Here is a 57,671-nt window from a genome sequence, read left to right on the forward strand (position 1 = left end):
CGGCCGGACTGTCCACAAGGGACCCGCCATCGCCAGTTCGGGGCCGGGTTCCGATTCGGGCGGAAGGGGTTCGGGGTCGGGCAGCGGGCGGTCCGGTCCCGGCGTCACCGGGTCGGGCTCCACCGGACCGGGCGGGACGGGCTCGGGCGGGGCGGGCTGCGCGGTCGAACGGGGGCGAAGCATCGCGGACTCCTTTCGCTCCCTGATGGGCTACCGCAGAGCGGCGGCGGCGAAACATCCGCCCGTCCCCGGCGAGGTCGGCTAGGGTCGAAGGCGGAGCCGACGAACCGAGAAGAGGCGAGACGATGAGCGCGGACAAGCCCGGCGAGCAGCAGCCGCTCGACGCGGAGATCGTGGAGAGCCCCGGCACGCCTCCCGCCGACCTCCCCGAACCCGACTACAGCGACAACGGCGCGCCGTCCTTCGACTTCGTGCGGGACCGGATCGAGAAGCGGTACACCACGTCGGTCGGCGCGCAGGAGCTGGCCGGGATCGGCGGGCCGGAGGACGTGCAGTCGCTGGACAAGAAGATCGCCGACCGCAAGGAGGCGGCGAAGGACAAGCTGGCCGAGATCCGGCGGTCGATGGGCAAGGAGTAGCGCTGCCCAGGAACGGCGGCTTCGGCCGGAGTGCGGGTTCGGACGCCCGAATCCCGGCTGGCATTCGCATGCCGGAAGTGCTCCGATTACCAGTGCTTGCCCTGGCACCAGCGGCGACGAGCGCGCGCTCAGTAGGAATACGGCCGAGCGCATGCTCCCCGGACGGCAGTGCCTGGTGCCGCTGAGTACCTTCCGCCGCGAGCAGGATCGGCCCGTTCGGCAGCGGTGGATCCGACGTGCGCCCTTCCGCCGCCGAGAAGCCAGCGCGCCCGCGTCGGAACCACCGCGCCTCTCAAGTCCACAGTGGACTTGAGCGGGGCAATTTCCGTGGCCTCCCCCGCGCCCGCTCTGGTTGAATCGCCGGTATGGCAACCACCGTGCGCATTCCCGGTCTCGTGCTTACCGAGCACGAGTTCTCCGTTCCCCTCGACCATTCCCGTCCGGACGGCGCGAAGATCACCGTCTTCGCCCGGGAGGTCGCTGATCCGGACGGGCTCGACCGGCCGTTTGTCGTGTACCTCCAAGGCGGTCCCGGGCACGAAGCGCCGCGGCCGTCGCGCGGGACGCCGAGCTGGTTGCCGCGGGCGTTGCAGGAGTACCGGGTTCTGATGCTCGACCAGCGCGGCACCGGGCGGTCCACGCCGGTCGGCACGCTCACCGGAACACCGGCCGAGCAGGCCGAATACCTCACGCACTTCCGCGCCGACGCGATCATTCGCGACGCGGAGTTCGTGCGTCAGCAACTGGGTGTCGAGAAGTGGAGCGTGCTCGGGCAGTCGTTCGGCGGATTTTGCACGGTCGCCTACCTTTCCCAGTTTCCCGAGGGGCTGGCCGAGGCCTTCTTCACCGGCGGGCTGCCGCCGATCGCGCGGCATCCGGACGAGGTTTACACCGCGACGTTCGCCAACATGCTCGAGCGCAATCGCCAGTACTACCGCCGTTACCCCGGCGATCGCGCCCGCGTCGAGGCGCTGCTGCCGTTGCTCGACGACGGGGCCGTGCTCCTGCCCGACGGCAGTCCGCTCACCGCGCGGTTGTTCCAGCAGCTCGGTTACGTCCTCGGGGCGAGCGGCGGCGAGGAAACGCTGCACTACCTGATCGAACGCGACCCGACGTCCCCCGCTTTCGCGCACGACGTCGCCAGCTCGCTGCCGTTCAGCGGGCGCAATCCGCTGTACTCGGTCATCCACGAATCGTCCTACTCCGACGGGTTCGCCACCCGCTGGTCGGCCGAGCGCGTGCTGCCGGACGAGTTCCGCACCGACCGGACGTTGTTCACCGGCGAGCACGTGTTCCCCTCGCTCTTCGACGATCTCCACAGCCTCCGGCCGATGAAGGAGACCGCGGAACTGCTTGCCGCGCACGAATGGCCGCGGCTGTACGACGCCGACGCGCTGCGCGAGTGCACCGTCCCGGCGGCAGCTGCGATCTATGCCAACGACATGTACGTCGAGCGGGCGTTTTCCGAGGAAACCGCGCGGCTGATCCCGACGCTCCGGCCGTGGATCACCAGCGAGTACGAGCACAACGGCCTCCGCGCGTCGAGCGATCACGTGCTCGGGCGGTTGATCGACCTCGTTCGCGGACGCGTCTGACCTGCCGTGAGGGGAACCCTGAGGGACTCTGAGTCCCTCAGGGTTCCCCTCACGGACGGCGCAACTGGAGTCAGGCGACGGTTACGCCGCCTTCGACGGAGTCGGTGGACAGGGTGAGGTCCTGCCAGGCGTCGAAGTCGTCCTGGACGCGTTGGCGTCCGGCGGTGACCAGGCGCAGCGCGTCCGACCCGAGCAGGAGGTGCACGGGCGGGTTTTCCTCGTCCAGGAGCTGGAGGATGGCGTCGCCCGCGCGGTCGGGGTCGCCGATGCCTTGCCCGGCCAGCGCCTGGCGGCGGGTCCGGATCGGGTCGAACAGGGCGTCGTAGTCGGCGATGCTGCGCGGGGCGCGGACCAGCGACCGGCCCGCCCAGTCGGTTTTGAACGCGCCGGGAGCCACGGCGGTGACCCGAATGCCGAACTGCGTGACCTCCTGAGCGAGGGTGTCGGTGATGCCTTCCAGCGCGTGCTTGCTGCCCTCGTAGAACGCGAGCCCGGGGAACGTGGTGTGCCCGCCCATCGAGGTGATGACGAAGATCTGGCCGTCGCGCCGTTCGCGCATGGCGGGCAGGACCGCTTTGATGGACGCGACCGTGCCGAAGACGTTGACCTCGAACTGGCGGCGCAGCTCGTCCATCGAGGACTCTTCGAAGGTCCCTTCGAGCCCGTAACCAGCGTTGGCGACGAGTACGTCAATCGGGCCCAGTTCCGCTTCGACGGCCCGCACGGTGGGCTCGATCCGGTCGGCGTCGGTCAAGTCGAGGACGAAGGCCCGGGCGCGTTCCGGGTCCAGCGCCTGGAAATCGGCCGCATGCTGTTCGGTGCGCACGGTGCCCGCGACGTGATGCCCGGCCGCCAAGGCACGCCGGGCGATGGCGCGTCCGAGGCCGGTGCTGACGCCGGTGATCAGGATTGTCTTGCTCACTGCGAAGTGTCCTTTCACGGAGGATGGCATGACGGCATGGACCCCGCGGGTACAGCGGGGCCTAGTGGTGGACGGTGATCAGGACTCGGCGGAGTCCCGGGCAGGCGCGGGTTCGCGGCCCCAGCTGGCCAGCAGCCGCAACCGTTCCTGAGAGGGCGAACCGGCTGGTGCGCTGTAGACGACCATCGACTGGCCCGGGTCGGCGACCGAGGTGAAGATCTCGTACTGCAGTTCCAGGTCGCCGACTACTGGGTGGCGCAGGCGTTTGAGGCCGGTGCTGCGTTCCTGGACGCGGTGTTCCGACCACCACGCAGGGAACTCGGGCGAACGCATCATCAGCTCGCCGATCAGGTTGGCGATGTGCTGATTCCGCGGCTGTGCGGCCGCGGCGAGCCGCAACCCGTGCACGTAATCGCGGGCGACGCGCTCCCAATCACGCCACACCAGGCGGGCCCGCGGATCCAGCAGCGTCCAGCGGGCCATGCTGCGTTCGCGTCGCGGCAGCTCGGCCACGTCGGGAAACAGCAAGGCCCACAACGCGTTCCCGCCGACGACCGTCAGATTCCGGTCGCTGACGAACGCCGACGCCAGCTCCATCGAGTCCAGCACCTGCCGCAGCGCCGGCCGCAACCGGGACGAATGCTCGGCCCGGTCCGTCCGCTCGGCGGTGGCGCCGGCGAGAGCGAACAGATGCCGTCGCTCGATGTCGTCGAAGCGCAGCGCCTCGCACAGGGCGTGCAGCACCTGCTCGGACGGCTGCCGGGCACGGCCTTGTTCCAGCCGGGTGTAGTACTCGGTGCTCACCCCGGCCAACTGCGCGACCTCGCCGCGCCGCAGCCCGGAGACCCGCCGCCCGGCGCCGAATTCGGCCGGAAGACCGATCTCGTCCGGCGTCAGCCCGGCGCGGCGGGCCCGCAGGAAATCGCCCAGGTCGTTCTTGCCCATGCCTCGAGTCTGCCTTCCGGCCAGTCGATCACCAAGGGCGTAGCTGGTCCTGCCAGTACTACTCAGCGGGCCGGGCGAGGGCGGCGGCGCGAGCGTGCGGATCAAGTGGCCGGACGCTGGGAACAGCGGGGCGAGCAGGGGCCCTACTCACTAGGTCGGGCAAGAATCACCGCGCGGGCGGCCAGATGCAGAGCCAACCGCTCATCCGGACGTGACAGATCGACGTGCAGCAACTGCTCGATCCGGCCGATCCGCGCAGCCACCGTATTCCGGTGAATCCCCAGCACCGTCGCAGTTTCAGCCAGCGAAGACTCCGCGTCGAGATAAGCCGCGAGGGTCCGGATCAGGTCGCCGGGCACCGAGACCAGCGGAGCGAGCAACGCACGCGCAGCAGGCTCGAACGTGTCGGTCCGCGTCCATTCCAAGAGCAACTGGGCCATGCCGAGCTGGTCTACGTGCAGGAAATGCCCGGTCTCCGGACGCGCTGCGGCGAGGCCGGCGGCGTCGGTGGCTTCGGCGACTGTCGCGGTGAGACCGTCTGCATGGGGACGGCCGACGCCTAGGTGTGCGTCGAGCGTGCGGCGAAGGCTTCGGTGCACGGCGCGCAGCCGCGCGGACAGCGCCCGCACCCGTTCCGCCGTCGGTTCTTGTTCGAAGGTGACCCAGCCGGTCCAGCCCTCGCCGTGTTCGACGGTGACCGCGTCGATCGACTCTGCCCGAAGCGCGCGCACGACTTCCTGCGTGCGGGAAACAGTGTCGACGTCCGCGGGCACGCCGATGCGCAGGCCGACGTGCCAGCCGCCGAGTCGCCAGCCCGCGTCGGCGGCGCGGCGACGCAGGTCGGCACCGGGTTCGGTGTCTTGACGCAGCAAATCGCCCAGCAGCGCGGACCGGGAGCGGGCATCGCGTTCCAGCTCCAGGCGGTGGGCCAGCAGCCAGCGCTGCACGGCACCTGCCGCCACAGCCAGCGTCGCGGCGACGACGTCCGCGCGCGGGGACTTGGCTCCGGTCAGCTCCGCGGCCAGCCAGACCGACGGCTGCGGCAGCACCGCAGGATGCGCGAGCAGGACGCCGTCCGGAAGCGTGATGCGTTGCGGGACCGGCTCATGGACTCGTACGCGCGCAGCCTCGGCGAGTTCACCGGCGAGCACCTCGCCGCGGTCGTCGAGGACGGCGACGGGAGCGTCCAACAGTCGCCGCAGGACGGTCACGATTTCTTCCGGCGGGCGCAACCGCTCCCCCAACGCCCGGTGCGCGGCGAGTACGGCGTCGGCGCGGTCGATGTCCGGGGCAGCCAGCGCAAGGCGGGCGTCCACGAGCAGATCGAGCGGATCGGCGGACGTGACCAGCAGCGGCACTGACAGCCGTTCGGCCAGAAGTCGTGACGCGGCAAGCGGTTCGGCTCCGGGAAGCAGGACTCCGGCGGCTCGGGCGTCCGCGCAACGGCGCAGGAGGGCGTCGATCTGCCAGTCGGAACCGAGCGAGCGGACCAGCACCACCAGTTCGCCGGAAGCGGGAGTGCCGGAGGCGTCCAGCGCGGCTTTTACTGTCCGCAGTGGACGGTCCAAACCGGACTCGCCGGAGCACACCCGAACCGGACCAGCCCACGAGGGCAGCGCGAGCAGCTGACGGAGGATCACTGTGCTACCACCGGATCGCAGTCGATTCCGTACGCGCGCGGCTCCAGCAGCGGGCGGCGTCGCGGGTCGGTCCAGAACGGTGATGCGGCCAGGCACACGACGTCCACCTCGACCCCGGCGCGGATCGCGTCGCACTGCAGCGGGACGCCGGTGCGGCGGTCCAGCACCGACAGAACGTCCGGAGTGGACGCCACCGGAAGCCCGTCCCGCAGCGCCAGCAGGTACTCGTTTTCCATCTCCAGCCGCAGCAACGCGCCGTCGCGGTGATCGGTCAGCGTCGCCGAGCCACGCCCGAACCCGGGGTGCCCGTGCTGTCCGGGACCGAGGTGCCGAGACACCTCCAGCACCCGGCCGCGGGCGAGAACCCGGCCGTCGAGGGCGGTTTCCAGCGCGGCCAGGTCCGGGCTTTCCCCGGCGGCGAGGACGCGGGCACCGAGGGCGAGCGCCTCGCTCGTCGTGTCGAGGACGGCGTGGTCGGCCAGTTCACCGGCCGGGATCGGGGCGAGCGCGATCGCCGCCCAGCCGCCTGAGCTGGCCAGGAACGCGCGGATCCCGCTCTCGACCACCGGGGCGGCCGCGGCGGCGAGCACCACCACCCGGCCGCCGGGTTCGGCCAGCGCCGCCGGAGCCACGCCGCGTCCGGTCGCGGCGACCGAGAGCTGGTCGAGTCTCGGCAGCCCGCGTCCGGACAGGTCCGCGTCGGCATAGCCCAGCCCCAGTTCCTGGGCGACCACCAGCGGAAGCAGGCCGTTCAGGCCACCGATCTCGATGGACATCAACGCCTGCGCGCGCTGCCCGGTCCAGCGTTCGATCGCGGCGATCGCCGAGGCGAATTCGTCGCCGCTGGGCAGCTTTTCGGCGAACGCGGCGGTCGCGCCGACGATGCCGATCGGCACCACGAGGGTGTCCGGCGGCAGGTCCGCGACCGGGTGCACGACGGGTTCGCGGCCGGATTCGGTCAGCCGCCGCAGCAGCACCGCCGCGGTGACGGTGTCCCCGCCCCCGCCGGACCCGAGCAGCGCGACGCCGCGTTCGAGTGCCGGCACGTCCGCGGCGGTGATGCGCATGGCTGGTCAGCGTATCAGCGGAAGCTGTACCCGCCGTCCGGATACAGCGTCGAGCCGGTGGTGTAAGTGCTGGTGAACAGGTACAGCACGGCATCGGCCACTTCGGACTCGCGGCCGACGCGGTGCAGCAGAGTGTCCGCGCGGTACTGCGCGAAACTCGATTCCCGCGAGGCGGCCGGACGCCCGGCCCACAGGTTCCCGTCGATCGTGCCCGGCGACACGACGTTCACCCGTACCGGGGCCAGCTCCACCGCGAGCCCGCGACCAAGACCCTCGATCGCCGCGTTGCACGCCACGTACGCCGGGGCCGCGGCAGGCGGGCGCACGCTCGCGACGCCGGACATCAGCACCACCGACGCGTCCGGCGACAGCTTCGGCGCGGCGTGTTTCACCGCGTGGTACTGGCCCCAGAACTTGGTGACGAACGGGCTTTCCGCCTCCTCGTCGCTGAGGTCGCGCATCGGGCCGACGGTGTAGGACGCGGCGGGCGTGAACAGGTGGTCGACCCGGTCCAGCGCGCCGAAGAACTCGGCCAGCGACTCCTGGTCGGTGGTGTCCACCGCCTGCCAGGTCGCGGTCGGGCCCAGTTCCGCCGCGGCGGCCCGCAGTTTGTCGCCGGACCGGCCGCCGAGGTGGACGAGCGCGCCCGCCGCCGTCGCGCGCCGGGCGACCTCCAGCCCGATCCCGGAACCGCCGCCGAGCACCACGACCGCCCGGCCGTCGAGCGAACTCACGAAGCCACCTCCACGGGTACGAAATCGTGCGGCAGCCCGAACGCCGCCGGGCCGAACGTGGCCAGCGCTTCCGGGGTGCGCATGAGCGGCGGCGTCGAGATCCCGACCACGGTGACGCGCTGGCCGTAGCGCAGCGTTTCGGTGGTGATCGGCTCGGCGGATTCCGCCTCCAGCACGCAGATCAGGTCAGGGACCAGGCAGCGCACGTCACCGTCGACGAGCGCTACCAGGTTTTCGTTCTGGAAAAGGATTTCCAGCTTGCGGTCGCCCTCGAAGGACACGATGGCGGCGCGTCCGCGAGCGAATCCTTCTTCGGTGCGACGTTCCACATCGGACACTTTGCCGCGGAACAACACTCGCAGATGCGAGTACAGCGTGTCGCTGAGCGCACTCGCCAACGCGGCTATCGGGTCGGCATTCTGTTCGCGGGCAAGGCGAATCGCCCGGCCGACGCTCAACGCCAGCGACAACGTCCTCGGCACCGCCGTACGTTTTACGTCCGCGCCGCTCATCGAGTATTCGGCGATGTGCGCGACACCGCCGAGCCGGATGGTGATCCCGCGCGCGAGCCATTCCATCCGCCGGTTGTCGGCTCCGGTGTCGATCACCGTGGTCTCGCCGCGTTCCCCGGCGATCCCCATCGGCGAACCGGAGACGCCGTACACGCCGAACGTCTCCATCTGCAGCTCCGGGAACGCCCGGCCCATGCCGTCGGCGTCGACCACCGGCAGCCCGAGCCGCGCGCCGACGACCAGCGGGATCATCGAGTTGATCCCGCCGCATTCGATCGGCATCGTCGCGTCGGCCTTCGCGCCGAGGTGCTTTTCCAGCGCTCGCAAGGCAAGTTCGGGCTCGGCGCCGTTCGGGAGCTTCTCGTGCACGACGGTCGGCGCGCCCATTTGCGCGGTCGGGATGACAAGGGCGTCGTCGTCCAGGTCTTCCGGATCGAGCACGGTGACGGGGCCGTGCTCGCGGATCGCTTCGCGCACCAGCAGCCGTCCGACGTACGGGTCGCCGCCACCACCGGTACCAAGGACGGCCGCGCCGCGGGCTAGGTCTTCGAGGTGGTCTTCGGTCAACCTCCAACTCATGTCCGCACCGCCGAAAGACGAGCTGCGCCGATGACATCCGAGGCGGCGCGGACATCGGTGCCCATGATTCGCTCGCAAGCGTCGCTCATCCCGCAACTCCGATCGGGTCCAGGTCGTAGCCGAAGTACCGCGGACCGGCCAGCGCGATGCCTTCCGGAGTGTGCCAGCGGGGATCCGCCGGGGCCGCGATCACCGTCACCCGCTGGCCGTAGCGCAGGCCTTCGGTGGTGACCGCCTCGCCGGACTCGCGGTCGAGGGTGCAGATCAGGTCCGGCACCGAAGCGCGCACCTCGCCGTCCACTTCGGCCACCAGGTGCTCGTTCTGGAAGCGCAGCAACATTTCCGTCCCGATGTCACCGTCCATTCCGGACAGTCGAGCCTCACCGCGGGCGAACCCCGTGACGGTTCGGCGAGCCACGTCGACGACCTTGCCGCTGAACAGCGTCCTGCCGCGCAGCCGCGCCACGACGCGATCGACCGGGTTCTCGTGCGCCTCGCGCGCCTGCCGCACGAGCGCGCCGAGTTCCGCGCACAGGGTCAGTGTGCCGGGCACCATCGACTCCCGCGCCTGCGCGCCGGACATCGCGTAGTTGCTGATCATCGCCGAGCAACCCATGTCGATGGTCGCCGACCGGGCGAGCCGCTCCGCCCAGTGATTGTCCACAGTGTCCAGTACGCCGCGGTTGCCCTTCTCGTCCGCAATGGACATCGGGGTCGCGCGGATTCCGTACAGGGTCGGCAAAACCATCTGCAGTTCCGGGAACGCCCGGCCCATGCCGTCCGCGTCCACCAGCGGCAGGCCCAGCTGCGCCGCCGCGACGACCGGGATCAGCGAGTTCACGCCGCCCGCTTCGGCGCAGGCGATGTGCGTGAGTTCCTTGCCCAGGTAGGTGGCCAGCGTTCGCGCGGCGAGCCCGACTTGTTCGGCGGACGGCAGCTTTTCCACCATCACGGTCGGCGCGCCCATCATCGCGACCGGCAGCACCACAGCGTCGTCGTCCAATTCGGACAGTTTCACCAGCGGGACCGAACCGTGCTCGCGGACCGCGGAATGCGCCAGCAACCGTCCGATGTACGGGTCTCCCCCACCGCCGGTGCCGAGAATCGCCGCGCCACGCGCGATGTCGTCCAAGTCGTGCGCAGTAATCTCAGCCATCGTTCACGCCCCCAGCTGCAGGTCGCCGACCGCCTTGACCCGGATCCGGGTGGCGTTGCCGGGCAGGTACGGGATCGGCACCTCGTCGAAGTCGACGATGCCCACGGACGCCGGGCTCGCCCCGGCGGCCACCGCGCGGTCGACCGCTTCCTGCTTCGCCTCGTCCACCACGGCCTCTCGACGGCCTGGCTCGATCACGTAGACCCGATCGACCTCGCCGCCGATCTGCGCGATCGCCGCGCCGATCGCGTTGGCCACCGCGTAGTGGTCCGGCCGGCGCACCTCGCCGGAACCGGCCAATTCGTCCGGCAGCAGCACCGAACCGCCGGCGACGGCGACCACCGGGAGCGGCTCGGACGACGTGCGCATCCGGTCGACGACATCGGAAACGTCCGCCGCGATCCGGTCCAGCGCGGCCTTCACGAAGTCCCGGTCGAGGTGCGCGACCAGCGACGGGTCGCCGATCTCGGCCCGCCCGGCAGCGACCGCGATGTCCGTGGCGGTCAAGGTGTCTCCGCCGAAGACGAGCGCCTTCGAGGTCAGCTCGTAACCGACGGAATCCGGTCCGACGGTCACGCCGGACGCGTCGCCGCGGACCCGGCTGCCGCCGCCGATGCCGATCGAAAGGACGTCCGGCATCCGGAAGTTCGTGCGGATCCCGGCCACGCTCACGTCCGTGGTCGCCTCGCGCGGGAATCCCTGGCGCAGCACGCCGACGTCGCTCGTGGTGCCGCCGACGTCGACCACCGCGCAAGTGTCCAAACCGGACAGCACCGCCGCGCCGCGCATCGAGTTCGTCGGACCCGACGCGAAGGTCGCGACCGGGTAGCGGCGGGCGAAGTCGACGTCCATCAGCGTGCCGTCGTTCTGGCTCAGGTACAGCGGCGCGGTGATGCCCGCGCCGGTGACCGACGCGGCCAGACCGTCCACGATGTGCGCCGCCAGCTCGCGCAGCGCGGCGTTGATGACAGTCGCGTTTTCCCGCTCCAGCAAGCCGATCCGGCCGATTTCGTGGGACAGCGAGATCGCGACGTCCGGCAGCTGCGAAGCGATGATCTCCGCCGCACGCGCCTCGAACTCCGCGTTCACCGGCGAGAAGACCGACGTGATCGCGACGCTGCGGACTCCGGCGGAGCCCATGTCGTCGGCGGCCTTGCGCAGTTCGCTCTCGTCCAGTTCGGCGATGTGCCGTCCGTCGAACTCGTGGCCGCCGTGCACCAGGTAGCTGCGCCCGGACACCGCGTCGACCAGCCGCTGCGGCCAGTCCACCATCGGCGGCAGCGACGCGCCGGCGGGCAGGCTGAGCCGCACCGCCGCGGTCGGGGCGAGCCGGTGCGCCTCGACGAGCGCGTTGATGAAGTGCGTGGTGCCGATCATGACCGCCCGCACCGCGGCCGGGTCGAACGCGCGCTGCCGCTGCAGCCCGTCGATCGCGGCGACGATGCCCGAGGTGACGTCCTCGGTGGTGCTGGTCTTGATCGAGGCGAGCACCTCGCGGCCGTCCAGCAGGACCGCGTCGGTGTTGGTGCCGCCGACGTCGATGCCGATGCGCACGAAAACTCCTTCCAGGTCGTCGTGCGTGGCAATGCCGGTTCTAACCGGCATCGCCACTCACGAGGTCTTAGGCGGCCGGGGCGGGTTCGGCGTCCGCGGTGCGGCTTTTGCCGACCCCGCGGACCAGGCCGAGCTTCCCGGCGGCCACGTACAGAACGAAAGCGACGACGAGCGAGTTGATGCTGGGCAGGCCCCAGTCCACGAACTCGCCGAAGAGCGCGGCGGCGATCCAGACGACGATCGTCGCGGGCACCCACAGCGGGGCGTCGGTGGGCACCGCGCCGCGGGCCCGAGCCTCCTCCAGGACGCCGCGCCACTGCTTCACCACGAAGTACTCGGCCACCATGATCCCGGCGATGGGCGGGAACGCGACCCCGAGCACGGTCAGGAAATCGGTGAACTTCGAGAGGATCCCTGCCGCCGCGAGCACGCTGCCCACCAGGCCGAGGACCGCGGTGACCAGGCCGCGGTGCGCCCGCTTCCCGGACACGGTGCCGATGAAGTTCACGACGCCGAGCCCGGACGAGTACAGGTTCCAGTCGTTGATCTTCATCGTGCCCGCGATGACGATCAGCAGCCCGACCCAGCCGACCGACGAGGTGACGATCGTGGTGATCTGCGCCGTGCCGACCGCGTGCGCGAGCAGCACTCCGGCCAGGCCGATCACGTACTCGCCGAGCGTGACGCCGACGAGCGTCTGCTTGACGACGTCGCCGGTGGTGCGGTTGAACCGGGTCATGTCCGGCGTGATCACCGCGCCGACGATGAACCCGCCCGCGACCAGCGTCGTGCCCTGCAGCAGGCTCAGGTGCGGGCCGGGCGGCGCGGACGCGACGAGCGCGCCGAGGTCGTGCCGGGTCAGTTCGGAGACCACCGACCAGCCGACCAGGATCAGGAACGCGGGCACCATCAGGTAAGCAGTCCACGCCATCGAGTGGAAACCGCGCACCACGATCGCGGTCACCACCAGGCCGAACACGAGCGCCCAGCCCCATTCCGGCAGGCCGCCCACCAGCGCGGCGAGGCCTTGCGCGGACACCGCGGACTGGATGCCGAACCAGCCGATCAGGCTGATCCCGATGGCCAGCCCGATGAGCGCGGAACCGCCGCGGCCGAAGCCGGTCCAGCGCGCGATCATCGAGGTGGTCAGGCCCTCGCGGACGCCGATCACGCCGACGAGAATGGTGATCAGCTCGAGGATGACCGAGCCGAGCGTGAACGCCAGCACGGCGTTCCCGAAGCTCATCCCGAAACCGATCGTGGCGCCGAGCAGGAACTGCGACAGCGCGGAAACCTGGCCGAACCGCTGCACAGCGACCGACCACCAGGAGTAACGGGCGGAATCGGGCACCCTGGTCAGCGCGTAATCGTCGACACCGACAGCCGAGGCCATGGCGGCTCCTCATCCGGGAGGGGAACGGTTCCCAGCACCGTAAGCAGCGGCTCCGGCGAGGTCACCGTGCGATCCGCACAGCCTAGATAGCTCGGCTGTGCAAGTCGCACGCTCAGCCGACCAAGGCGTGGACAGCCTCGTACGAGAACGCCGCCGCGCCGACCCCTGCCGCGATGCTGACGACCACGTTCGCGGCCGCGGCGAAGTACGACTGGCGCTCGACGAGGCGGACGGTTTCGTAGCTGAACGTGCTGTACGTCGTGAGCGCGCCGCAGAATCCGGTGCCGAGCAGTGAATAGACCGCCGCGGGCAGCGCGGTCCCGGCACCGGCGAGCCCGCCGAGCAGGACACAGCCGATCAGGTTGACGGTGAACGTGCCCCACGGGAACAGGCTCTGGTGCCGGGACTGGACGGCCCGGTCGGTCAGGTACCGCATCGGCGCTCCGACCGCGGCGCCGAGGAAAACGAGAAGGACGGTCATCAGACAGCCACCTCCGCCGGGACGAGCTTGCGGGTGATCGCGTGTCCCAGCAGGACGGCGAGCAGCGCGGCGGCGAGCGTTCCGCCGAGATAGCCGAAGGCGAGCGGCACGGTGTCCGGCTGGACAAGATTGCGCGCTTCGACCGCGTACGTGGAGAACGTCGTGAAGCCGCCGAGCACGCCGACGCCGAGGAACGGCCGCACCAGCCGGTGTGCCGACCACGCCTCGGTGACCAGCACCATCAGCACGCCGATGAGGAAGCAGCCGGCGACATTCGTCCAGAAGGTCGCCCACGGGAAGCCGCTCGTCTCGGTCGGGAGAGCCTGCGCGAGGCCGTAGCGGGCCAGTGCGCCGAGCCCGCCGCCGAGCGCGATCACGCCGAGCACCGACACGTGGTGCCGGACGAGTTCGCGTTGCTGCACGGGATCCCGGAGATCAACGTCGGGGTCGAGTGGTTCTTCAGGCACAGTCTTCTCCTACTCCACGGGCATGGGTCACCGTTCGAGTAGGGACTGTTGGCGGCCTCGGCCGCGGTTGTCCGGGAGATTCCCGGAGCGGCGAGCCCCACCGCCGCGCGTACGCGAGCCTACCTGATCAGTTCCCCGCCTCCCGCAACGCGGTCAGCGCCGGACCGAACATAGTGGACTTGATCGCTTCGAGCGTGCCGCGGTCCTTGCCCGCCAGCGGCGCGACCCGTTCGATCGCCGCGGCTTGCAGGTCTTCCAGCGCGGCGGTCCCGTCGACCAGGCCGAGCGCTTTGGCTTGCGGACCGCCGAAACGGCCCCCGGTGGTCATTGACGCGACGGCGGCGGCCGGGGTGAGCTTCGCCTGGACGAGCGCGGCCATGCCCGGGGTGAACGGGAGGTTGATGTCGGCTTCGGGGAAACAGAAGTAGCCGCGGTCCTCGCGCATGAGACGGAAATCGTGGGCCATCGCGAGCATCGCGCCGCCGCCGAAGGCGTGCCCGTTGACCGCGGCGATCGTCGGGACCGGCAGCGCGAGCACGCGGGCGAGGAGTTCGTGGATGCTGGTGACGTACTTGCCCGCCTCTTCGGGATGGCTGGTGAACCAGTCGAGGTCGAGGCCGTTGGAGTAGTACTTGCCGCTGCCGATGGTGACGAGCGCGGCGGGTTCCTTGCCCGCGGTGACCGTGTCGAGGTGAGTGTGGACTTCTTCGAGCCACGTTGGGGCGAAACGGTTTTCGTCGGTACCGAAGTCGATTACGTGGACGGCGCCGGTGGTGGTGAGCGTGGGCATTTCAGTCCTTTCTGGACTTCTTCGGTGGTTCCAGGGCGAGGATGGCGCGGACCGCCGCGGCCAGCCGGGCGCGACTGTCCGCGCTGGCAGGTCCGGTCGCGAGTTCGCGGCGGAGCAGGGCGGTCGGGAGGTCGACTACGCAGGCGGTGATGACCTCGACGGCTTGGCCGTCGCCGCGGTCCCAGAGCTGACGGGCGAGGCGGACCATGAGGCGGACGAGGCGTTTGTCCAAGGCGTGCAAGGCTTCCGCGAGTTCGTCGGGAAGCTGCGGGCCCAGCACGCGCTTTGACGGGACGGCGATCACCATCCGCGCGGCGTCCGGGCGGGCGTCGGCGACTACAGCGGGAGTGTCGGCTGCCGCGACTACCGCTTCGATCGGGTCGGCGGCTTCGTTGACCAGCCGCTCTTGTTCGTCGAGGAAGAAGGTGGCGGCTCGCAGCCAGGTCCGGCCGATCAGGGCGGGAAGGTTGGTGAAGGTGTGGTAGATCGTGCTGTTCGGGACGCCCGCTTCCTGGGCCAGCCGCCGGACGGTGAGCGCTTCGGGGCCGGTGTCGGCGATGAGGCGCTCGGCGACGTCGAGGATCAGCTCGGGGTCGTGGATCCGGGGGCGGGGCATGGGTTCGAGGGTAATGGAGCAGGTGCTCCAAAACTAGGGCGGGGTGATGTGCGACTCAGGGCTCGTGAGTGCTGGTGCCGGTTCTAACCGGCATAGACGCGCACGAGACCCGGGCGAGGACCCGCCGCCGGAACGCCGCCCGGCTTCCGCTGCCGCCGACGCCGCGGGTCTCGCCGGGGGCCTGCTCAGGTGTCGTGAGTGTTGATCCCGGTTCTAACCGGGATCAACACTCACGAAACGTCAGGGAGGGGTCCGGCAGCGCGAACCCCGGCGAATTGCCGCCCGGCTTCCGCTGCCGCGGGAACTGGAGGGCAAGCGTTGCCGGGCAAGGCGCCTCGCCCGCGAATGGCGGTGCAGGTGCCTGCTACGCCCGGCTGACGGCACCGGGTCCTCGCCGGGCAGAACGTTGCTCCGGGGCGGGCGCTCGCCGTCGGAACCTGCCCGGTGCCCGCGAACGGCCGCGCAATGGCCTGGCCCACGCCGCCTTTGTCGCCGCACAAGCCGCTCGCAGAGCAGGTCATTGCCTCGCAGCGAGCGCCAGCCGCCGGAAACCCCGCCCTGCCGCGCGATCGCCCGGGCCACGCGGCCCAGGCACGCACCGGCCGTTCGCCGAGCAAGACTGAAACCCCGCCCGTTTGCGTGAATCCCGGCCGCCGTAGCCCTTGCCTGGCCGAGCGCTGATGCCGAGACGGTCCGGGTCAGTCCGCGACGTACAGGCAGTCGCACCGTCACGGGCAGTGGCATCCGGGCCGTCCAGCCAACGGACCCCGTCAGCCAGATAACGGAAGCAGAGCCGAGCGCTGATGCCAAGCAGGTCCCGGTCAGTCCGCGACGTACAGACAGTCGTACCCGTCACGAGCGGTGGCATCCGGGCCGTCCAGCCAACGGACCCCGTCAGCCAGGCAGCGGAAGCGGAGCCGGGCGTTGACGCCAAGCAGGTCCCGGTCAGTCCGCGACGTACAGGCAGTCGCACCCATCACGGGCGATGGCGTCCGGGTCGTCCAGCCACCGGCCGCCGTCAGCCAGATAACGGAAGCGGAGCCGGGCGCCCGGCGGGACCTCCACCGCGGCCGAGCGCGTGCCGTTCGAGCGTTTGCGGAGTTCGTGGCGGCCGGGCTGCCAGTCGTTGAAGTCGCCGACCACGCTCACCGGGCCGGGCGGGGTGTCGAGCGGCAGGACGAACGTCACCCGCCGGGACCCGGAGCCGTTGCTCCGGCTGGTCTTGATCACGGCGTTTCCCTTTCCCGTTCCGGCGAATCGGTCTTTCTGAATCGTTCCACGACCGGTGCCGGAAGCCCGGACGCGGCGAGTGCCGCGTCCGGGTGAAAACCGGGGTCAGGTGGTGGAAACGTCGTCCAGCTGCTCGGCCGCCGGGCGCACCGGGAACAGGTCGCCGCCGGGCGGGGCCGGGATGCGGCCGACCGCGGCCCGGGCCTTCCAGTCGCCCGCGTCGGCCGCGGCGTGCACGCTGTCGAGGGCGGCGTACTGGATGAAATGGATGTCCGGCAACGGCCACGGTGCCGCACCGGTCGCCGCGGGCAGCAGGTGGTCGACCGCGGCGAAAATGCTGCCGCCCTGGGGGTTTCGGTACGACCAGAGGTCGACGCCCAGGTGCTTGCCCAGCTGCGCGAGCCGAGTCAGCGCGACCAGGTTGAACGTGTGGTAGTGGTAGGTCCGGGTGCGGGTCGACTCCTCGGGCTGGCCGCCGTCCGCGGCGATCTGGTGGTCGATCCGGGCTTTGCCGGAGTCGCGGACGATCTGACGGGCGAGGTCGCGCTGTCCGACGTAGCTCGCGGTCGCCGCGGTGAGCAGGTCGTAGAAGGTGCCGTGGTTGTTGGTCGCCTTCGCCTCGTCGGTGCCGTTCTTGCTGGTGCGCAACCAGGTCAGGAAATCCGTGGACCAGCCGCGGAACGCTTTCCCGTCGGCCTTCGTCCAGCCGGGCGCGCCCGCTTCCAGGATCCGGGCGGCGTCGAGGACCTGGGTGAACGTGTAGGAGAACTCGATGATGCCGATCCCCCGCCCGTCGGTCTTGCACGGGATGCCCTGCGCGAAGTTCAGGTTCGGGTTCATTTTCGTTGCCGCGTCGAGGAACCAGGTGCGCAGGTCGAGCGCGGCGCGCCGGGCGTACTCGGCCTTGCCGGTGTAGTACCAGGCGAGCGAGAGCTGGTAGATCGAGTTGAACGCGACGAGCCGTTCGGCCTTGTCCGGCACGTTCTTCATCTCGGGGTTGACCTCGCCGTCGCGGTCGACGTACGGGCAGCCCTGCGGGTTTTCCGGCGTTTTCGGCTGGCTGGGCCAGTAGTACGGGGCGAGGCTCAGGTAGTCGTGCTTGTCGCCGCTCGGCGGGACGCGCTCCTTGTCGACAACCGTCCACGGGCCCTTGGCCAGCGCGTCGTCGGCCTGTTTCAGCAGATTCGACAGCGACGTGCGCAGCGTCGGATTCCCAGCCATCAGGCCGATCTTGTTGCCTGCCAGGTGCAGGCCGTCGAGCACCACCGGGTCCGGTACGCAGACGAACGAACACGAATTCGGCGCGGGCGCGGCGGTCGCCGCCCCGGCGGTGGCCGCGAGCAGGCCCGCGACCGTCGCGAGGACCGCCGCGATACGACGCGGACGGGAAGACCGGGAAGGAGGCAGCACCGCAACTCCATTCAAGGATATGAATACATCACAGATATGTGAACTGAGATTGAATAGCCGAACGCGCGTGGCCGCGTCAAGGGGAGGTCAGGCGGAGAGCCCGCGCCGGACCGGGTTCCGGAGGGTGCCGATGCCCTCGATCATGATGGTGACCTCGTCGTCTGCCTCGAGCGTGACGTCCGGGCCGGGAACAGCGGATGTACCGGTGGCCAGGACGGCTCCGCGCGGGAAAACGTCGCCGCGATAGAGCCACGACACCAGATCCGCGAGCCTGCGATGGAGCCGCGCGGTGGAAGTCTCCCCTGCCCAGCGCAGTTCTCCGCCGCGATGGATCTCCACGGTGATGCCGAGCGCGTACGGATCCGGGATCTCTTGAGCGGACACGATCCACGGCCCGGCCGCGCACGAGCCGCGGTACATCTTGGCCTGCGGCAGGTACAGCGGGTTCTCGCCTTCGATGCTGCGCGAGCTTACGTCGTTGACGATCGTGTAGCCGACGATCTCCGCGTTTGCGTTGCACATCAACGCTAGTTCGGGTTCCGGAACGTCCCAAGTGGAATCTTCCCGCACGCCGATCGGCTCGCCTGGCCCGCGCACGCGATGCCCGACGCTTTTGAAGAACAGTTCCGGCCGCTCCGCCTCGTAGACCCGCGCGTAGACGTCGGCGTCGCCGCTCTCCTCCATCCGCGCCTCGCGCGACACCTCGTAAGTGACTCCGGCGGCCCATACCTCGGTGTCGTCGTCGACCGGCGCCCGCAGCTCGCCTGGCTCTCCTGGCTTCAGCTCGACCGCGAGCGCTTCAACGAATTCATAGGCGGACAGGGTGAGCAAGGAGCCGAGTGTGGTGCCGGGCGGGAGCGCGCCGATGGATTCGCCGTCGGTGACCTGCCAGCCCGCGGCGGTCTTCACTAGGCGGCGCATCAGTGCGAGTCCCTCGGCACGGCGGAACCGCGAGTGCCGTGCAGGAAATCGAAGTCCGCGCCGAGGTGGGCCTGGGTGACGTGCTCGCGGTAGAGCCAGATGTAGCCGCTGAGGTACGGGCTTTCCGGCGGCGTCCATTCCGCGCGGCGGGCGGCGAGTTCGTCGTCGGGCACGTGCAGGGTCAGCTGGCGCGCCGGAGTGTCGAGCGTGATCCGGTCGCCGGTGCGGACGAGCGCGAGCGGGCCGCCGACCGCTGATTCCGGGCTCACGTGCAGCACGACCGTGCCGTAGCCGGTGCCGGACATCCGGCCGTCGCAAATCCGGACCACGTCGGTGATCCCCCGGTCGAGCAGCTTCTTCGGAACCGGAACGTTGGCCACCTCCGGCATGCCCGGGTAGCCCTTGGGGCCCGCGCCGCGGATCACGAGGATCGTGTCGGGCGTGACGGGCAGGTCCGGGTCGTCGGCGACACGGTGGTAATCCTCCGCGGCGTCGAAGACCAGCGCCGGGCCGGTGTGCGTGAGCAGCTCCGGCGACGCCGCCGACTGCTTGAGCACCGCACCGTCCGGGGCGAGATTTCCGGTGAGCACAGCGGTTCCGGTGCCGGGCGGCTGGAACGGCGCGTCGACGGTCGTGATCACGTCGTTGTTCCAGCATTCCGCGGCTTCTCGGGGTTTGCCGGTGACCGTGCGGATGTCGGTGCGCAGGAGTCCGGCTTCGGCGAGCCTCGTCAGCACCACCGGAACTCCCCCGGCGTAACAGAAATCCTCCATGAGGAACCGGCCGGACGGCATCAGGTTCACCAACGTGGGAACTGCGCGACCCAACTCGTCGAAGTCGGCCATGGTGAGCGGGACGCCGACGCGACCGGCCAGTGCGAGAAGGTGCACGATCGCGTTCGTGGACCCGCCGATCGCCGCGTTGACGCGGATCGCGTTCTCGAACGCCGCACGGGTCAGGATTTCCGACGGCCGCAGGTCTTCCTCCACCATGGCGACGATGCGCTGACCAGCGGACTGCGCGGTCTCGAAGCGGCGCGCGTCAACGGCGGGCCAGGTCGCCGAACCGGGCAGCTGCATGCCGAGCGCTTCGGCGAGACAGGCCATCGTCGAGGCGGTGCCCATGGTCATGCAGTGGCCGTTCGAGCGGGCCATGCAGCCTTCGGCGAAGAAGCACTCCTCCTCGGTCATCCGGCCGGCTTTGAGTTCTTCCTCGAACTTCCAGACGTGCGTTCCCGATCCGACGTCGCTGCCGCGGAATTTGCCGTTGAGCATCGGGCCGCCGGTGACCATCACGGCGGGCAGGTCGACGCTCGCCGCGCCCATCAGCATCGCCGGGGTCGTCTTGTCGCAGCCGGAGAGGAGGACGACGCCGTCGAGCGGGTTGGCGCGGATCAGCTCCTCGACCTCCATCGCCATCAGGTTGCGGTAGAGCATCGCGGTGGGGCGCATGAGCGTCTCGCCGGTCGCCATCGTGGGAAACGCGAGCGGGAAGCCGCCCGCCTGCCAGACGCCGCGCTTGACTGCCTCGGCGACGCCGTCGAGGTGGACGTTGCACGGGGCGAGTTCGGAGGCGCTCACCGCGATCCCGATCACCGGCCGGCCGTCGAACACTTCCGGGCCGAAGCCCTGGGACCGCATCCACGACCGGTGGATCATCCCCGCCCGGCCGGACGCACCGAACCACGCCGCACTGCGCACTCCGCCTCCTCGTGGGTCCTCTCCTCGATACCCGATCGGGCGGATCCTGGCAATCGACTGAGAAATCCCGCGAACCGGACACTTCGCGGGCACGCCGGACGTTGGAGGGGGTGAGAAGATCGCCGGAGACGAGAGGTGTGCGATGAGCCTGATCGGGACCCTGGTCGGGCACGTCCTGACCGTGTTCATCGTGGTGCTGGTGGCGCGGATGGTGCTGGACTGGACGCGCGTGGTCGCAACGGGGCCCGCGTGGCTCGGGCAGGCGCGCCGGATCACCCACCGGGCGACCGAGCCGGTCATCGCCCCGGTGCGGCGGGTGCTGCCGCCGATCCGGACCGGCGGGGTGGCGTTCGATCTGGCGTTCACGGTGGTGTTCGTGGCGGCGCTGGTGGTGCGGTCTGTCGCGTTCGCCTTGTGAGGAGTGCGCTCGCGCCGCCAAGTCGGGCGGGGATTCCCGGGTCGCCGGAGTGTCCACAGTGGAATGACGGTATTGGCCCGCGCCCGGGCGAGCGGTTGCCGTCGATTCGGGGCGAACGAGCGCCGCACCCGCAGCACGACCGCCGGTCCGTCGCCTTGCTGGTCTCCGGCGCGATCGAGCACCTGGCTTTGTGCGGTCGGCTCATCCTCGTCAGGGGCGAGAAGGCCCGTTCGCTGGTCGCCGGGACTGATTGCCCGCCGGGCGCGGTGCCCGTCGCCCGGTTGCGGCCGGATCAGCGGGAGTCGAGCCGGATTTGCCCGGCGCAGGACCTGATCTCGATGCGATGTGCGCCGGTCGGCCGGTCCGGGAGCGTGCCGCTCCGTTCGCCGACCGAGGTCTTCGCCGACACCGCGTAGTCCGCGCCCGGAACCGTGAGCGCCCCGGCGCCCACGTCGGTCCTGACAGTGGCGCCCGCCGCCGCGCTCAGGGCGAGGTCCACTTCGCCGACGGTGGTCGCGGCCTTGACCGGCCCGGCGGAGTCCTGAACAGCGATCCTGCCCGCGGGCATCGTCAGGTCCAGCGAACCGATCTTGCCTGCCTCGAATTCGCCCGCTCCCCTCTTCCCGGTCACCGCTGTCCGGTCGGGCAAGGTGACGGGGTAGGAGACGACGCAGTGGTTTCCGCACGCGCCGTCGAGTTCGAGCGTCGACCCGGTCAAGCGAGGCCAGACGCCCTCCGGTTTCGCCCCTTGGTAGTGGATCTCGCGCTCGACAGCGATGGAGTCGCGGAGATGATCCGGACATAAACCAGGATTGCATGCTGCTGCCGCGCCGGAATGCCGAGTTTCCGGGTGCGCGTTGCGGTACCTGCACCAGAGCGCCCCGGATCAGGACGCTCCGGGCGGTTCCCGTCAGGGCTTTCCGGCGGTGACCGGGGCCGGTTCGTCGTCGGGGCGTCGGCGGGCGGTCCAGGAGTCGTAGCCGCGCAGGAGGAAGCGGTGGGCGGGGCGTTCGACCAGGCGGGTGAGGGCCCAGCCGAGGACGATGCCGGTGGCGATCATCCCGGCGGCTTGCAGCAGCGGGTCGAGGCCGAGGCCGGACAGCCAGTGCAGCACCAGGTAGCCGATGGCCTGGTGGATCAGGAAGACGCCGTAGGAGACTCCGGCGAACCAGGTGATCGCGCGCTGGACGAACTGCGGGAGGAAGCGGTTCCAGTCCGGGCCCGCGGCGGCGAGCGAGATCACCGCGATCCCGACCGCGATGCCGATCGTCGAGCCCCATTCGATGTTGATCCCGGCGGGCGTGACGGTCGAGCCGTGCAGGGCGTGCGCGGTGACGCAGAGGACTTCCAGCAGTACGAATTCCGTCGTGGAGAAGCGTTTCGTCGTCCAGAGCCGGACCGCGATGCCCGCGACGAACAGGTGCCAGCGGTGGAAGCCGAAGCCGTCGACGACGACGCGGTACCACTCGGGCGGACCGGCGACGCGCAGCGGCCATTGCGCGAGCGGGACCAGCAGGATGGTCCACATCAGGATGCGGAACTTGCGGCCGTGGCCCCAGCTGCCGCGGTAGAGCAGCGCGGCGACGGTGAACGCCATGAGCTGGAGGGGAATCGTCCAGTGGGAACCGTCGAGGAAGGGGTAGACGGCCGGTTTCCAGTTCCAGAGCATCAGGAGATTGCCGACGAGGTCGCCGAACCGCGGACTGAACCAGCCGGGCGGCGAGAGGTACCGCAGCGCGAAGTAGATCACCACGACGGCCGCGAGGAACGGCGGCAGCAACCGCGCGATCCGCCCCCACCAGTACCGGCCGAGCGACCTGCGTCCGATGGTGACTGCGGCGAAGTACGCGGAAATCACGAGCAGCAGGCTCGCCCCGATCTGATGCGGAAACACGAACCGCCGCGGCCCCAGCTCAGGGTGCACGACGACGCTCATGAAGGTCGCGTGGTACAGCAGCACCAGCACGACGCACCCACCGCGCACGAGGTCCCAGCTGATCCGCCGGTTCCCCGAAGACACGCTCACCGGACGGAACGAGGACACGCGCGCCACCGTAACTGGTGGGCTTCGCCGGATGGGAAGGCACCCTGGGCGCGGGTTCGCGGGTCGATTCCGGTACCGGAGCGCGGGTTTGCGGTCTCGGCCGTGGGCGGTTTCGGGAAAAGCCGTGGTGGCAGAGGGGTTTCTGCGCGGGCGGCGCGTTGGTCGGGGTTTGGCGGGTGCGTGTGCGGGTTCCGGTGAGTGAGAGGTTTTAGGTTGGGGCACGCGGGATTCGCTCACGGGATGTGACGGACAAATGCTTGCTCGGTTCTGATCGGCTGTGTGGCTGGGAGAAGGGCTGCGCGGGGTGGCTGAATCGGTCTTGTGGGATGTTCGTGGTCCGGCCGCGCTGCGCGTTCCGCGGCGACGAGGTAGAGGCCGAGTCTCCCCCGGGCTCGCGTGTGGGGAGACCTCGCTGGGGAGGCTCGGGTTCTCCGCTGGAAGCCGGTGCGGGTGGGGTGTCGCCCGGCGAGCGCGTTGCGGACGCCGTCAGCCGAGCCGCCGTGACGCGAATCCCGGCGGCTGGGCTGAGGCGGCGTCGGGCCGGTCGATCGCCGACGCGCTGAGCGGCACCTCGGCGGATTCGAACAGGCGAACCCGGCTCCGGCGAGTCTGGGCCTGATTGGCCTGGCTGAGCCGATCCGGCTTTCGGCTGCCGACCGGATTTCGCTGCCGGAGAGCTGCGCTGGCTCCCGGCTCCCGGCTCCCGGCTCCCGGCTCCCGGCTCCCGGCTCCCGGCTCCCGGCTCCCGGCTCCCGGCTCCCGGCTCCCGGCTCCCGGCTCCCGGCTCCCGGCTCCCGGCTCCCGGCTCCCGGCTCCCGGCTCCCGGCTCCCGGCGACGGTCTCACGCTCGGCTCCGCCCCGCGCGACGGATTCGGGGCTGACTCCAGCCCAGCAGACTCGCCCAGCTCAGCCCACCCCAGCTCAGCCAACCCCGCCTCGGCCCAGCCCGGCTGGAGTCGACCGGCCAGCACGGCTGTCGGCTGTCGGCCTAGCTTCGCTGATCGATTGCACTGGGCCGCGCGGCTCCAGCTCCAGGCGACGACCTCACGCCCCGAGCGAAACCATCACGCCCCGGGTTTGAAGGCGACCTCCTCCGTCGAGACCGTTCCCGCGGTGCGGCCGGGGGCGGTCTGGTGGTTCCAGTACAGGTTCGTGTGCGCGATGACCTGCGCCGGCGGCGGTGCTCCCCACTTGGTGAGGTCGTCCGTCGTGTGGGCGTCGCTCACCAAGGTCGCGTCGTAGCCTCGGGCGAAGGCGCCGTGCAGGGTGGAGCGGACGCAGGCGTCCGTCTGGGCTCCGCTCACCACCAGGCTGCCTACCCGCAAATCGGCGAGGACTGACTCCAGGGTGGTGTCTTCGAAGGAGTCCCCGTAGAGCTTCTCCACCAAGGGCTCGGCGGGCGAGCGCGTCAGCTCCGGGACCAGGTCCCATTCGGGGCTGCCCTTCCGCAGCTCCTCGTTGGCGTGCTGCACCCACACCACCGGGACCTCGGCTTGCCGTGCTTTCTCGACCAGCGCGGCCACGTTCGCCACGACCTTGTCCCGCTCGTGCGCCTCTTCGACGACGCCGTTCTGCACGTCGACGACCAGCAGTGCGGTGTTCGGGCGGTCGTTGAGAGTGGTCATCGGATCTCCCCTCCAGTCAGGTACCGCTCACGCTAGCCCCGACCACCGACAAAAAACTGCGAAGTCACTCCGGCCGGAGAGCATCGTGCGGGGAGGACGGGCCGAACTCGGTCTCGAAGCGGGTCAGCAGGCGGGCCAAGAGGGCGTTCAGCTCGGACAGGCTGTCCGCGCCCAGGGCCGACGTGAACAGGGCTTGCTCGCGTTCAGTGCGTTTTTTTGTGGCGGCGGCCCAGCGGGCTCGGCCTTTGCGGGTCAGCCGGATCGGGCGGCTTCGGCCGTCGGCGGTCGCGGTGACGCGTTCTACCAGGCCGGCTCGTTCCAGGCGGTCGATGCGGACGGTGACGGTGCCGGAGGTGACGCCCAGGCGGTCGCCCAGTTCTTTCGGCGTCAGCACCGCCGCACGGCCGGACCGGTGCAAAACCGACAGCGCCTGCCAATCCCCCGTGCTGAAGCCGTATTCCTCCGCGACGCCGCGCAGCACCTGTTCGAACTGCCGCGACAGGCGGCCGATCCGCTGCCGGGCCGCTTCGACCTGCTCGTCCACGCCGTCCGGCATCACGGCCAGCCACGCGGACAGGCCCTCCCCCACTGAGTCCAACTGGACACTCCCTCGAAGTTCAAGGTAGTTTGGTTTGAGTATCAAGGTACCTGGTCCTGGGGAGGTCCGCATGTCCGGACGCGTATGGTTCATCACGGGAGCGAGCAGCGGGTTCGGCCGCGTGCTCGCGGAAACCGTGCTGGCGCGCGGCGAAAAGGTCGTGGCCACGGCTCGCGACACGAGTGCGCTCAAAGAGTTGGATACCTTCACGACGAGGTTGGACGTCACGGATCCGGCGTCGGTGGAAGCGGCGGTGAGCGCGGCGATCGGCGAGTACGGGCGGATCGACGTGCTGGTCAACAACGCGGGGCGCGGGCTGGTCGGCGCCCTCGAAGAACTCACCGACGCGCAGACGCGGCAGGTGCTCGAGACCAACGTCTTCGGCGTCCTCAACGTCACCCGCGCGGTGTTGCCGCATCTGCGGGCGCAGCGCAGCGGGCACATCGTGCAGTTGTCGTCGGTCGGCGGAGTGGTCGGGAACCCGGGGCACGCGCTGTACGCGACGTCGAAATTCGCGCTGGAGGGGATGTCCGAGGCGCTCGCCGGGGAAGTGGCGCCGCTCGGGATCCGGGTGAGCCTGGTGGAACCGGGACCGTTCCGGACGGATTTCGCCGGGCGGTCGATGACGTTTGCCGAACCCATCGACGACTACCGGGAAACCCCGGCGGGCCTGCTGCGCCAACGCTTTTCCGCTCAGGACGGCGCGCAGCCGAACGATCCGGCGAAGGCCGCCGAGGCCATCCTCAAGCTGGTCGACACTCCGGACGCGCCGCTGCGGCTGCCGCTCGGGCCCGAGGCGGTGAACCGGATCCGGGCGAAGCTCGAGCAGCAGCTCGCCGATCTCGCGGCGTGGGAGGAAGTTTCGCTGGACACGCGTTATCCGGACGACTGATCAGCCAGCCGTCCGGATAACCCGGCACGTCAGCCCACCGGGCCTTCGGCGGGCACGACGGTGACGTTCTGCTGCTGACCGGTCTGGTCGACGACGGTCACCGTCAGCTTGTCGCCCGGGTGGTGCTGGTCCATCAGGGTGGTCAGCGTGGTGGGCGAGTCGACTGCTTTGCCGTCCACCGCGGTGATCACGTCGCCCGCCGCCAGGCCCGCCTTCGCGGCCGCGCCGTCCGGGACGACCTGCTGGATCGCCGCGCCTGAGCCGGATCCGCCCTGTTGCTGCTGCTGCTGTTGTTGTTGCTGCTGTCCGGCATCGCTGACGGTCACGCCCAGGAACGCGCTCTTTCCGATGTGGACAGTGTCGGAGCCGGTGCCGCCGACGATCTGGTGCGCGAGGGAGATCGCCTGGTTGACCGGGATCGCGAAGCCCTGGTTCCCGCTGGAACCCTGCGAGCCGTTGCCCTGGGACCCGGTGCCCTGCGAGCCATCACCCTGCGAGTCGCCCTGGGAGTTGTCGCCGGGGAAGCCGTTGCCGAGCCCGCCGTGGCTGCGCCGTCCGCCGCCGCCGTTGAACTGGTATCCGGCCGAGGCCGCGGTGTCCATGCCGACGACCTGGCCCTGCGCGTTCACGAGCGGGCCGCCGGAATCGCCGGACTGGATGTTGGCGTCGACCTGGATCAGGTCCTTCAGCTGCTCGGACGAGCTGTTCGATTCGTCGGACGCGGTGATCGACTGGTTCAGCGCGGTCACCCGGCCGCCCGCTGGGATCGGCGCTCCCCCGGCGCCACCCGCGTTGCCGAGGCCGACGACCGCGTCGCCGACCTTGACCGACGACGAGTCGCCGAGCGCTTCGGTGGCCAGCCCGGACGCGTCGGCCAGCTTGAGCACCGCGACGTCGTGGCTGCGGTCGTAGCCGAGCACGGACGCGGTGTACGTCTGGCCGTTGCCGATGTCGGTCACCTTGATGCTGGTCGCGCCCTCGACGACGTGGTTGTTCGTGAGCACCTCGCCGTCGGCGGTGAGCACGATGCCGGTGCCCGCCGCAGCGGCGCCCTGGTAACCCAGCTCGGTGTTGATGTTGACGATGCCCGCGCTGACCTTCTTCGCGATCGCCTGCGGGTCGATCGCCGTGTTCGACGGGTTGGTCTGGTTGCCGATCGAGCCGAAGTTCTGGTTCCCGGCGACGCCGAGCGGCGCGGACGGCGTCCACACGAAGTGCCCGACCCCAAGCCCGACCGCGACCGCGACCGCCATCGCGCCGACCGTGACGGCCGCGGTCCGCAACGGGTGGCTGGCCCGCTGCGGCCGGTGATACGGCGTCGCGAACTGCTGCGTCGGATGCGGCTGACCGGCGTACTGGCCGCCGGGCTGCGGGCCGTACACGCCGGGCGGCGGGGCGCCCCAAGCCTGCTGCTGTCCCCAGCCCTGCTGGTACGGCTGCTCCGCTCCCGGCGAGTAGGGATACGCCTGTCCGCCGTAGCCGGGCTGTCCCTGGTCCTGCCCGCCGCGCTCCTGCTCGTTCATGGTCCGCTCCTGCGTCTCGTGACCCTCCGCCAGCTCAGCAAACACCCGGTACCTGAGATTTTCCTTGCCGTCGTCCGTGCGGAAGCTGTGTACCCGCCCGGCGGCGCCCGCCAACCCGGAAAAGCCCCGCCCGGCTCAGAAAGGGCTGAGCCGGGCGGGGCCCGCGGAGACCGCGCCGTCTCCGCCCGCCGGGGTTCCGGCGGCGAGGGCGGTCAGCTCACGTGCACGTAGTCGACCACCAGCTGTTGCGGGAACTGGGTGTCGCCGTCCGGGTCGCCCGGCCAGTCGCCGCCCACCGCGAGGTTGAGGATCAGGTAGAACGGGTGGTCGTAGACCCATTTCTTGCCGTTCAGGTCCGCCGGCGTGCGGGTCTGGTAGGCCTGTCCGTCGACCAGCCAGACGATCTTGTCCGGCGACCAGTCGACGGCGTAAGTGTGGAAATCGTCGGAGAAGTTCGGGCCGTTGAACGCCGCGCCGATGCCGCCCGCACCCGAGTAGCCGGGGCCGTGGATGGTGCCGTGCACGGTGTTCGGCTCCTTGCCGATGTTCTCCATCACATCGATCTCGCCGTCGTCCGGCCACTGCCCGCCGCCGAGCATCCAGAACGCCGGCCACATGCCTTGCCCGCGCGGCAGTTTCATCCGGACTTCCATGTGCCCGTACGCCTGGCTGAACTTGCCCGCGGTGTTGAGCCGCGCCGAGGTGTACTGGCACGCGCCGTACCAGCAGTTATTGCCGGAGTTCTCTTTCCTCGCGGTGATCACGAGGTGGCCCTGGCCGTCGAGCGCGCCGTTCGCCGCGCCCGAGGTGTACCACTGCCGTTCGTGGTTGTTTCCGTTGTTGTCGCCGGTTTCGTAGGTCCACTTGCTCCCGTCGGCGGGCGAGCCGGCCGGGCCGTCGAAGTCGTCGGAGACCCCGGCGGCCGGAGCGGCGGCGGGGGCGGCGTTCCCCGCGGGCGTCAGCGCGACCGCACTGGCGACGGCGAGCGCCGCGGGGATCGCGAGCAGCCGCCAGCGGGAGGAGGTGTGCGTGGACGTCATCGGCATCCCTCAATCACTCGAGGGGCGGCCTGGCGGCGCCACCCCGGGTTTGTTGTGGATGGCAACAAAGTATGCCCACCGGTCCCTTCACCGGCAAGACGTTCCGTGGGTCATTTTCCGACCGGAGCCGGGAAAGGTGCTGCGGGAGGAGTTCCGGGCAACGCCGGATGACCGGACGGGCAAGCGGTCCGGTCATCCGGCCGGTTCAGTACCGGAACTGCTGCAGCTGCCGTCCGTCCGCCGACGGCGCCCAGCCGATACGGCTGGCCGGGTCGAGCTGGGCCGAACGCTCGGTCAGCGGGTCGTACTCGCCGCCGAACGGACCGGTCACGAAGTTCAGGCCCGGCACCACCGCCACCGGTTTCCCGGCGGCGAGGTCCACAACGGCGAACTGGCTCGTCGCGTTGTTGTCGGTGACGACGCCGCCGACCTTGCCGAACTGCGACAGCACCGGCGGGGTCCGGAACGCCTCCAACCCCAGGTGGTGCACGCCGTCGACGGCCAGGAACCCGCCCTTCTGCTCGCGCACGCCGATCGTGCCCGCCGACGCCAGCGTTGCCTCGTCGACCGACACCAGCGACGACGTGCCGACGATGTTGAGGCTGATCGCGCGGTACTCCGACTGGTAGATCCGCCCGGCTCCGGAGTCGACCGCGAGCCCGGTCGCGCAGCCGCTGCCGCCGTCCGCCCGCCGGACTTCTCCGGAGTTCAGGTCGACGCGAGCCACCGGACCGGTGCCGCCGATGAAGCAGATCAGGCTGCCGTTGGCCCGGCTCAGGTAGACGAATCCGTTCGCCGGGTCGAGGTCGAGCATCCGGTACGCGCCTGCTCCCACGCCCGGCGGATCGGCGGGCACTGGCTTGCCGAACGTGCCGGTGGCGAGGTCGAGCGGCAGCACCGCGTCGGCGTCGTCACCGTCGTGGTGCGCCAGGAGCGCGGCGCGGTGTCGCACGGGATCCACGCGGCCGCCGTCGAGCGAATACCCGGTTGCGGAGGCACTGGTGACGAGTTTGCCCGACGCCGTGTCGTAAGTCTCCACAGTGGACTGATCGCCGCCGAAGTGCAGCAGTGCCAAGCGATGTGCGTCCGGATCAACGCCGAGCACCTGGTATCCGCGGTCTGGCGACGCGTCGCTGGCGAGGGCCCGGCCGTAGGTGCCCTTGGCGGCGTCGTACTCCCGCACCGACTCCCCCGCGCCGGGTTCGCGCAGCGCGACGTACGACGTTCCGGCGGCCGAAGCAGCGAAGCTCGTCACCACAGTGTCGCCGGGTGCGAGGCCGTCGTCGACGGTGAGGAACGACGTCGGCGAGGCCTGGCCGAGGATCCGCCCGTGCGCGTCGGTCGCGAAGACCCGGACGTTGTAGGCCAGCGAGCCGCCTAGTCCGAGCTTGCCCGCGTCCAGAGCGGCGGTGCCGTTGCGTCCGGGAAGCTGTTGGTACGCAACCGATCCAGCACTCGGTCCGCCCGCGTCCCGGCTGTCGCCGTTCGCGTTCGTCACGGTGTTGAGCGACTTGAACAACGTCGGCGCGGGTGCGGAGAACTCGACTGCCGCGCCGGTCGCGCCGCGAATGCCGCGGACGTCGTAGCCGACCGAGAATCCTGGTGCGGCGCGGGTGATCTCGGCGTGGTGCCCGGTGCCGAGAATGGGCGCGTCCGGTCGTTGTCCGGCGTCGCCGCCTACGCGAACCGCGGTGAACTCGCCGTACACCGGATCGCCGACGCTGCCGGTGACCGAGCGTTGCACGATCCCGATGCCGTAGATCCCGCTGCCGGAGGCGAATGCCGTGGCTGGCACCAAAACGTCGCCGGACGTCGCGGTCATCGGCGCGGTGAACGTGGTGCCGAACAGCGGGGCGCTGACCGGGCTCCAGTGGCCGAGCGTCGACACGACCAGCTGCGGGTTCGACAGGTTGCGGACGCCGGTGAGGTCGTAGTGCACGCTGGTTGACTGTCCGCTGTGGACAGCCGCGGGCGCGACCGGCGCTTGCGCTTCGGCGTAGGTGCCGTCGGTCGGGCCGAAGGTCAGTGTGCGGGTGGCTGACGCGATCGGCCAGCCGCCGATGCGGACTTCGAAGGTGACCGGCACGTTTCGGTCCGTCGTTGCTGCCACTGGCATTCCGGCGGCAGTCAGGAGTTCGGTCGGGCTCAGCCGGACCGCGGGTACCGCTGAACGGAACTCCTTGCCGCCGACCTTCAACGCGTACGACGCACCTGGCGGCGCACCCACCACGTCGGCTCCGATCGTGACCGGGCCGACCAGACCTTCGCCGGTGCCCTTCGTGGCGAGGTCGATCCGGCCGTCGGGCGCCTCTTCCAGGAACGAAGCGCCGAGACCGCCCGTGGTCACCCGGTGTGCGACCGAAACCCGCGCGATCGCCGGAGAAGCGTGGACGCCGAGCACCGACTGGAGAGCGGCGGTCACGTCGAGCTGCGGTCCGACGGTCACCGGCCGGTCCGCCTGCGGCGGGGTCGACACCGGTCGCGCTGAACGCGTCAGGACGTTCCGGACGTCGAGCGGGTTCATCGGACGGCCGCTCAGTTTCGCCGCTTGGAGCACGATGGCGGCTGCTGCGGCGGTCATCGGCGCGGACGCCGAGGTGCCGCCATTGAGCACCGGAGCCACGTCGTGGGCGGAGCCGTGCACGGGGTGCTGGTAGACGAGAATTCCGTCGCTGGGCGCGGAAATGTTCACCCGCGAACCGAAGCCGGACGAGTAAGCCGCACCGCCGTTGAAGCGGGTCGTGGCATACGTCGGGTTGTGCGCGGCCGGAGTGCCTGATCGCTGCGGCACCGAGAGGGTGTCGTCCAAGGTCGTGCCGCCGACGGCGATCGCGCCGCTGTCGAGGACCTTGGTGGGCGTCGTGGAGTACGCGTCGTCGTCGATGTCGGTGGTGTCACCGGCATTGCGGGCGACGTCGGTGGGCGTGCTGCCGCCGTCCGGGCCGACCGCGGCGGGCGTGTAGAGCCGGGTCCCGTCGTTGGCCGAGATGGTGACGACGATGTGGTACTGGTGCACGATCGTGCTGACGACGGACTGCAGCACCGGATCGTCTTCCAGATACCGGCCAGGGAAGCCGACGGTGTCGGTGCCTTCGCCGAGGCTCGCCGTGATCACGTTCGGCCGCGGCGTCTGGCGGGCGGCGGCCAGCAGCGAGACCGCGATCTGGTCGACGGTCGGCTCCTGCGGCACGACGAGCCGGTACTGCGCGCCCGGCGCGATTCCCAGCAGGTCCGTGTAGCCGGAACCGGCCGCGCCGGGCCGTTGCGCGTCGTGCGGGAGCGGGGCCATCACGCCGAAGTCGAGCAGCACCTCGCCGAGCGCCGGGTCCTGGCCTTCCGCCGAACCGAGCGGGTCCAGACGGCCGGACGGGCTCGCCGTGTAGGTCGGGATCAGCGGCATGGACGGAAGATCGAGGTAGCGCTGGCCGTCGCGCACGATCGTCGTCGGGCCGTAGGTGCGGACGTACTCGTCGCCCGCGTCGGCCATGCCCTGGTCGGTCAGGTCGCCGATGGAGACGTTGGTGATGATCTGGCCGGAGCCGGGCAGCTGGCCGTACTTCGACTTCAGCAGGCTGTACGCGCCGAGTGCGTTGGTGCCGCCAGCGTTGAGGTAGCTCTCGGCCGACGAGCTGACGCCGTAATTGTCCGGCAGCGGCGCGGGCGGTTTGGCCTGCGCCTGCTTCTGCTGCGCGGCTTGGACGGACGGCTGTGGCACCGGGACTGGACCGGTCGACATCGCCGAGACGCGCCGGTTCACGCGGGCGCTCACTACGCCGGGCGTCTTCGACAGCATCCGCGCGGCTTCGTCTGCATCGGTGCCGCGAAGGTGGACCAGGACGGTCTTCGAAAGCGCGGGAACATCGGTGGCGTCGGGGAAAACGGGCTCGACCGAGGTCGCTCCGACATCGGCGAGCGTGGCGTTGACAACGTTGTCGGAAGTGCGAGCAGCCCGCTTGCCCGCCGCGATTGGCGGGCCCGTCACGGACGTCGCCGGTGCTAGCTGCAGGACGACGTCGTTGGGTTGCTGCCGCGTGAAGGCGGCTCGTACCGCGTCGTCAGTCGGGGCGAAATCGCCGAGCGCGGACGTGCCTTGAGCAAGGGGCAGCACGGTTTTCGCGACGGTCTTGCCGTGGGCGTCGGTGCGGGTCGCGGTGCCGTCGGCGGCGAGCGTGATCGCTCCCCCGTCCGGCATCGCGACATGTCTGGACGATGGCTGATCCGGTGGCGCCGCGGCGGAAGCCGGAGCCGCGGCGAGGCCGCACAGCGTCACCGCGGCGGTGGCCAAAGCAACGAGGATGCGCGGCGAGGACGTTCGGGCGCGAGACACAGCGCCCCCTTTCGGGGTCGGGGGGACGGGGGTCAGTGGTCGGATCAATTTCCCAGCCCGCGACGGCGTGGCGCAAGATAGCCACCATGACCAATAGTCGCCAGGTGGCCGATTCACGCCAGGCCGCGCCGGATTTGTCCGCGCTCGGCCTGCCGCCGGCGGACATCCGGGTCTATACCGCGCTTGTCGGACATCCGCGCACCCGAGCCGCGGACGTGGCCGAGCAATGCGGCCTGTCCGCGCAGCAGGTGTCGCGTGCGCTTTCCCGGTTGACCGCCGCGGGATTGGCCAGTCGCGTGCCCGGACGCCCGGCGCGTTATCTCGCCGCGCCGCCCGATCTCGCGCTCGGCGCACTGGCGGCGGAACGTGCCGCCGAACTCCGCGAGGCACGAGCGAAAATCGAAGAGCTGATGGAAGTGCACCGCGAGGCGAGCCGGTTCACGCATCCGGCGGAACTGGTCGAGGTGGTCACCGGGACGGAGAACATCGACAGCCGCGTGCTGCGGTTGCAGGAGGAAGCCCGGACACAGATCCGAGGTTTCGACCGGCCGCCGTACGTCAAGCCGCCCGGCGCGAACCTCGGCGAGGAACAACGGCGGTTGAAAGCGGGCATCGCTTATCGGGTGATTTACGCGCAAGCCGCCATCGCCGTGCCGGGCCGGTTGCAGGGCGACATCCTGGCCAGCCACGGCGAACGGTCGCGGGTGCGGCCGACGCTGCCGATCAAGATGGTGATGGCGGACGAGAAAGTCGCGGTGATCCCGATCAGCTCGTCGCCGCACGTCGTGGATGCCGCGTACATCATCCACGCGTCGGCGTTGCTGGACGCGCTGGTCACGCTCTTCGAGGCGGAGTGGGATCGCGCGGTGCCGATCACCCGGGCGCTGACCGGTGTCGATCGGGATCCGGACACTGCCACGCTGCTCACGCTGCTGGCGTCCGGGCAGACCGACGCCGGGATCGCCCGTGCGCTCGGGTGGAGTGCGCGGACGACGCAACGCCGGGTCCAGCGGTTGATGACCGAACTGAACGCGACGACCCGGTTTCAGGCCGGGATGAACGCGGTGGCCCGCGGGTTGTTGTGACGAAGTCCGTGAGGGTTCCCCTCACGGACTTCAGCGGCGGCGGGAGTCCGTGAGGGCCACCTTCACGAACCTTCAACCGCGGCGAGAGTCCGTGAGGGGAACCTTCACGGACTCTGAGTCCCTCAGGGTTCCCCTCACGGACCTTGGTGCGGTGGGGCACCCCGAAGCCCATTGTGCTGACGGTCTGGGGTTGCTTGTCAAGGCGGGAAAGATGCCTTGACAAGCAACCCCAGACCGCAGGGAGGCTTCGTATCGGGGTGCAGGGCAGGGGCTGGGTGCCTCGATAGTTGGGTGCGCGGGTGGAGGTTGGGGCGTGGTCCGTGAAGGGGCCCTTCACGGACCACAGCGGCGGTGCGCGGGGCGGCGGTGGCGATGCGCGGAGTGGCGACGGGTCAAGCATCAGTCCTCAGTGGACGGACGTTCCTCCAGCAGCCACAACACCCCGCTCGGCGGCAGCTGCAGCACCGCCGACGCCGGTTGCCCGTGCCACGGCTCCTCGGTCGCCTCCACCGCGCCCAGGTTCCCTACTCCCGAACCGCCGAAGGACTCCGCGTCCGTGTTCAGCGCCTCGATCCACCGGCCCGCGGACGGAAGCCCCACCCGGTAGTCTCGGTGCGGGACCCCGGCGAAGTTCGCGACGCAGGCCAGCCGCGAGCCGTCCGCGCCCAGGCGCAGGAAGCTCAGCACGTTCCCGGCCGAGTCGTTCGCGTCGATCCAGCGGAATCCCTCGGGCCGGACGTCGCCGCTGAACAGCGCGGCGGTGTCGCGGTAGATCGCGTTCAGCTGCCGGATCAGGTCGCGCACTCCGCGGTGCAGCGGCGTTTCCAGCAGGTGCCAGTCCAGCGACCGCGACTCCGACCATTCGCGCGGCTGGCCGAATTCGCCGCCCATGAACAGCAGCTGCTTGCCCGGATGCGCCCACATGAACGCCAGCAGCGCGCGCAGCCCGGCGGCCTTGTTCCAGTCGTCGCCCGGCATCCGTTCCCACAGCGAACCCTTGCCGTGCACCACTTCGTCGTGCGAGAGCGGCAGGACGAAGTTCTCGCTCCACGCGTACACGAGCGAGAAGGTCATCTCGTTGTGGTGGTACGCCCGGTGGATCGGCTCGTGCGACAGATACCGGAGCGTGTCGTGCATCCAGCCCATGTTCCATTTGAAGCCGAATCCCAGGCCGCCCAGATGCGTCGGGCGGGTGACGCCGGGCCACGCGGTGGATTCCTCGGCGACCATCACCACGCCGGGGTGTCGCTTGTAGACAGTCGCGTTCAGTTCCTGCAGAAACCTTACGGCGTCGAGGTTTTCCCGGCCGCCGTACTCGTTCGGCAGCCACTCGCCGTCCTTGCGCGAGTAGTCGAGGTACAGCATCGAGGCGACGGCGTCGACGCGCAGGCCGTCGAGGTGGAACTCCTCCAGCCAGAACAGCGCGTTCGCGACGAGGAAGTTGCGCACCTCGTTGCGGCCGAAGTTGAACACGAGCGTGCCCCAGTCCGGCTGCTCGCCGCGGCGCGGGTCCTCGTGCTCGTACAGCGGGCTGCCGTCGAACCGCGCCAGCGCCCAGATGTCGCGCGGGAAGTGCGCGGGCACCCAGTCCACGAGCACGCCGATGCCGCGCTGGTGCAGATGATCGACCAGGTACCGGAAGTCGTCCGGCGAACCGAAGCGCGACGTCGGCGCGTAGTACGAGGTGACCTGGTAGCCCCACGAGCCGCCGAACGGATGCTCGGCCACCGGCAGGAATTCGACGTGCGTGAAGCCGGTTTCCTCGACGTAGTCGGCCAATTGGTCGGCCATCTCGCGGTAGCCGAGCCCGGGCCGCCACGAGCCGAGGTGCACCTCGTACACGCTCATCGGCGCGTCCGCCCAGTCGGTCGCCTCGCGCCGGGCGATCCAGTCGTCGTCGCCCCAGGTGTACGACGATTCGGTCACCTTCGACGCGGTCGCGGGCGGCACCTCGGTGGCGAACGCCATCGGGTCGGCCTTCTCGTGCCAGTGCCCGTCCGCGCCGAGAATGCGGAATTTGTAGCAGCTGCCCGCGGAAACGCCCGGCACGAACAGCTCCCACACGCCCGACGACCCGAGCGAGCGCATCGGGTGGCCGCGGCCCTCCCACGCGTTGAAGTCGCCGATCACCCGCACGCCGCGCGCGGTCGGCGCCCACACCGCGAAGGACACGCCTTCGACGACGCCGTTCGGGGTGTCGTACCGGCGCACGTGCGCGCCCAGCACGTCCCACAGCCGTTCGTGCCGTCCTTCGCCGATGAGGTGCTGGTCCAGCTCCCCCACCGTCGGCAGCCAGCGGTACGGATCGTCAGTGAGCACAGTGTGGTTGTCGTAGCCGACTTCGATCCGGTAGTCGCCCGGATGTTCCGGCAGCTCCGCCGCGAACAGCGCGTCCGCCACGCGCTCCAGCGGGACGCGGCGCTCGCCCGCGACGACCGACACCGACGTCGCGCCCGGGCGCAGCGCGCGCACGACGATGTCGCCGCCGTCGGTGTGCACGCCGAGCACCGCGTGCGGGTCGTGGTGCTCGCCCGCCAGCAGCCGGTCGATGTCGAGCGGAGACGGCGCCGCCGAGGGCAGATCCGCGGGGACAGCGTTCACGGTGGGTCACTCGCTTCCGTCGGTGCTGCGGGCGATCGCCGCCAGGGGCACGCTCAGCCAGTCCGGCCGGTTCGCGTGCTCGTAGGCGACCTCGTACACCGCTTTGTCCAGTTCAAAGGCGCGGAGCAGGCCCGCGTGCGCCCGCGGGTCGCCGACCGGGCTGCCGGCGCGGGCGTACCCGGCGCAGAACGCGGCGCGGTTGCGCCGGGCCCATTCCATCGCGTGCCGGGTCACGTCCGCGTTCTCGGGCTGCCCGACGAGCCGCTGGTGCGCCGCGTAGTCGAACGACCGGAGCATGCCCGCGACGTCGCGCAGCGGCGAGCGCAGCGCGTGCCGCTCCGCGACCGGGGCGGCCGGTTCGCCTTCGAAGTCCAGCAACAGCCATCCGTTGACGGTACGCAGCACCTGGCCCAAGTGCAGATCGCCGTGGATGTACTGCATGACGATCGGCGATTCGTGCGCGCGCACCGTTTCGAACGCTTCGCGCAGCGCGGGCGCGTGCACCGCCAGCTCCGGGACCATTTCGGACACCTGGTCGAGGCGCTCGGTCATCGCGCGCACCGTGCGGTCCAGCTCGTCGCTGTCCGCGGGCTCGGTGCCGAGCGCGGTCGCCAGGTCCGCGTGCACCTCGGCCACCGCGGCGCCGAGCCGCTCGGCCTCGCCGGCGAAGTCGCCGCCCGCCTCGGCCGCGGCCTGGTCCGGATCGGCCAGCAGGTCCCGCACGCTCGTGGTCGCCATCGCCCAGCCGTCGACCGCGTCCGGCAGGAACTCCTGCAGCATCCCCATCGTCGCGGGTTCGTCGTGCAGTTCGCCGGAGATCGAGCCGACCACGCGGGCGATGTGCTTGCAGCCCGCGTCCTGCAGCGCGCGGTGCAGCAGCAGGTCCTTGTTCATCCCCGTGCTGAGCTTGCGGAACAGCTTGAGGATGTACTGCCCGCCGTACACCAGCGACGTGTTGCTCTGCTCCGCGGTGATCGGCCGCGAGCGCAGCCCGGGTTCGAGCGTCGCGTCCGGCTCCGCGGCGAACCGCAGCGGCCCGACGGACTCGCCCGCCGCCATCCGGTCGAGCAGCCCGGCGGTGAGGTCCGCGTCGCCGCTCGCCTCGTAGAACCGCTCGCCGAGCAGCGCGGTCGACGCCACCTCGGGAATCCCGGACCGGCGGCCGACCAGCAGCTGGTACGGCTCGGTGCGGTCGCCCTGCACCACGTCGACGACCGCGTGCACCAGCAGCGGATCCGGGCCCGCCAGCGCGGTGAGCCCGACCGGGCGGACCTCGTCGATCGGCCGGTCCTTGCCCGCGAACCAGCGCTGCGCGGGCAGCCAGTCCGGCAGCAGGGCGGTCAGCGCGCGGGACAGCTCGGGCAGTTCGGGCGGGGGACCGTGGTGCGACAGCGGACTCACCTCATTCTTCCGGCTCGAGCAACTGGAACCAGTAGAACCCGTGCCCGGGCAGCGTGAGCAGGTACGGCAGCTCGCCGATGTCCGGGAAGCGCACCCCGCCGGTCAGCTCGACCGGCGTCGCGCCGTGGTGCGCGGACAGGTCCAGCTCCACCGGCTGCGGGAAGCGGGACAGGTTGTTGACGCACACCACGACGTCCTCGCGGCCGTCCGGGCGCAGCCACCGGCGCTGGTAGGCGAGCACGCTCGGGTTCGAGCCGCCGAGGTCGGCGAAATCGCCCTGGCCGAACGCGTGGTGCTGCTTGCGCACCTCGATCATCCGGCGCGTCCAGTTCAGCAGCGACGACGCGTTGTCGGCCTGCGCCTCGACGTTCAGCGCCTGGTGCCCGTACACCGGGTCCATGATCACCGGCAGGTAGATGCGGCCGGGGTCGCAGGTGGAGAACCCGGCGTTGCGGTCCGGCGTCCACTGCATCGGCGTGCGGACCGCGTCCCGGTCGCCGAGCCAGATGTTGTCGCCCATGCCGATCTCGTCGCCGTAGTACAGCACCGGCGACCCGGGCAGCGACAGCAGCAGCGCGGTGAACAGCTCCTGCTGGTCGCGGTCGTTGTCCAGCAGCGGGGCCAGCCGGCGGCGGATGCCGATGTTGGCCTTCATCCGCGGGTCCTTGGCGTACTCGGAGTACATGTAGTCGCGCTCTTCGTCGCTGACCATCTCGAGCGTCAGCTCGTCGTGGTTGCGCAGGAAGATGCCCCATTGCGTGCCGGACGGGATCTGCGGCGTCTGCAGCAGGATCTCCGAGATCGGGAACCGCGACTCCCGGCGCACCGCCATGAAGATCCGCGGCATCAGCGGGAAGTGGAACGCCATGTGGCATTCGTCGCCGCCGGACTCCGCCTCGCCGAAGTACTCGACCACGTCGGTCGGCCACTGGTTCGCCTCGGCCAGCAGGATCCGGCCGGGGTACTCGTCGTCGACCACTTTCCGGCAGCGCTTGAGGAAATCGTGCGTGCGCGGCAGGTTCTCGCAGTTGGTGCCCTCCTGTTCGAACAGGTAGGGCACGGCGTCGAGGCGGAAGCCGTCGATGCCGATGTCGAGCCAGAACCGCAGCACGTCGATCATCGCGTCCTGCACGGCCGGGTTCTCGTAGTTGAGGTCCGGCTGGTGGGCGAAGAACCGGTGCCAGTAGAACTGGCCGCGCACCGGGTCGTAGGTCCAGTTCGACGTTTCGGTGTCCACGAAGATGATCCGCGCGTCGGCGTAGCGGGAATCGTCGTCGCTCCACACGTAGTAGTCGCCGTACGGGCCGTCCGGGTCCGAGCGCGACTGCTGGAACCACGGGTGCGCGTCGGACGTGTGGTTGAGCACCAGGTCGGTGATCACCCGGATGCCGCGCCGGTGCGCCTCGTCGAGCAGGTACACGAAGTCCTCGACGCTGCCGAATTCCGGCAGCACGGCACGGAAATCGCTGATGTCGTAGCCGCCGTCGCGCAGCGGCGAGGCGTAGAACGGCGGCAGCCACAGGCAGTCCACGCCGAGCCATTCGAGGTAGTCCAGCCTGCCCGCCAGCCCGCGCAGGTCGCCGGTGCCGTCGCCGTTCGAATCGGCGAACGCGCGCACCAGCACCTCGTAGAACACCGCGCTCTTGAACCATTCCGGGTCCTTCGGCGCCGCGTGCGCGTGCGCGAAGTCGTCCGCCTGCGGCTCGACCAGCATGCCGTCCGCGGTCACCGCTTCCCCGGTGTGCGGCACGTCCGCCAGTCCCGCCGCGGCGCCGGGCCGGCTGTCCTTGTCCATCCGTTCCACCTTGTCGTCAGTGCCTGTGCTGAATAGCGGTTATCCCGAACGGACCCGGGATAACCGCTCAGGGGGTTTCTTGTCCGGCGACCTGTCGGGTCAGGCCGCGAGCCTGCGGCGCAGCGCCACGATGTGCGCGACCGCCCGCCACGGTTCGAGCCGGACGAAGTTCGCCTGGCCCCAGTCCCACGTCTCGCCGGTGACCTCGTCGTGCGCGATGAGCCGCTCGGACCAGTCGAAGCCGAGCGCGGGCAGGTCGAGCCAGAGCGTGCCCTCGTGCGCTCCGTGCGGGTCGAGGTTCACCACCGTGACGACCGTGTCGCCGGTCGCCGGGTCCTGTTTGGAGTAGGCCAGCAGCGCTTCGCTGTCGACGTGGTGGAAGCGCAGCGACCGCATGCCCTGCAGCGCCGGGTGCGCGCGGCGGACGGCGTTGAGCCGGGTCAGCCACGGTTCGAGCGTACGGCCCTCGGCGAGCGCGCGGGCGAAATCGCGCGGGCGCAGCTGGTACTTCTCGGAGTCGAGGTACTCCTCGCTGCCCGGCCGCACCGCCTCGGATTCGAACAGCTCGTAGCCGGAGTACACGCCCCAGGTCGGCGCCATCGTCGCTGCGAGCGCGGCCCGCAGCGCGAACATGCCGGGACCGCCGTGCTGCAGCGATTCGTGGAGGATGTCGGGGGTGTTCACGAACAGGTTCGGCCTGCCGTGGTCCCAGTGCTCCACGAGGTCCGTGCCGAACTCGGTCAGCTCTTCTTTCGTGGTGCGCCAGGTGAAATACGTGTAGCTCTGGGTGAAGCCGAGCTTCGCCAGCCCCCACAGCCGGGCCGGACGGGTGAACGCCTCGGCGAGGAACAGCACGTCCGGGTGCGCGTCCTTCACCGACTGGATCAGCCACGCCCAGAAGTCCGGCGGCTTGGTGTGCGGGTTGTCGACCCGGAAGATCCGCACCCCGTGCGACACCCAGTGCAGCACGACGCGCAGCACCTCGTCGTAGATGCCGCGCGGGTCGTTGTCGAAGTTGACCGGGTAGATGTCCTGGTACTTCTTCGGCGGGTTCTCCGCGTACGCGATCGTGCCGTCCGGGCGGGTCGTGAAGAACTCCGGGTACTTGACCACCCACGGGTGATCCGGGGCGGCCTGCAGCGCCAAGTCGAGCGCGACCTCGAGGCCGAGTTCCTCCGCCCGCGCCACGAACGAGTCGAAGTCGTCGATCGTGCCCAGCTCCGGGTGGACCGCGTCGTGCCCGCCCTCGTCCGCGCCGATCGCCCACGGCGAGCCGACGTCGTCCGGCGTCGCGTCGAGAGTGTTGTTGGGGCCCTTGCGGTTCACCCGGCCGATGGGGTGCACCGGCGGCAGGTAGACGACGTCGAAGCCCATGCCCGCGACGCGGTCCAGCTCTCGCTCGGCGGTGGCGAAGGTGCCGTGCACGGCGCGGCCCTGCGCGTCGACCCCGCCGGTGGAACGCGGGAAGAATTCGTACCAGGAGCCGAAAGCGGCGCGCTTGCGGTCGACCCACAGCTTCAGCACGCGGCCCTTGGTGATCAGCTCGCGCACCGGGAAGTCGTGCATGAGCTGGCGGACCTCGGGCGAGAGCGCCGGCCCGACGCGCTCGGCGAGATCGCGTTCGCCGTCGCGCAGCGCGGCCGCGGCCCCGGCGAGCAGCGGGCGCTCGGCCCGGCGCTCCGGGCGGCGCGACACGCGGTCGAGCAGCCGCGCCCCGTTCTCCAGGTCGTTGGCCAGCTCGCCGGGCCCCTGTCCGGCGGCGATCTTCACCTCGACCGCGTGCTCCCAGGTGGCCCACGGATCGCTCCACGCGTCCACCCGATAGGTCCACATGCCTTCGGCGTCGGGCACGATCACCGCACCGAACCGGTCGAGCCCCCGGCCCTGTTCGGCCATCCGCGTTTGGCGCGCGGCGCGGTCGCCCGGACCGCGCCAGGCGACCGTCGCGGCGACGGCGTCGTGACCCTCCCGCCAGACCGTGGCGGTGACGGGGAAATGTTCGCCTGCAACGGCTTTGGCCGGATATCGGCCGCAGCTGACGATGGGTGCGACGTCGTCGATCCCGAGCCTGCCGGTCATGGCAATGCCCCTTTTTCACGGTGGGTGGGAGGGTGGTCGGAGTGTGCTTCCGCGAGCACGGTCAGTGTGCCTGATTCCTCCAAAGCCGTTGACAGCGGGGCCTTTTTCTGCAATTCCCGCCACCCGGTCGGGCGAAACGCGCCCATTCGGCGGAACTCCCGGACGCATTCCCGTCTCCCGCCCGCAACACGAGCGCCGAATTGCGTTAACAATCGGCGGCGCGTTCCGGTGATTACCCGCGAGTATCGGTGCGGGTCCGCCGTCGAGGTTTTCTTCGCGGTGGTGGTGTTCGGCTGAGGCCAGGATGCCGCATGGCGCCCCGGACAATCACGTTGAGCGTCCGGACTTCTCGGACTCGGTCTTCGTTGACTCGGTACGGCCGCCGACTTACAGCTGCGGGATCTCTACCGTGTCCCGCGGCGCGCGCAGCAACAGCAGCGACCGCGCCTCGACCGTGATCCGCGCCTTCGGCTCCAGCACGCCGGGGTGCGCCGGAGTGCCGTCCGCGGTGCTCGTGTCCAAAGTGGGCTTGAAAGTCTCGCCGTACTCCGGGCCGGGCAGCACGATCTCGGCCGGCTCGGCACCCGCGTGCAGCACCAGCAGCCACGAATGGTCGGTGACGAGGGCACCCTCGCGGTTGCGCGCCTGGCTGTTCGACCCGTCGACCCACATGCAGAGCGTGCGGCGGTCCTCGTCGAACCAGTCGATCTCGTCGAACTCCTCGCCGTCCGGGCGGAACCACACGAGGTCGGGCTTGCCGGTGACCGTCGTGCGGCCCTCGAAGAACTCCGGCTGCCGCAGCGCCGGGCTGTGCGCGCGCAGCCGGATCACGCGGCGGGCGAAGTCGAGCATCGGCTCCGACGCCTCGGTCGGGGTCCAGTCGACCCACGACGTTTCGTCGTCGAGGCAGTAGGCGTTGTTGTTGCCGTGCTGGGTCCGCCACATCTCGTCGCCCGCGGTGAACATCGGCGTTCCGGTGGACAGCAGCAGCGTCGCGAACAGGTTGCGGGCCTGGCGGGTGCGCAGCGCGACGATCGCCGCGTCGTCGGTCTCGCCCTCCGCGCCGTGGTTCCACGAGCGGTTGTCGTTCGTGCCGTCGCGGTTGTCCTCGCCGTTGGCCTCGTTGTGCTTTTCGTTGTAGGACACCAGGTCCCGCAGCGTGAAGCCGTCGTGCGCGGTGACGAAGTTGACCGACTGCCACGGGCGGCGCAGGTTGTGGTCGTACAGATCGGACGAGCCGGACAGCCGGTACGCGAGGTCTCGCACGCCGGTCGCTCCGCGCCAGAAATCGCGGACGGTGTCGCGGTACCGGCCGTTCCACTCGGCCCACTGCGCGCCGAAATCGCCGACGCGGTAGCCCTCGCCGGTCGCGTCCCACGGTTCGGCGATCAGCTTGCAGCGCGACAGGACCGGGTCGGTCGTGATCGCGGTGAGCATCATGGACTCGCGGTCGAACATCTCGCCGCGCGGGCGGCCGAGCGTGCTCGCCAGGTCGAAGCGGAAGCCGTCGACGCCCATCTCCTGCGTCCAGTACCGCAGCGAATCGGTGACGAGCCGGACGACCGTCGGCGAACCGGCGTCGAGGGTGTTGCCGCAGCCGGTCAGGTCGGCCATGTGGCCGCGGCGGGTGTGCAGGTAGTACGCCGGGGCGTCGAGGCCGCGCAGCGAGAGCGTCGGGCCGTCCGGGCCGCCTTCGCAAGTGTGGTTGAAGACGACGTCGAGCAGCACCTCGATGCCGGCCGCGTGCAGGGCCGCCACCATCGTGCGGAATTCCTCGACCTCGCGGCCCGGCTCGCTCGCGTACCCGGCGTGCGGCGCGAAGTAGCCCAGCGGCGAGTAGCCCCAGTAGTTGTGCCGTCCCGAGCGGATCAGCGCGGGCTCGTCGGCGAACGCGTGCACCGGCAGCAGTTCGACGGTCGTCACGCCGAGCCGGGTCAGGTGCTCGATCGCGACCGGGTGCGCGAGGCCGAGGTACGTGCCGCGCAGCGCCTCCGGGATGAACGGATGCTGCTGGGTGAACCCCTTCACGTGCAGTTCGCAGATCACCGACTCCTCGAACGGCACCTCGGGTTTGCCCCCGGTGTCCTGCCCGCCCGGCGAGGCGACGACCGACAGCGGCACGGCGCCCAGCGAGTCCACAGTGGACATCGGACCGCGCTCGGGGTCGCCGGTGAAGCCCTGCGCGGCGTGCAGGCTGGCGAGCCTCCCGTCGATCCGGCGCGCGTACGGGTCGACGAGGAGCTTGGCCGGATTGCAGCGGTAGCCGTGGGCCGGGTCGTACGGGCCGTGCACGCGGTAGCCGTAGCGCTGCCCGACCGTGACGCCCGGGACGAGGCCGTGCCAGACGCCGAACGTGCGTTCGGTCAGCTCGATCCGCCGCTCGGAGCCGTCGTCGCCGATGAGGCACACCTCGACCGCGTCGGCGACGGCGGACGTCACCGCGAACCGGACGCCGCCTGCCTCCGGGTGGGCGCCGAGCGGGAACGGACGTCCGGCGAGGACCTGGTTGTCGGATGCGGGTCGCTGTGCCATGCGCCGATCTTTTCAAACCCGGGGCGGCGGCGGGCTCCGGCGCTTGGCTGAACTTGCCCGGAGCAGGGGTAATGACCAGGGGTGATGGCGGCTCCGGGCCGAGGTCAGGCCGGGCGCGCCCCCGAAAGCGCTTTCGACGGCGAGACTGTCCTCGTACACGTGGCGCTGCGAGATCAGCCCGTCCCTGCCGGTCAGCCTCAGCGCGAAGGCCGTCGCGAAGCCTTGCCGGTAGCTCTGACCTGCTGAAAGCTGACTCCGAAGAGGTCCGCACCCGCACCCACGCACCCCCAACGCGGGATCGCGTCGGCGTCTGACGGAGCTGCGTGCACGGCCCCCCGGGCCGGGTACGCAGCTCCGTCAGACGCCGACCTAAAGGCGATCCCGCCCGCGCCGACGAAGTCGGCGCCAAAGACACTATCCCTATGCGTGCGAGCCGGCTCGTCTCCATCCTGTTGCTGCTGCAGGCCCGCCAGCCTAGGACCGCGGACGACCTGGCCGCCCGGCTGGAGGTGACCCCGCGCACCATCTACCGCGACATCGAAGCTCTCAGCGCGGCCGGGATCCCGGTGTACGGCGAGCCCGGCCACGACGGCGGATACCGGCTGGTCGACGGGTACCGCACCCAGCTGACCGGCCTGACCAGGCAGGAGGCCGAAGCGCTCTTCCTCACCGGCCTGCCCGCCGCGGCTTCCGGGCTCGGTCTCGGGCCGGTCGTCGCGAACACGGAGCGCAAGCTGCTGGCCGCGCTGCCCGCCGAACTGCGGTCCCACGCCGACCGGGTCCGCGAGCGGTTCCATTTGGACGCGGCGTCCTGGTACCACGGCGCCGACGCCACGCCGCAGTTGCCGACGGTATCGGACGCGGTGTGGCAGCAACGTCGCGTCCGGATCCGGTATCAGCGCTGGACCGCGCCGCACGAAGCGACGCGGCCCGTCGAGCCGCACGGCGTGGTGCTCAAGGCCGGTCAGTGGTACCTGGTCGCGCGGCGTTCCGGGGAGTTCCGGACTTACCGGGTGGCGCGGATCGTCGAGGCGGCGCTGCTGGAGGAGACCTTCGAGCGGGCCGAAGACTTCGATCTGGGCCGCTACTGGGCGGACTACCTGGAGGACTTCGACGCTCGACGGCACCAGGGCGCGGCGGTGCTGCGGCTGTCGCCGGAGGGAATGCGGCTGCTGTCCCAGCTCGCCGAACCGGCCATCGCCCGCGCAGCAGAGGGCGGCATGGTCGAAGCGGACGGCTGGACCCGCGTGGTCGTTCCGATCGAGCAGCCCGGCCAAGCCGTCCATGATCTTCTGCGGCTTGGCCCGTTGGCGGAAGTCGTTGAGCCGCAACAGCTTCGCGACCGGCTGGCCGAGGCGCTGACGGCGATGCTCCGCCGCTACCCCGAGGTCAGCGGGTAGCGACCAGCACGAACGACTCCGCGGGCAACACCGTCGCGTCGCCGCCGACCTCGGGATTCCCCCACGAAGCCAGCACCTCCCCCGCCACCGGAAGCTCGGCCGGCTTCGCCCCGAAGTTGCACGCCAGCCGCAGGCCGCCGCGGTGCAGGATCAGCCACGCATCGTCCGGCGCGGTCTCCACGACCACCCGGTCCAGCCTCGGGTCGGCCAGCTCCGGGTGTTCCCGGCGAAGGCGGATCAGCGTCCGGTACAGGCCGAGGATCTCCCGGTGGCCCGGTTTGCCCGGTTCCGACCAGTCGAGCCGCGAGCGGGCGACGGTGGCCGGGTCCATCGGGTCCGGGACGTCCGTTTCGCCCCAGCCGTGGCGACCGAACTCGCGACGCCTGCCGGTGCGGACGGCCTCGGCCAGTTCCGGGTCCGGGAACGACGCGAAGAACTGCCACGGCGTCTCCGCGGCCCACTCCTCGCCCATGAACAGCATCGGCGTGAACGGCGAGCAGAACACCACCGCGGCACCGCAGGCCAGCAGGCCGGGCGACACGGTCGCGGACAGCCGGTCGCCCGTCGCGCGGTTGCCGATCTGGTCGTGGTCCTGCAGGTAGGCCAGGAACCGGTGCCCGGGGGTGACGCGCCGGTCGAGCGGGCGGCCGTGCGTGCGGGAGCGGAACGACGACCAGGTCCCGGCGTGGAAGAACGCCTCCCGCAGGGTCTTGGCCAGCGCGCCGGGCTCAGCGAAGTCGGTGTAGTAGCCGGTGGTTTCGCCGGTGAGCCGGACGTGCAGCGCGTGATGCAGGTCGTCGGACCACTGCGCGTGCAGGCCGTAGCCGCCAGCGTCACGGGTGGTGACGAGCTTCGGGTCGTTCTGATCGGATTCGGCGATCAAGGTCAGCGGTCGGTTCAGGGCCGCCGAGAGCGCCTCGACCTCGGTGGCCAGTTCCTCCAGCAGATGCACGGCGCGTTTGTCGACCAGGGCATGCACAGCGTCCAGGCGCAGGCCGTCGAGGTGGAAATCGCGCAGCCAGCCCAGAGCGTTGTCGAGGACGTAGCGGCGGACTTCGTCGGAACCGGGGCCGTCGAGGTTCAGCCCGGCGCCCCAGTCGGTGCTGCCGGCGAAGTACGGGCCGAACCGGTCGAGGTAGGCGCCGGACGGGCCGAGGTGGTTGTAGACGACGTCGAGCACCACGGCGAGCCCGCGTGCGTGACAGGCGTCGACCAGGCGTTTCAGCCCGTCGGGACCGCCGTACGGTTCGTGCGCCGCGCCCCACAGCACTCCGTCGTAACCCCAGCCCGCGGTGCCGTCGAAGGAGTTCACCGGCAGCAGTTCGACGTGCGTGACGCCGAGGTCGACCAAGTGCCCGAGCCGGTCGATGACCGCGTCGAACGTGCCTGCCTCGGTGAAGGTGCCGACATGCAGCTCGTAGACCACCCCGCCGGGCAGCTGCCGTCCGGTCCACGACTGGTCGGTCCACTCGAACGCCGAATGGTCGTAGACGCGCGACGCTTCGTGCACGCCGTTCGGCTGGCGCAGCGAGCGCGGGTCCGGCAGCGGACGGTCGTCGTCGCCGAGCAGGAAGGCGTAGTCGGTGCCGGTGACGTCGGCCTGCCACCAGCCGTCGGCGGCAGGGGCCATCTCGTGGGTGACGCCGTCTACATGGATGCGGACGCGTTCGGCAGAGGGGGCCCATACGGTGAAACCTCGTGAGTGTTTATCCCGGTTAGAACCGGCATTGCCACTCACGAGCGCACCAGCAAAGCCACGGGGTACCTCCGGAAAAGTTCGGCGGCCAGCGGTTTGTCGCCTACTCCGCGACCAGTCAGCACGTCGGTCCACTCTCCAGCGCGCAGCGGCAAAACGGTGTCGCGCCAGCCGCCCGCGCGGTCCAGCCCCAGCGACAGCCGCGTGACCGCCACGGTCAGGTCAGCACCGCGTTCGAAGGCCAGAAGGTGTTCTGCCGCAACGCCTTCCGCGTGCAACGGCCGGTACCCGGTGAAGAGTTCCGGCCGGTCTCGGCGCAGGGTCAGCGCGCGGTGCACCACCAGCAGTTTCGCCGCGCCGGTCTCGTCGATCTCCGGAGCCTCGCCAGCCTGGATGCGTTCGAGCAGGGAGCGCCGGACGTCGTAGTCGACCTCGCGGCGGTTGTCCGGGTCGACCAGCGAGCAGTCCCACAGCTCGGTGCCCTGGTAGACGTCCGGCACGCCGGGCCCGGCCAGCTGCACCAGCTTCTGCCCCAGCGAATTCGCCCAGCCCGCGCCGCGCACGCGCTTGACGAAACACTCGACGTCCGCCGCCAAGTCAGCGTCGCCGAGCACTGCGGACGGCCACTCGGCGACGGAGCGCTCGAACTCCTCGTCGTGGTCCGTCCAGGAGGTGCGGAGTTTCGCTTCCTTCGCGGCCTTGTCGAGGTAGTCGCGCAACCGTTCCGGCGAGATCGGCCACGCACCCACCAGCGTCTGCCACGCCAGGAGATTCAGCGCGGGCTCGTCGATCCCGCGCGCGGCGGTCCAGCGGCGCACCGCGACGGCGAACTCGTCCGCGACCTCCGACAGCGCGGCCATCCGGGCGCGGGTGTCCTCGGACCGCTTCGTGTCGTGAGTGGTCAGCGTGGTCATCGTGGCCGGGGCCGCGGCCGCCCGCCCCGCGGCCAGCGTGTGGAATTCCCCGGTGCTCAAGCCGAATCGGTCCGGGTTGCCGCCGACCTCGTTCAGCGCGGCGAACCGGGTGAACCGGTAGAACGTCGTGTCCTCGGTGCCCTTCGCGACGACCATGCCGGACGTCTGCTGGATCCGGGTCGCCAGCTCGCCGTCCGGCGCGCCGCGCACCTGGCTGTCCAGCGCGTCGAGCGCCGGGGCCAGTTCGGGCCGCCGCTTGCGCGCCCGTGCGACGGCGGTCGCCCAATGCCCGGAGCCTTCGGGGAGATAGGAACGGTAGACCGGGAACGCGATCATCACCTCGGCCACGGCAGCGCGGGCCGCGTCGGCATCGACGCCTTGAAGCAGCGCGGCGATCCGGTGCACCTCGGCGACCAGGATCCCGTCGGTCACCAAGCGCCGCGCGCGCTCCTCGACCGCGTGGTAGTCGGTGCGCACGCCTTGCTCGGCGGCAAGCCGGGTGAACACCGAGCCGGCGGCCGGGTCCACGAAGACGCCGGTGATCTCGCGCAGCGCGTCGTACCCGGTGGTCCCGTCGACCGGCCAGCTCTGCGGCAGCGCCTCGCCCGGGTGCAGGATCTTCTCCGCCACCAGCCACGCCCCGGGCGCGCCCTCGCGGAGCCGCCGGAAGTAGCCGCCGGGGTCGGCGAGCCCGTCCGGATGGTCCACGCGCAGGCCGGTGACGTCGCCGTCGGACACCCAGCGCAGCACCTCGCCGTGCGTCTCGGCGAACACCTCCGGCCGCTCCACGGTGACCGCGGCCAGGTTCGTGATGTCGAAGAACCGCCGGTAGTTCAGCTCCCGGTTGCCGCGCCGCCAGCCGACCAGCTCGTAATGCTGGCGCGCGTGCACGTCGGCGGGCGTGCCGTCGCCGGTTCCGGGAGCGATCGGGAACCGATGGTCGTAGTAGACCAGCTCGTCACCCTCGACGGTCAGCTCGTCGCCGTCCTCGCCGAGGACTGGCAACAGCAACCGTCCACGGCTCCAGTCGATGTCGAAGAACGGTGCGTACGGCGATTCCCGGCCGTTCCGCAGCACGTCCCACCACCACTGGTTCGCCTTCGGCACCTCGACGGACATGTGGTTCGGCACGATGTCCACGACGAACCCGAGCCCGGCGTCCTTCAGCCGCGCGGACAACGCCTTTCGCGCTTCTTCGCCGCCCAATTCGCCCCGGGCACGCGTCGGATCGGTGACGTCATAGCCATGCGTGGACCCGGGCGTCGCGTCGAGCATCGGCGATCCGTACAGCGCGCCGATGCCCAATTCGTGCAAGTAGTCCACGATCCCGGCGGCCTCCGCGAAGCCGAACTCCGGCCGCAGCTGCACCCGGTACGTCGAGGACGGCACGCTCATTCGCCCTCCTTGGCGGTGCGCTGCAGCACGACCAGCGAACGCGCGGCCAGCGTGAACTTGCCGCCGCCTTCGACCGGCTCGATCCCGGACTTCCCGACGGCGCCGGTCTCGGTGTCGACCACGACTGTCCATTCGCGACCGTAGCCGTTGCCCGGCAGGGTCATCGCGATGTCCTCCCAGTGCGCGTTGAACGCGAGCAGGAACGAATTGTCGGACACCGGCATCCCGCGCGGGTCGAGGTCCGGAATCCCTTCCCCGTTCAGGAAAATCACCACCGACTTGCCGAACGCGTCGTCCCAGTTCTGCTCGGTCATCTCCTCGCCGGCCGGGGTGAACCAGGCGATGTCGCCCAGCTCCTCCCCCTTGCGCACCGGCTTGCCCTGGAAGAACCGGCGGCGGCGGAACACCGGATGCGCCTTGCGGAACGCGGTCAGCGCGGCGGTGAACTCGATCAGGCCGGAGTTCTCCGTCGCGAGTTCCCAGTCCATCCACGACAGCTCGGTGTCCTGGCAGTAGGCGTTGTTGTTGCCCTGCTGGGTGCGGCCGAGTTCGTCGCCGTGCAGCAGCATCGGCACTCCCTGCGACAGCAGCAGTGTCGCGAGCAGGTTCCGCTGCTGCCGGGCGCGCAGCGCGAGCACCTCGTCGTCGTCGGTCGGACCCTCGACGCCGCAGTTCCACGAGCGGTTGTCGTCCGCGCCGTCGCGGTTGTCCTCGCCGTTGGCCTCGTTGTGCTTTTCGTTGTAGGACACCAGATCGGCGAGCGTGAAGCCGTCGTGCGCGGTGACGAAGTTGATCGACGCGAACGGGCGGCGGCCGTCGTCCTGGTACAGATCCGACGAACCCGTGATGCGCGACGCGAATTCGCCCAGGGTGGACGGTTCGCCGCGCCAGAAATCGCGCACGGTGTCGCGGAACTGTCCGTTCCACTCCGTCCACAACGGCGGGAAGTTCCCGACCTGGTACCCGCCCGGCCCGACGTCCCACGGTTCGGCGATCAGCTTCACCTGGCTCACGATCGGGTCCTGCTGCACGAGGTCGAAGAACGTCGACAGCCGGTCGACGTCGTAGAACTCGCGGGCCAGCGCGGAGGCGAGGTCGAACCGGAAGCCGTCCACGTGCATCTCGGTCACCCAGTACCGCAGCGAATCCATGATCAGCTGCAGCGTGTGCGGGCTGCGCACGTTGAGCGAGTTCCCGGTGCCGGTGTAGTCCATGTAGTACTGCGGATCGTCCTCGACCAGGCGGTAGTACGCCTCGTTGTCGATGCCGCGCATGGACAGCGTCGGGCCGAGGTGGTTGCCCTCGGCGGTGTGGTTGTAAACCACGTCGAGGATCACCTCGATGCCGGCCTCGTGCAGGGCGCGGACCATGCCCTTGAACTCCTGCACCTGCCCGCCCTGGCCCTGCATCGCGGCGTATCCGTCATGCGGGGCGAAGTACCCGATCGTGTTGTAGCCCCAGTAGTTGCGCAGGCCCTTTTCGTCGAGGCCGTGGTCGGTGACGAACTGGTGCACCGGCATCAGCTCCACTGTGGTCACGCCGAGTTTCTGCAGGTGCTCGACGATCGCCGGATGCGCCAGCCCGGCGTACGTGCCGCGCAGCCGCTCGGGCACGAACGGATGCGTCATCGTCATGCCGCGCACGTGCGTCTCGTAGATCACGGTTTCGTGGTACGGCACCCGCGGCGCGCGATCGTTGGCCCAGTCGAAGAACGGGCTGACCACCAGCGAATACGGCACGTGGCCGGCGGAATCGTCCTCGTTGAGCTGTTCCGGGTCGTCGAAGCGGTAGCTGAAGAGCGCTTCGGACCAGTCGACGCCGCGCGACAACGCCTTGGCGTACGGGTCGATCAGCAGCTTGCTCGGGTTGCAGCGCTCGCCGCGGCTCGGATCGTACGGTCCGTGCACGCGGAATCCGTACCGCTGCCCGGGGCCGACGCCGAGCAGGTAGCCGTGGTGGACGAAGCCGTCGACCTCTTCCAGCCGCGAGCGGGTTTCGTTGCCCTCGTCGTCGAACAGGCAGAGATCGACGTGCTCGGCGACCTCGGAGAACAGCGCGAAGTTCGTCCCCACGCCGTCGTAGGTCGCGCCGAGCGGGTAGGGCTTTCCGGGCCAGGGCCGCACAGGGCTTCTCCTTGGGCATCGGTTTTCGTTGTCCGGACGGGCTTTTCGGGTGTTTCAGCGCAACGGGCGGGCCGCGGCGAGCGGGGCGACCGCCGCCCGCACCCGCGGGTCGGCGAAGAACCCGTCGACAGTGACGGGAAGCGGGATGCGCCAGTTAGGGTACTCATCCACTGTGCCCGGCAGATTCGGCTGGCGCCGTTCGCCGACGACGTCCGCCGGTGCGGTAAGCACGAGCCGCGACGCCGCCGAGGCGAGCAGCGTGTGCAAGGCGACCACCAAGTCGTCGTCCGGAATTCCTTCGCCGGCAACCAGTTCGAGCAATGCCGCCCGCTCGGCCGCCGCTTCGGCGTACTCCTGCTCCACCGGCCGGTCGAGCTGGCCGAGTTCGGCTCGCACGCGGACGTGCTCGGCGGCGAGCCAGCCGGACACCGTCGGCAGGTCGTGCGTGGAAATACTCGCCATCGCGTCCGGATCCCAGCGGTCCGGGCGGACGAACGGCTTGCCCGGCGCGTCCCAATCGCGCTGGAACCACAGCACGGCGGAGCTGAGCAGGCCGCGTTCGTGCATGGTTTCGGTGACGGTGTCCTCGACGGTGCCGAGGTCCTCCCCCACCACGACCGCGCCCGCGCGGTGCGCTTCCAGCGCGAGCACGCCGAGCATCGCTTCGGCGTCGTAGTGCACGTACGTGCCGCGACCAGCCGGTTCGCCCGGCGGAATCCACCACAGCCGCCACATTCCGGCGACGTGGTCCACGCGGATGCCGTCGGCGTGCCGCAACACGCCGCGCACGACGTCGCGGAAGGGCGCGTACCCGGCTTCGGCGAGCCGATCCGGCCGACACGGCGGCAGATTCCAGTCCTGGCCCTGCTGGTTGAACGCGTCCGGCGGCGCGCCGACCCGCACCCGCGCGGCGAACACGTTCCGCAGCGCCCAGGTGTCCGCGCCGCCGGGATGCACCCCGACCGGCAGATCGTGCACGACGCCGACCGGCATGCCCGCTTCCCGCGCGGCGCGGCGGACGTTGTCGAGCTGCTCGTGGCAGAGCTGCTGAAGCCAGCCGTGGAACTCGATCCGCTCGGCCAGCTCCTCGCGCGCGGCGGCCACCTCGGCGCTGCCGGGATCGCGCAACGGCTCGGGCCACTCGCGCCAGTCGCTGCCGTGCACCTCGGCGAGCGCGCCGAACGCGGCGAAATCGCGAAGGTCGTCGTCCAATTCGATCGGATGCGGATGGTACGGGCGCAGCAGTTCCAGCGCGGCGCGTTTGGCGGTCCACACGGCGTCGTAATCAATCAGCTCGCCGATCGGATCCGGAGCTAGCGCTCGTACCTGCTGCCGGGTGTCTTCGTCGGCGCGGGCGAACGCCTCGGTGTCGGTGACCCGCAGGTACAGCGGGTTCGCGAACCGGCGGCTGGACGGCGAGTAGGGCGACCGTTCGACCGGGTGGGCCGGACTGATCGCCTGCACCGGGTTGACGAGCAGCACGCCCGCGCCCAGTTCGGCGGCCGACCGGGACGCCATCTCGGCGAGATCGCCGAAGTCGCCCATCCCCCACGACTGTTCGGAATGCAGCGCGTAGAGCTGCAGCATCCAGCCCCACGCGGGCGGCACCGCGGGCAGCCGGTCCGGGACGACCGCCAGCGAAACCCGTTGCTCAGCGGTGACGATCTCGTGCCAGCCCAGCGGAAGGTCAGCCGGAAGTGTGGCGCCGACGTCACGCGCAGTGCCGTCTTCGAGTTCGACGGTCGCGGCCCGGCCGAGTTCGCGTTCTTGCCCGGCGCGCACCACGACAGTCGGCGGCAACGGCTGCGCGGCACGGGCTTCCCGCACCGCGGCCAATTCTCGCTGAATTGCTTGTGGAGTACCGGCATCCACGTCGAGCTGCGCCAACACGGCGATCACGACGTCAGGATCGACCTGCACTTCGACTTGGTCGGCGTTTTCGTAGCGGGTGGAGACTCCGTGGGCGGCGGCCAGTTCGGCCAGTTCGGGGGTCACGTTTCGGTCCGGGGGACGGGAATGCGCACCGGACCAGTGTCCCGGGCGGCGCCGCGCGGCGCCATTCGCCTCGCCGCCGCAGACGGGCGAAGCGGTGACCGGCCGGTCGGGGGGCGTGCCGGCCGGTCACCGCCACACGAAACAAGAGGGAAGGCCGCTCCAGGAATGACGCGCGGCGGCTCAGTTCACCCGTTCAGGCGCTTTCCGCTATTTCAGCGCGCAGGTCCATACCAACGGAGGTAGCGCGGTCCGAAGCGGCAATGCCGGGAACTCAAGGCGGTGCCACGGGTGCGGTTTGGGGCATGCCTGCCTTGGTCGCAGGGATTGCGGGACCAAGGCGGCTCGGCGCGGGGCTTGCTGTCCGCGAGGGGCCCCTGAGGGAATCAGAGTCGATGCCAGGGACTTAGGCCGTGCGACCGCGGCATTGCCAACCGTCCACAAGGACGCCAACCTCGCCGAAACGCCCGCCCCATGCCCTCGCGGCCGCTTGCTCGTGTCCGTGAGGGGAACCCTGAGGGACTCTGAGTCCCTCAGGGTTCCCCTCACGGACAGCGCACCCCGCCGCGCACCCGCCGCGCCGCATTAAGTCCCTGGCATCAGAGTCCCTCGAGGGGTGCGCTCACAGGACCATGGGAACGGTGATATGGGCATCAACCGGGCATTTCGGCGACACTGGCGTCCTTTGTGGACGGTCAGCGGGCTGAGGCCGCGCGACTCAAGTTCCTGGGGATGCGGTCCGAAGTGGACGCCGTCATGCTCCGGCCAGCTGCCCGAGCTTCCCGGCGAGCCGGTCCAGCCACGCTTCGACCTCGCCCGCCGAGCGGTCCGGCAGGCCGAACACGACCTCGGTCACGCCCGCCTCCTCGATCTTGGCCAGCTCTTCCGGAACCGGGCGCGGGCCGAGCGCGATCACCTCCGGCTCGCCTTCGCGGCCTTCCTCGCGCCAGATTTCCCGCAACTGCGCGACTTTCCCGGTGATGTCGCCTTCCGCTGGCGTGGTGAGCCAGCCGTCGCTGTGGCGCGCGATCCAGCGGAACGTGCGCTCCGTCCCGCCCGCGCCGACGACCACCGGCACCTTGGGCTGCACCGGTTTCGGCCACGCCCAGCTCGGCCCGAACTCCACGAACTCGCCCGCGTAGCTCGCCTCTTCCTCGGTCCACAGCGCGCGCATCGCCTCGAGGTACTCGCGCAGCGCGGTGCGCCGCCGCTTCCCGGGCACGCCGTGGTCGGCGAGTTCGTCGGTGTTCCAGCCGAACCCGACGCCGAGCGTGACCCGGCCGCCGGACAGGTGGTCCAGCGTCGCGACGGTCTTGGCGAGCGTGATCGGATCGCTCTCCACCGGCAGCGCCACCGCGGTCGCCAGCCGGATCGTCGAGGTCACCGGCACCGCGCTGGCCAGCGCGACCCACGGGTCGAGCGTGCGCAGGTAGCGGTCGTCGGGAAGCGAGGAGTCGCCGGTCCGGGGGTGCGGGGCGTCCCGCCGGATCGGGATGTGGGTGTGCTCGGGCACGTAGAACGTCGCGAATCCGGCCTCTTCCGCGGCCTGGGCGGCCGCCGCCGGGGAGATGCCCCGGTCGCTGGTGAACAACACGATCCCGTATCTCACCCCGGGCACGTTATTAGAACGTGTTTCAGTTTGCAACGGCCTCCGGGCCAGCGGATCATTCCCGCGAAAACCCGGGCTTGACGGCGCCCCGGGGCGGGTACTCCACTGGTACCTGAGCGATCACCGGCCCGTCCTGCCCGAGGAGGGGATCATGCTGCCCCATCGCGACCGCAGCGCCCTGCGGAAGATCGAAGAGGAACTCGCCGCGAGCGACCCCGTGTTCGCCGCGACGCTGAGCCAAGGCGTGCTGCCCGCGCAGTCCCGGCGGTGGCAGCAGATCCTCGTGCTCGCCGAGGCGACAGTCCTGCTGATGCTCGTGTTCGGCCTGATGGCCGGGGACACCGGGTGGTTCCTGTGGGGCCTGCTCGCCGCGCCGCTGCTGGTCTGGGCGCACCGGGCCATGCTGCAGCGCCGACGCGAGCGTGCGGCCGACGACCAGCCGTGAGTTTCAGCGCTGGGCGGCGCGATCGAGCAGCGGGGTGAGGCGGTAGGGCACCATCTCGCGCATGACGAGCGCGTTGTTGGTGCGCTCGACGCCGGGGATCTCCAGGATTTCCCCGGCGATCCGGTACAGGTCGTCCGCGTCCGTCGCGACCACGTGCACCAGGAGGTCCTGCGCGCCGGTCAATCCGCGGACCTGCAGCACTTCCGGAACCGCGGCGAGCGCGCGGCCGACCTCGTCCAGCAGCCGTTGCCGCGCCTGCACGGTCACGAACGCGGTGAGCGGGTAGCCGAGCGCGGCCGGGTCGATCCGGTGTTCGGCCGAGCGCAGCGCGTCGCCCTGTTCGAGACGGGCGAGGCGGCTCTGCACGGTGTTGCGGGACAGGCCCAGTTCGTCGGCCAGCGCGACCGCGGTCGCCCGCGGGGTGCGGCCGAGCGCGAGCAGGATCCGGGCGTCGGTGGCGTCGAGCCGTTGAGTGCTGGGCATGCTGCGCAGTCCTCTCCGCACCGTGCGGTGCTGTCTTGGGCGTTCTGCGCAATGTTGAGCGCGCTTGTTGTGCACCCTACCCAGCTCTGCTGGACTGGCCTGAACTTTCCGCCCAAGAAAGGTCCGATTCGTCGTGAGCAGCGCCGCCCCCGAACGCCTTCCGGACAACGACACGGTGACCGTCCTGCGCGAGGTGCAGGACCGGGTGCTGTGGCTGTCGACCGCGATCATCGACCACGCGAACCGCGTGCGGCCCAATCCGACCGGGCTCAAGGTCGGCGGGCACCAGGCGTCCAGCGCCTCGATGGTGTCGATCATGACCGCGCTGTGGTTCGCCCGGCTGCGCGCCGAGGACCGCGTTTCGGTGAAGCCGCACGCCTCCCCCGTGCTGCACGCGATCAACTACTTGCTCGGCGATCTCGACGAGAAGTACCTGACGACGCTGCGCGAGTTCGGCGGCCTGCAGAGCTACCCGTCGCGGTCGAAGGACCCGGACCGCGTCGACTACTCGACCGGTTCCGTCGGCATCGGCGCGACCGCCCCGATCTGGGGCGCGCTGGCGCGGCGCTACGTCGAATCGCACGGCGGCGGCGCGGGCACCGGACGGCAGTACTCGCTGGTCGGCGACGCGGAACTGGACGAGGGCGCGTGCTGGGAAGCGATCCTCGACCCGAACGTGGCCGAACTGGGCGAGGTTGTCTGGATCGTCGACCTGAACCGGCAATCGCTGGACCGCGTGGTGCCGAACATCGGCGCGACCCGGCTGCAGGGCATGTTCGAGGCGGCCGGCTGGCAGGTGCTGACCGTGAAGTACGGGCGGCTGCTGCAGGATCTGTTCGAGCGTCCCGGCGGCTCGGCGTTGCGTACGCGGATCGACGAAATGTCGAACCCGGAGTACCAGCGGCTTCTCCGCTGCACCCCGGCGCAGCTGCGCGAACGCCTGACGACGCCGGAGCTTGCCCCGCTGCTGGACACCCTCGACGACGACACGCTGCACGCCGCGATCCGCAACCTCGGCGGCCACGACCTGCCCGCGCTGCTGGACACGTTCGACGCCATCGACGACCACCGGCCGACTGTCGTTTTCGCTTACACCGTCAAGGGATTCGGTCTCGCCAGCGAAGGGCATCCGCAGAACCACTCGTCGCTGCTGACCGCCGAGCAGCTGGGTTCGCTGGCCGAACGCGTCGGAATCTCGCCGGACAGCCCGTGGCAGAAGTTCGCCGACGGCTCCGCGGCCGCTGAGCTGTGCGCTTCGACAGCCACGCGACTGGAGCGGGAAACCGTTGAGCTGCAACCGGTCCCGGCCCTGCCGTCCGACATCGGCCGCACGCCGTCCGGCC

Annotated in this window: 43 protein-coding genes and 1 pseudogene (1 of these 44 running past the window's edge); 8 read left to right on the forward strand and 36 right to left on the reverse strand. The window is 70.3% G+C overall.

Going from position 1 to position 57,671, the window contains the following annotated elements; translation table 11 throughout:
* The coding region (locus tag D0D37_RS47300; RefSeq protein ID WP_116199386.1) for a hypothetical protein at window positions 1-183 on the reverse strand (183 nt) is incomplete at its 3' end.
* Between the two features lie 122 nt (window positions 184-305).
* Between D0D37_RS47300 and D0D37_RS04775 the strand changes: the two genes are divergently transcribed.
* Together D0D37_RS04775 and D0D37_RS04780 are read left to right on the forward strand one after the other, a co-directional pair.
* Window positions 306-599 (forward strand): hypothetical protein, encoded by a 294-nt coding sequence (locus D0D37_RS04775; protein ID WP_116199289.1) that lies wholly within the window; start codon window positions 306-308, stop codon window positions 597-599.
* Window positions 600-964: 365 nt separating this feature from the next.
* On the forward strand, window positions 965-2,194 hold the full coding sequence (locus D0D37_RS04780; RefSeq protein WP_116199290.1) for an alpha/beta fold hydrolase: 1,230 nt from the start codon (window positions 965-967) through the stop codon (window positions 2,192-2,194).
* A 70-nt stretch (window positions 2,195-2,264) separates the two neighbouring features.
* On the opposite strand, the gene D0D37_RS04785 is transcribed toward D0D37_RS04780, so the two are convergent.
* The 17 genes from D0D37_RS04785 to D0D37_RS04875 form a co-directional block, all read right to left on the reverse strand.
* Entirely contained in the window at window positions 2,265-3,116 is an 852-nt protein-coding gene (locus D0D37_RS04785) for an oxidoreductase (RefSeq protein ID WP_116199291.1), read from the reverse strand.
* A gap of 78 nt (window positions 3,117-3,194) precedes the next feature.
* Window positions 3,195-4,061 (reverse strand): helix-turn-helix transcriptional regulator, encoded by an 867-nt coding sequence (locus D0D37_RS04790; protein ID WP_116199292.1) that lies wholly within the window; start codon window positions 4,059-4,061, stop codon window positions 3,195-3,197.
* A gap of 143 nt (window positions 4,062-4,204) precedes the next feature.
* The gene (locus tag D0D37_RS04795) at window positions 4,205-5,701 is read right to left on the reverse strand and encodes a helix-turn-helix domain-containing protein (protein WP_116199293.1); all 1,497 of its coding nucleotides are present in this window, start codon (window positions 5,699-5,701) and stop codon (window positions 4,205-4,207) included.
* Complete coding sequence (locus tag D0D37_RS04800) at window positions 5,698-6,768, reverse strand: DUF917 domain-containing protein (protein WP_116199294.1); 1,071 nt, start codon at window positions 6,766-6,768, stop codon at window positions 5,698-5,700. The genes D0D37_RS04795 and D0D37_RS04800 overlap by 4 nt, the downstream gene beginning before the upstream one ends.
* Window positions 6,769-6,782: 14 nt before the next feature.
* On the reverse strand, window positions 6,783-7,502 hold the full coding sequence (locus tag D0D37_RS04805) for an SDR family oxidoreductase (protein ID WP_116199295.1): 720 nt from the start codon (window positions 7,500-7,502) through the stop codon (window positions 6,783-6,785).
* Window positions 7,499-8,593: a DUF917 domain-containing protein gene (locus tag D0D37_RS04810; RefSeq protein WP_116199296.1), complete on the reverse strand. Its 1,095-nt coding sequence runs from the start codon at window positions 8,591-8,593 to the stop codon at window positions 7,499-7,501. Before D0D37_RS04810 ends, D0D37_RS04805 begins: the two co-directional genes overlap by 4 nt.
* Window positions 8,594-8,678: 85 nt before the next feature.
* The gene (locus D0D37_RS04815) at window positions 8,679-9,749 is read right to left on the reverse strand and encodes a DUF917 domain-containing protein (RefSeq protein WP_116199297.1); all 1,071 of its coding nucleotides are present in this window, start codon (window positions 9,747-9,749) and stop codon (window positions 8,679-8,681) included.
* Window positions 9,750-9,752: 3 nt separating this feature from the next.
* Entirely contained in the window at window positions 9,753-11,303 is a 1,551-nt protein-coding gene (locus D0D37_RS04820) for a hydantoinase/oxoprolinase N-terminal domain-containing protein (RefSeq protein WP_116199298.1), read from the reverse strand.
* A gap of 67 nt (window positions 11,304-11,370) precedes the next feature.
* The gene (locus tag D0D37_RS04825) at window positions 11,371-12,696 is read right to left on the reverse strand and encodes a purine-cytosine permease family protein (protein ID WP_116199299.1); all 1,326 of its coding nucleotides are present in this window, start codon (window positions 12,694-12,696) and stop codon (window positions 11,371-11,373) included.
* 112 nt (window positions 12,697-12,808) lie between these two features.
* Complete coding sequence (crcB, locus tag D0D37_RS04830) at window positions 12,809-13,177, reverse strand: fluoride efflux transporter CrcB (RefSeq protein ID WP_116199300.1); 369 nt, start codon at window positions 13,175-13,177, stop codon at window positions 12,809-12,811.
* Entirely contained in the window at window positions 13,177-13,644 is a 468-nt protein-coding gene (crcB, locus tag D0D37_RS04835) for a fluoride efflux transporter CrcB (RefSeq protein WP_116199301.1), read from the reverse strand. The genes crcB (D0D37_RS04830) and crcB (D0D37_RS04835) overlap by 1 nt, the downstream gene beginning before the upstream one ends.
* 127 nt (window positions 13,645-13,771) lie before the next feature.
* The gene (locus tag D0D37_RS04840; RefSeq protein ID WP_116199302.1) at window positions 13,772-14,434 is read right to left on the reverse strand and encodes an enoyl-CoA hydratase/isomerase family protein; all 663 of its coding nucleotides are present in this window, start codon (window positions 14,432-14,434) and stop codon (window positions 13,772-13,774) included.
* A 1-nt stretch (window position 14,435) separates the two neighbouring features.
* The gene (locus D0D37_RS04845) at window positions 14,436-15,050 is read right to left on the reverse strand and encodes a TetR/AcrR family transcriptional regulator (protein ID WP_116199303.1); all 615 of its coding nucleotides are present in this window, start codon (window positions 15,048-15,050) and stop codon (window positions 14,436-14,438) included.
* 945 nt (window positions 15,051-15,995) lie between these two features.
* Window positions 15,996-16,280: an isoamylase early set domain-containing protein gene (locus tag D0D37_RS04860; RefSeq protein ID WP_116199304.1), complete on the reverse strand. Its 285-nt coding sequence runs from the start codon at window positions 16,278-16,280 to the stop codon at window positions 15,996-15,998.
* A gap of 105 nt (window positions 16,281-16,385) precedes the next feature.
* Window positions 16,386-17,690 carry an alginate lyase family protein gene (locus tag D0D37_RS04865; RefSeq protein WP_116199305.1) on the reverse strand — a complete coding sequence of 435 codons (1,305 nt, stop codon included), beginning with the start codon at window positions 17,688-17,690 and terminating at the stop codon, window positions 16,386-16,388.
* Window positions 17,691-17,777: 87 nt separating this feature from the next.
* The gene (locus D0D37_RS04870) at window positions 17,778-18,611 is read right to left on the reverse strand and encodes a fumarylacetoacetate hydrolase family protein (RefSeq protein WP_116199306.1); all 834 of its coding nucleotides are present in this window, start codon (window positions 18,609-18,611) and stop codon (window positions 17,778-17,780) included.
* Window positions 18,611-20,311: an IlvD/Edd family dehydratase gene (locus D0D37_RS04875; RefSeq protein WP_116199307.1), complete on the reverse strand. Its 1,701-nt coding sequence runs from the start codon at window positions 20,309-20,311 to the stop codon at window positions 18,611-18,613. The genes D0D37_RS04870 and D0D37_RS04875 overlap by 1 nt, the downstream gene beginning before the upstream one ends.
* A 142-nt stretch (window positions 20,312-20,453) precedes the next feature.
* On the opposite strand from D0D37_RS04875, the gene D0D37_RS04880 reads away from it, so the two are divergent.
* Window positions 20,454-20,729 (forward strand): YggT family protein, encoded by a 276-nt coding sequence (locus D0D37_RS04880; RefSeq protein ID WP_116199308.1) that lies wholly within the window; start codon window positions 20,454-20,456, stop codon window positions 20,727-20,729.
* Between the two features lie 292 nt (window positions 20,730-21,021).
* Here D0D37_RS04880 and D0D37_RS04885 read toward each other — a convergent pair whose 3' ends face one another.
* The 4 genes from D0D37_RS04885 to D0D37_RS04900 all read right to left on the reverse strand — a co-directional run bounded on the left by D0D37_RS04885 (window position 21,022) and on the right by D0D37_RS04900 (window position 24,987).
* Complete coding sequence (locus D0D37_RS04885; RefSeq protein WP_116199309.1) at window positions 21,022-21,447, reverse strand: DUF4097 family beta strand repeat-containing protein; 426 nt, start codon at window positions 21,445-21,447, stop codon at window positions 21,022-21,024.
* Window positions 21,448-21,639: 192 nt separating this feature from the next.
* Window positions 21,640-22,773, reverse strand: coding sequence for an acyltransferase family protein (locus D0D37_RS04890; RefSeq protein ID WP_244223387.1), 1,134 nt, complete (start codon window positions 22,771-22,773; stop codon window positions 21,640-21,642).
* Window positions 22,774-23,837: 1,064 nt separating this feature from the next.
* Window positions 23,838-24,398: an isochorismatase family protein gene (locus D0D37_RS04895; RefSeq protein WP_116199310.1), complete on the reverse strand. Its 561-nt coding sequence runs from the start codon at window positions 24,396-24,398 to the stop codon at window positions 23,838-23,840.
* 64 nt (window positions 24,399-24,462) lie between these two features.
* Complete coding sequence (locus D0D37_RS04900; RefSeq protein WP_244223393.1) at window positions 24,463-24,987, reverse strand: MarR family winged helix-turn-helix transcriptional regulator; 525 nt, start codon at window positions 24,985-24,987, stop codon at window positions 24,463-24,465.
* Between the two features lie 79 nt (window positions 24,988-25,066).
* On the opposite strand from D0D37_RS04900, the gene D0D37_RS04905 reads away from it, so the two are divergent.
* A complete protein-coding gene (locus D0D37_RS04905; RefSeq protein WP_116199311.1) occupies window positions 25,067-25,888 on the forward strand; it encodes an oxidoreductase in 822 nt (273 codons plus the stop codon).
* Between the two features lie 29 nt (window positions 25,889-25,917).
* Here D0D37_RS04905 and D0D37_RS04910 read toward each other — a convergent pair whose 3' ends face one another.
* The 3 genes and pseudogenes from D0D37_RS04910 to D0D37_RS04920 form a co-directional block, all read right to left on the reverse strand.
* Window positions 25,918-27,411 carry a S1C family serine protease gene (locus D0D37_RS04910; protein WP_116199312.1) on the reverse strand — a complete coding sequence of 498 codons (1,494 nt, stop codon included), beginning with the start codon at window positions 27,409-27,411 and terminating at the stop codon, window positions 25,918-25,920.
* 215 nt (window positions 27,412-27,626) lie between these two features.
* Window positions 27,627-28,451: pseudogene (locus tag D0D37_RS04915) on the reverse strand (glycoside hydrolase family 16 protein); the annotation flags it as partial.
* Window positions 28,452-28,656: 205 nt separating this feature from the next.
* Window positions 28,657-32,778 carry a S8 family serine peptidase gene (locus D0D37_RS04920; protein WP_162834081.1) on the reverse strand — a complete coding sequence of 1,374 codons (4,122 nt, stop codon included), beginning with the start codon at window positions 32,776-32,778 and terminating at the stop codon, window positions 28,657-28,659.
* A gap of 86 nt (window positions 32,779-32,864) precedes the next feature.
* Here D0D37_RS04920 and D0D37_RS04925 point away from each other — a divergent pair, with 86 nt between their 5' ends.
* On the forward strand, window positions 32,865-33,863 hold the full coding sequence (locus D0D37_RS04925; RefSeq protein WP_116199315.1) for a helix-turn-helix domain-containing protein: 999 nt from the start codon (window positions 32,865-32,867) through the stop codon (window positions 33,861-33,863).
* Between the two features lie 399 nt (window positions 33,864-34,262).
* On the opposite strand, the gene glgB is transcribed toward D0D37_RS04925, so the two are convergent.
* From glgB to glgX (D0D37_RS04950), 5 genes are all read right to left on the reverse strand, one after another.
* Entirely contained in the window at window positions 34,263-36,464 is a 2,202-nt protein-coding gene (gene glgB, locus D0D37_RS04930) for a 1,4-alpha-glucan branching protein GlgB (protein ID WP_116199316.1), read from the reverse strand.
* A 6-nt stretch (window positions 36,465-36,470) separates the two neighbouring features.
* Window positions 36,471-37,865, reverse strand: coding sequence for a maltokinase N-terminal cap-like domain-containing protein (locus tag D0D37_RS04935; RefSeq protein ID WP_116199317.1), 1,395 nt, complete (start codon window positions 37,863-37,865; stop codon window positions 36,471-36,473).
* Window position 37,866: 1 nt separating this feature from the next.
* On the reverse strand, window positions 37,867-39,660 hold the full coding sequence (treS, locus tag D0D37_RS04940; RefSeq protein ID WP_116199318.1) for a maltose alpha-D-glucosyltransferase: 1,794 nt from the start codon (window positions 39,658-39,660) through the stop codon (window positions 37,867-37,869).
* A 99-nt stretch (window positions 39,661-39,759) separates the two neighbouring features.
* The gene (locus D0D37_RS04945) at window positions 39,760-41,739 is read right to left on the reverse strand and encodes an alpha-1,4-glucan--maltose-1-phosphate maltosyltransferase (RefSeq protein WP_116199319.1); all 1,980 of its coding nucleotides are present in this window, start codon (window positions 41,737-41,739) and stop codon (window positions 39,760-39,762) included.
* A gap of 387 nt (window positions 41,740-42,126) precedes the next feature.
* Window positions 42,127-44,271, reverse strand: coding sequence for a glycogen debranching protein GlgX (gene glgX / locus D0D37_RS04950; protein WP_116199320.1), 2,145 nt, complete (start codon window positions 44,269-44,271; stop codon window positions 42,127-42,129).
* 422 nt (window positions 44,272-44,693) lie between these two features.
* On the opposite strand from glgX (D0D37_RS04950), the gene D0D37_RS04960 reads away from it, so the two are divergent.
* Window positions 44,694-45,671, forward strand: coding sequence for a helix-turn-helix transcriptional regulator (locus D0D37_RS04960; RefSeq protein ID WP_116199321.1), 978 nt, complete (start codon window positions 44,694-44,696; stop codon window positions 45,669-45,671).
* Here D0D37_RS04960 and treZ read toward each other — a convergent pair.
* The 5 genes from treZ to D0D37_RS04985 form a co-directional block, all read right to left on the reverse strand.
* The gene (gene treZ, locus D0D37_RS04965; RefSeq protein WP_116199322.1) at window positions 45,661-47,409 is read right to left on the reverse strand and encodes a malto-oligosyltrehalose trehalohydrolase; all 1,749 of its coding nucleotides are present in this window, start codon (window positions 47,407-47,409) and stop codon (window positions 45,661-45,663) included. The two genes, D0D37_RS04960 and treZ, sit on opposite strands and share 11 nt — an antisense overlap.
* A complete protein-coding gene (gene treY / locus D0D37_RS04970) occupies window positions 47,406-49,676 on the reverse strand; it encodes a malto-oligosyltrehalose synthase (protein ID WP_116199323.1) in 2,271 nt (756 codons plus the stop codon). The genes treZ and treY overlap by 4 nt, the downstream gene beginning before the upstream one ends.
* On the reverse strand, window positions 49,673-51,799 hold the full coding sequence (gene glgX / locus D0D37_RS04975; protein ID WP_116199324.1) for a glycogen debranching protein GlgX: 2,127 nt from the start codon (window positions 51,797-51,799) through the stop codon (window positions 49,673-49,675). The genes treY and glgX (D0D37_RS04975) overlap by 4 nt, the downstream gene beginning before the upstream one ends.
* Window positions 51,800-51,853: 54 nt before the next feature.
* Window positions 51,854-53,794: a 4-alpha-glucanotransferase gene (gene malQ / locus D0D37_RS04980; protein WP_116199325.1), complete on the reverse strand. Its 1,941-nt coding sequence runs from the start codon at window positions 53,792-53,794 to the stop codon at window positions 51,854-51,856.
* A gap of 751 nt (window positions 53,795-54,545) precedes the next feature.
* Window positions 54,546-55,400, reverse strand: coding sequence for a TIGR03619 family F420-dependent LLM class oxidoreductase (locus D0D37_RS04985; protein WP_116199326.1), 855 nt, complete (start codon window positions 55,398-55,400; stop codon window positions 54,546-54,548).
* A gap of 151 nt (window positions 55,401-55,551) precedes the next feature.
* Between D0D37_RS04985 and D0D37_RS46460 the strand changes: the two genes are divergently transcribed.
* Window positions 55,552-55,845 (forward strand): DUF3040 domain-containing protein, encoded by a 294-nt coding sequence (locus tag D0D37_RS46460; RefSeq protein ID WP_162834082.1) that lies wholly within the window; start codon window positions 55,552-55,554, stop codon window positions 55,843-55,845.
* A gap of 3 nt (window positions 55,846-55,848) precedes the next feature.
* Here the strand turns inward: D0D37_RS46460 and D0D37_RS04995 are convergent, their stop codons facing one another.
* The gene (locus tag D0D37_RS04995; protein WP_116199328.1) at window positions 55,849-56,328 is read right to left on the reverse strand and encodes an Lrp/AsnC family transcriptional regulator; all 480 of its coding nucleotides are present in this window, start codon (window positions 56,326-56,328) and stop codon (window positions 55,849-55,851) included.
* Window positions 56,329-56,461: 133 nt separating this feature from the next.
* Between D0D37_RS04995 and D0D37_RS05000 the strand changes: the two genes are divergently transcribed.
* On the forward strand, window positions 56,462-57,671 hold the 5' portion of the coding sequence (locus D0D37_RS05000; protein WP_116199329.1) for a transketolase-like TK C-terminal-containing protein. The gene runs 1,106 nt beyond the window's last position; 1,210 of the gene's 2,316 nt are visible here — the first part of the coding sequence; it begins with the start codon at window positions 56,462-56,464; its stop codon lies beyond the right edge, outside the window.

Origin of the sequence: Amycolatopsis circi, assembly GCF_003385235.1 — a bacterium.
Lineage (GTDB): Bacteria > Actinomycetota > Actinomycetes > Mycobacteriales > Pseudonocardiaceae > Amycolatopsis > Amycolatopsis circi.

Bases quoted from the DNA above. Each gene is read 5' to 3' on its own strand.
- D0D37_RS04775 (WP_116199289.1), top strand. From the start codon at position 306: ATGAGCGCGGACAAGCCCGGCGAGCAGCAGCCGCTCGACGCGGAGATC.
- D0D37_RS04780 (WP_116199290.1), top strand. From the start codon at position 965: ATGGCAACCACCGTGCGCATTCCCGGTCTCGTGCTTACCGAGCACGAG.
- D0D37_RS04790 (WP_116199292.1), bottom strand. From the start codon at position 4,061: ATGGGCAAGAACGACCTGGGCGATTTCCTGCGGGCCCGCCGCGCCGGG.
- D0D37_RS04800 (WP_116199294.1), bottom strand. From the start codon at position 6,768: ATGCGCATCACCGCCGCGGACGTGCCGGCACTCGAACGCGGCGTCGCG.
- D0D37_RS04810 (WP_116199296.1), bottom strand. From the start codon at position 8,593: ATGAGTTGGAGGTTGACCGAAGACCACCTCGAAGACCTAGCCCGCGGC.
- D0D37_RS04815 (WP_116199297.1), bottom strand. From the start codon at position 9,749: ATGGCTGAGATTACTGCGCACGACTTGGACGACATCGCGCGTGGCGCG.
- D0D37_RS04825 (WP_116199299.1), bottom strand. From the start codon at position 12,696: ATGGCCTCGGCTGTCGGTGTCGACGATTACGCGCTGACCAGGGTGCCC.
- crcB (WP_116199300.1), bottom strand. From the start codon at position 13,177: ATGACCGTCCTTCTCGTTTTCCTCGGCGCCGCGGTCGGAGCGCCGATG.
- D0D37_RS04840 (WP_116199302.1), bottom strand. From the start codon at position 14,434: ATGCCCACGCTCACCACCACCGGCGCCGTCCACGTAATCGACTTCGGT.
- D0D37_RS04845 (WP_116199303.1), bottom strand. From the start codon at position 15,050: ATGCCCCGCCCCCGGATCCACGACCCCGAGCTGATCCTCGACGTCGCC.
- D0D37_RS04870 (WP_116199306.1), bottom strand. From the start codon at position 18,611: ATGCGCCGCCTAGTGAAGACCGCCGCGGGCTGGCAGGTCACCGACGGC.
- D0D37_RS04880 (WP_116199308.1), top strand. From the start codon at position 20,454: ATGAGCCTGATCGGGACCCTGGTCGGGCACGTCCTGACCGTGTTCATC.
- D0D37_RS04895 (WP_116199310.1), bottom strand. From the start codon at position 24,398: ATGACCACTCTCAACGACCGCCCGAACACCGCACTGCTGGTCGTCGAC.
- D0D37_RS04905 (WP_116199311.1), top strand. From the start codon at position 25,067: ATGTCCGGACGCGTATGGTTCATCACGGGAGCGAGCAGCGGGTTCGGC.
- D0D37_RS04910 (WP_116199312.1), bottom strand. From the start codon at position 27,411: ATGAACGAGCAGGAGCGCGGCGGGCAGGACCAGGGACAGCCCGGCTAC.
- D0D37_RS04925 (WP_116199315.1), top strand. From the start codon at position 32,865: ATGACCAATAGTCGCCAGGTGGCCGATTCACGCCAGGCCGCGCCGGAT.
- treS (WP_116199318.1), bottom strand. From the start codon at position 39,660: ATGGACAAGGACAGCCGGCCCGGCGCCGCGGCGGGACTGGCGGACGTG.
- D0D37_RS04945 (WP_116199319.1), bottom strand. From the start codon at position 41,739: ATGACCGGCAGGCTCGGGATCGACGACGTCGCACCCATCGTCAGCTGC.
- glgX (WP_116199320.1), bottom strand. From the start codon at position 44,271: ATGGCACAGCGACCCGCATCCGACAACCAGGTCCTCGCCGGACGTCCG.
- D0D37_RS04960 (WP_116199321.1), top strand. From the start codon at position 44,694: ATGCGTGCGAGCCGGCTCGTCTCCATCCTGTTGCTGCTGCAGGCCCGC.
- treY (WP_116199323.1), bottom strand. From the start codon at position 49,676: ATGAGCGTGCCGTCCTCGACGTACCGGGTGCAGCTGCGGCCGGAGTTC.
- D0D37_RS46460 (WP_162834082.1), top strand. From the start codon at position 55,552: ATGCTGCCCCATCGCGACCGCAGCGCCCTGCGGAAGATCGAAGAGGAA.
- D0D37_RS04995 (WP_116199328.1), bottom strand. From the start codon at position 56,328: ATGCCCAGCACTCAACGGCTCGACGCCACCGACGCCCGGATCCTGCTC.